51 protein-coding genes (1 of these 51 running past the window's edge) are annotated in these 57,671 nt (G+C 57.9%); 28 read left to right on the forward strand and 23 right to left on the reverse strand.

Features of this window, described 5'->3' with window-relative positions:
• The 10 genes from G5168_RS00005 to G5168_RS00050 form a co-directional block, all read left to right on the forward strand.
• The coding region (locus G5168_RS00005; RefSeq protein ID WP_421172929.1) for an integrase core domain-containing protein at window positions 1–140 on the forward strand (140 nt) is incomplete at its 5' end.
• A 376-nt stretch (window positions 141–516) separates the two neighbouring features.
• On the forward strand, window positions 517–1,500 hold the full coding sequence (pheS, locus tag G5168_RS00010) for a phenylalanine--tRNA ligase subunit alpha (RefSeq protein ID WP_005336686.1): 984 nt from the start codon (window positions 517–519) through the stop codon (window positions 1,498–1,500).
• Window positions 1,501–1,512: 12 nt separating this feature from the next.
• The gene (pheT, locus tag G5168_RS00015; RefSeq protein ID WP_421251650.1) at window positions 1,513–3,900 is read left to right on the forward strand and encodes a phenylalanine--tRNA ligase subunit beta; all 2,388 of its coding nucleotides are present in this window, start codon (window positions 1,513–1,515) and stop codon (window positions 3,898–3,900) included.
• Between the two features lie 3 nt (window positions 3,901–3,903).
• Window positions 3,904–4,200: an integration host factor subunit alpha gene (gene ihfA / locus G5168_RS00020; protein WP_005300715.1), complete on the forward strand. Its 297-nt coding sequence runs from the start codon at window positions 3,904–3,906 to the stop codon at window positions 4,198–4,200.
• 15 nt (window positions 4,201–4,215) lie between these two features.
• Window positions 4,216–8,205: an ATP-binding protein gene (locus tag G5168_RS00025; protein ID WP_421251651.1), complete on the forward strand. Its 3,990-nt coding sequence runs from the start codon at window positions 4,216–4,218 to the stop codon at window positions 8,203–8,205.
• A complete protein-coding gene (locus G5168_RS00030; RefSeq protein WP_216978764.1) occupies window positions 8,192–9,436 on the forward strand; it encodes a response regulator in 1,245 nt (414 codons plus the stop codon). The genes G5168_RS00025 and G5168_RS00030 overlap by 14 nt, the downstream gene beginning before the upstream one ends.
• Before the next feature lie 3 nt (window positions 9,437–9,439).
• Window positions 9,440–10,081: a GNAT family N-acetyltransferase gene (locus G5168_RS00035; protein WP_216978765.1), complete on the forward strand. Its 642-nt coding sequence runs from the start codon at window positions 9,440–9,442 to the stop codon at window positions 10,079–10,081.
• A 59-nt stretch (window positions 10,082–10,140) separates the two neighbouring features.
• On the forward strand, window positions 10,141–10,914 hold the full coding sequence (gene cobB, locus G5168_RS00040; RefSeq protein WP_005336680.1) for a Sir2 family NAD+-dependent deacetylase: 774 nt from the start codon (window positions 10,141–10,143) through the stop codon (window positions 10,912–10,914).
• Window positions 10,915–11,005: 91 nt separating this feature from the next.
• The gene (locus G5168_RS00045) at window positions 11,006–11,482 is read left to right on the forward strand and encodes a hypothetical protein (RefSeq protein ID WP_149152901.1); all 477 of its coding nucleotides are present in this window, start codon (window positions 11,006–11,008) and stop codon (window positions 11,480–11,482) included.
• The gene (locus G5168_RS00050) at window positions 11,482–13,131 is read left to right on the forward strand and encodes a diguanylate cyclase domain-containing protein (RefSeq protein ID WP_421230985.1); all 1,650 of its coding nucleotides are present in this window, start codon (window positions 11,482–11,484) and stop codon (window positions 13,129–13,131) included. Before G5168_RS00045 ends, G5168_RS00050 begins: the two co-directional genes overlap by 1 nt.
• A gap of 86 nt (window positions 13,132–13,217) precedes the next feature.
• Here the strand turns inward: G5168_RS00050 and G5168_RS00055 are convergent, their stop codons facing one another.
• The 7 genes from G5168_RS00055 to G5168_RS00085 all read right to left on the reverse strand — a co-directional run bounded on the left by G5168_RS00055 (window position 13,218) and on the right by G5168_RS00085 (window position 19,954).
• Window positions 13,218–14,222, reverse strand: coding sequence for a substrate-binding domain-containing protein (locus G5168_RS00055; RefSeq protein WP_421230986.1), 1,005 nt, complete (start codon window positions 14,220–14,222; stop codon window positions 13,218–13,220).
• Window positions 14,222–15,154: a ribokinase gene (rbsK, locus tag G5168_RS00060; protein ID WP_421230987.1), complete on the reverse strand. Its 933-nt coding sequence runs from the start codon at window positions 15,152–15,154 to the stop codon at window positions 14,222–14,224. Before rbsK ends, G5168_RS00055 begins: the two co-directional genes overlap by 1 nt.
• Before the next feature lie 107 nt (window positions 15,155–15,261).
• Complete coding sequence (gene rbsB / locus G5168_RS00065; RefSeq protein WP_201932251.1) at window positions 15,262–16,137, reverse strand: ribose ABC transporter substrate-binding protein RbsB; 876 nt, start codon at window positions 16,135–16,137, stop codon at window positions 15,262–15,264.
• A 30-nt stretch (window positions 16,138–16,167) separates the two neighbouring features.
• Window positions 16,168–17,136 carry a ribose ABC transporter permease gene (gene rbsC, locus G5168_RS00070; RefSeq protein ID WP_159158968.1) on the reverse strand — a complete coding sequence of 323 codons (969 nt, stop codon included), beginning with the start codon at window positions 17,134–17,136 and terminating at the stop codon, window positions 16,168–16,170.
• Window positions 17,133–18,665, reverse strand: a complete 1,533-nt coding sequence (gene rbsA, locus G5168_RS00075) for a ribose ABC transporter ATP-binding protein RbsA (protein ID WP_421230988.1) — start codon at window positions 18,663–18,665, stop codon at window positions 17,133–17,135. Before rbsA ends, rbsC begins: the two co-directional genes overlap by 4 nt.
• An 18-nt stretch (window positions 18,666–18,683) precedes the next feature.
• On the reverse strand, window positions 18,684–19,103 hold the full coding sequence (rbsD, locus tag G5168_RS00080; RefSeq protein WP_227342878.1) for a D-ribose pyranase: 420 nt from the start codon (window positions 19,101–19,103) through the stop codon (window positions 18,684–18,686).
• 233 nt (window positions 19,104–19,336) lie between these two features.
• The gene (locus tag G5168_RS00085) at window positions 19,337–19,954 is read right to left on the reverse strand and encodes a glutathione S-transferase family protein (RefSeq protein WP_201937827.1); all 618 of its coding nucleotides are present in this window, start codon (window positions 19,952–19,954) and stop codon (window positions 19,337–19,339) included.
• 654 nt (window positions 19,955–20,608) lie between these two features.
• Between G5168_RS00085 and G5168_RS00090 the strand changes: the two genes are divergently transcribed.
• Window positions 20,609–21,400 (forward strand): hypothetical protein, encoded by a 792-nt coding sequence (locus G5168_RS00090; protein ID WP_421251652.1) that lies wholly within the window; start codon window positions 20,609–20,611, stop codon window positions 21,398–21,400.
• 391 nt (window positions 21,401–21,791) lie between these two features.
• On the opposite strand, the gene G5168_RS00095 is transcribed toward G5168_RS00090, so the two are convergent.
• The 4 genes from G5168_RS00095 to potA form a co-directional block, all read right to left on the reverse strand.
• Window positions 21,792–22,859 (reverse strand): extracellular solute-binding protein, encoded by a 1,068-nt coding sequence (locus G5168_RS00095; protein WP_227342882.1) that lies wholly within the window; start codon window positions 22,857–22,859, stop codon window positions 21,792–21,794.
• Window positions 22,860–22,940: 81 nt separating this feature from the next.
• A complete protein-coding gene (gene potC / locus G5168_RS00100) occupies window positions 22,941–23,711 on the reverse strand; it encodes a spermidine/putrescine ABC transporter permease PotC (RefSeq protein WP_005336644.1) in 771 nt (256 codons plus the stop codon).
• On the reverse strand, window positions 23,708–24,595 hold the full coding sequence (gene potB, locus G5168_RS00105; RefSeq protein ID WP_042083135.1) for a spermidine/putrescine ABC transporter permease PotB: 888 nt from the start codon (window positions 24,593–24,595) through the stop codon (window positions 23,708–23,710). Before potB ends, potC begins: the two co-directional genes overlap by 4 nt.
• On the reverse strand, window positions 24,582–25,685 hold the full coding sequence (potA, locus tag G5168_RS00110; RefSeq protein WP_421251653.1) for a spermidine/putrescine ABC transporter ATP-binding protein PotA: 1,104 nt from the start codon (window positions 25,683–25,685) through the stop codon (window positions 24,582–24,584). Before potA ends, potB begins: the two co-directional genes overlap by 14 nt.
• Window positions 25,686–25,886: 201 nt before the next feature.
• On the opposite strand from potA, the gene G5168_RS00115 reads away from it, so the two are divergent.
• Together G5168_RS00115 and G5168_RS00120 are read left to right on the forward strand one after the other, a co-directional pair.
• Complete coding sequence (locus tag G5168_RS00115; protein ID WP_421251789.1) at window positions 25,887–26,624, forward strand: hypothetical protein; 738 nt, start codon at window positions 25,887–25,889, stop codon at window positions 26,622–26,624.
• A gap of 16 nt (window positions 26,625–26,640) precedes the next feature.
• Entirely contained in the window at window positions 26,641–27,327 is a 687-nt protein-coding gene (locus G5168_RS00120) for a DUF2987 domain-containing protein (protein ID WP_421251654.1), read from the forward strand.
• Between the two features lie 103 nt (window positions 27,328–27,430).
• Here G5168_RS00120 and ttcA read toward each other — a convergent pair whose 3' ends face one another.
• The 11 genes from ttcA to ccoN all read right to left on the reverse strand — a co-directional run bounded on the left by ttcA (window position 27,431) and on the right by ccoN (window position 37,674).
• Window positions 27,431–28,339: a tRNA 2-thiocytidine(32) synthetase TtcA gene (gene ttcA, locus G5168_RS00125; RefSeq protein WP_421172914.1), complete on the reverse strand. Its 909-nt coding sequence runs from the start codon at window positions 28,337–28,339 to the stop codon at window positions 27,431–27,433.
• A 74-nt stretch (window positions 28,340–28,413) separates the two neighbouring features.
• Entirely contained in the window at window positions 28,414–29,361 is a 948-nt protein-coding gene (gene uspE / locus G5168_RS00130) for a universal stress protein UspE (RefSeq protein ID WP_005345417.1), read from the reverse strand.
• A 151-nt stretch (window positions 29,362–29,512) separates the two neighbouring features.
• Window positions 29,513–30,268: an FNR family transcription factor gene (locus tag G5168_RS00135; RefSeq protein WP_005336632.1), complete on the reverse strand. Its 756-nt coding sequence runs from the start codon at window positions 30,266–30,268 to the stop codon at window positions 29,513–29,515.
• Between the two features lie 68 nt (window positions 30,269–30,336).
• On the reverse strand, window positions 30,337–31,023 hold the full coding sequence (locus tag G5168_RS00140; RefSeq protein ID WP_058057692.1) for a sulfite exporter TauE/SafE family protein: 687 nt from the start codon (window positions 31,021–31,023) through the stop codon (window positions 30,337–30,339).
• The gene (gene ccoS, locus G5168_RS00145; protein ID WP_151286011.1) at window positions 31,007–31,195 is read right to left on the reverse strand and encodes a cbb3-type cytochrome oxidase assembly protein CcoS; all 189 of its coding nucleotides are present in this window, start codon (window positions 31,193–31,195) and stop codon (window positions 31,007–31,009) included. Before ccoS ends, G5168_RS00140 begins: the two co-directional genes overlap by 17 nt.
• Window positions 31,196–31,333: 138 nt before the next feature.
• Window positions 31,334–33,718 carry a heavy metal translocating P-type ATPase gene (locus G5168_RS00150; protein ID WP_421251655.1) on the reverse strand — a complete coding sequence of 795 codons (2,385 nt, stop codon included), beginning with the start codon at window positions 33,716–33,718 and terminating at the stop codon, window positions 31,334–31,336.
• A gap of 86 nt (window positions 33,719–33,804) precedes the next feature.
• Window positions 33,805–34,305, reverse strand: coding sequence for a FixH family protein (locus G5168_RS00155; protein ID WP_421251656.1), 501 nt, complete (start codon window positions 34,303–34,305; stop codon window positions 33,805–33,807).
• Between the two features lie 140 nt (window positions 34,306–34,445).
• Window positions 34,446–35,429 carry a cytochrome-c oxidase, cbb3-type subunit III gene (ccoP, locus tag G5168_RS00160; protein WP_421221769.1) on the reverse strand — a complete coding sequence of 328 codons (984 nt, stop codon included), beginning with the start codon at window positions 35,427–35,429 and terminating at the stop codon, window positions 34,446–34,448.
• A complete protein-coding gene (locus tag G5168_RS00165) occupies window positions 35,429–35,608 on the reverse strand; it encodes a CcoQ/FixQ family Cbb3-type cytochrome c oxidase assembly chaperone (RefSeq protein ID WP_005336620.1) in 180 nt (59 codons plus the stop codon). The genes ccoP and G5168_RS00165 overlap by 1 nt, the downstream gene beginning before the upstream one ends.
• Window positions 35,609–35,618: 10 nt before the next feature.
• On the reverse strand, window positions 35,619–36,233 hold the full coding sequence (gene ccoO / locus G5168_RS00170; protein ID WP_021230095.1) for a cytochrome-c oxidase, cbb3-type subunit II: 615 nt from the start codon (window positions 36,231–36,233) through the stop codon (window positions 35,619–35,621).
• A 16-nt stretch (window positions 36,234–36,249) separates the two neighbouring features.
• Window positions 36,250–37,674, reverse strand: a complete 1,425-nt coding sequence (gene ccoN, locus G5168_RS00175; RefSeq protein WP_005336616.1) for a cytochrome-c oxidase, cbb3-type subunit I — start codon at window positions 37,672–37,674, stop codon at window positions 36,250–36,252.
• Between the two features lie 281 nt (window positions 37,675–37,955).
• Here ccoN and G5168_RS00180 point away from each other — a divergent pair, with 281 nt between their 5' ends.
• From G5168_RS00180 to rmf, 15 genes are all read left to right on the forward strand, one after another.
• The gene (locus G5168_RS00180) at window positions 37,956–38,417 is read left to right on the forward strand and encodes a hypothetical protein (protein ID WP_040065751.1); all 462 of its coding nucleotides are present in this window, start codon (window positions 37,956–37,958) and stop codon (window positions 38,415–38,417) included.
• Window positions 38,418–38,510: 93 nt separating this feature from the next.
• On the forward strand, window positions 38,511–38,969 hold the full coding sequence (locus G5168_RS00185; protein ID WP_216978778.1) for a GAF domain-containing protein: 459 nt from the start codon (window positions 38,511–38,513) through the stop codon (window positions 38,967–38,969).
• A 102-nt stretch (window positions 38,970–39,071) separates the two neighbouring features.
• Complete coding sequence (proQ, locus tag G5168_RS00190) at window positions 39,072–39,710, forward strand: RNA chaperone ProQ (protein WP_005351923.1); 639 nt, start codon at window positions 39,072–39,074, stop codon at window positions 39,708–39,710.
• Between the two features lie 8 nt (window positions 39,711–39,718).
• Window positions 39,719–41,734 carry a carboxy terminal-processing peptidase gene (gene prc / locus G5168_RS00195; RefSeq protein WP_005351922.1) on the forward strand — a complete coding sequence of 672 codons (2,016 nt, stop codon included), beginning with the start codon at window positions 39,719–39,721 and terminating at the stop codon, window positions 41,732–41,734.
• Between the two features lie 144 nt (window positions 41,735–41,878).
• Window positions 41,879–44,503, forward strand: a complete 2,625-nt coding sequence (gene pepN, locus G5168_RS00200) for an aminopeptidase N (RefSeq protein ID WP_421251657.1) — start codon at window positions 41,879–41,881, stop codon at window positions 44,501–44,503.
• Window positions 44,504–44,573: 70 nt separating this feature from the next.
• Window positions 44,574–44,795 (forward strand): DUF2835 domain-containing protein, encoded by a 222-nt coding sequence (locus G5168_RS00205; protein WP_033136823.1) that lies wholly within the window; start codon window positions 44,574–44,576, stop codon window positions 44,793–44,795.
• Window positions 44,796–45,073: 278 nt separating this feature from the next.
• On the forward strand, window positions 45,074–49,912 hold the full coding sequence (locus G5168_RS00210) for an NAD-glutamate dehydrogenase (protein ID WP_421251658.1): 4,839 nt from the start codon (window positions 45,074–45,076) through the stop codon (window positions 49,910–49,912).
• A gap of 77 nt (window positions 49,913–49,989) precedes the next feature.
• Window positions 49,990–51,000 (forward strand): quinone-dependent dihydroorotate dehydrogenase, encoded by a 1,011-nt coding sequence (gene pyrD, locus G5168_RS00215; protein ID WP_005336601.1) that lies wholly within the window; start codon window positions 49,990–49,992, stop codon window positions 50,998–51,000.
• Between the two features lie 90 nt (window positions 51,001–51,090).
• The gene (locus G5168_RS00220) at window positions 51,091–51,627 is read left to right on the forward strand and encodes a cell division protein ZapC (RefSeq protein ID WP_201937840.1); all 537 of its coding nucleotides are present in this window, start codon (window positions 51,091–51,093) and stop codon (window positions 51,625–51,627) included.
• Between the two features lie 366 nt (window positions 51,628–51,993).
• Window positions 51,994–52,257: a type B 50S ribosomal protein L31 gene (locus G5168_RS00225; RefSeq protein ID WP_005336598.1), complete on the forward strand. Its 264-nt coding sequence runs from the start codon at window positions 51,994–51,996 to the stop codon at window positions 52,255–52,257.
• Complete coding sequence (gene ykgO, locus G5168_RS00230) at window positions 52,258–52,383, forward strand: type B 50S ribosomal protein L36 (RefSeq protein WP_005336596.1); 126 nt, start codon at window positions 52,258–52,260, stop codon at window positions 52,381–52,383.
• A 139-nt stretch (window positions 52,384–52,522) separates the two neighbouring features.
• On the forward strand, window positions 52,523–54,718 hold the full coding sequence (gene rlmKL / locus G5168_RS00235; RefSeq protein ID WP_421230996.1) for a bifunctional 23S rRNA (guanine(2069)-N(7))-methyltransferase RlmK/23S rRNA (guanine(2445)-N(2))-methyltransferase RlmL: 2,196 nt from the start codon (window positions 52,523–52,525) through the stop codon (window positions 54,716–54,718).
• Window positions 54,718–54,948, forward strand: coding sequence for a glutaredoxin family protein (locus G5168_RS00240; RefSeq protein WP_421172906.1), 231 nt, complete (start codon window positions 54,718–54,720; stop codon window positions 54,946–54,948). The genes rlmKL and G5168_RS00240 overlap by 1 nt, the downstream gene beginning before the upstream one ends.
• Before the next feature lie 73 nt (window positions 54,949–55,021).
• Window positions 55,022–56,935, forward strand: a complete 1,914-nt coding sequence (locus G5168_RS00245) for an ABC transporter ATP-binding protein (protein WP_421172905.1) — start codon at window positions 55,022–55,024, stop codon at window positions 56,933–56,935.
• Between the two features lie 158 nt (window positions 56,936–57,093).
• Window positions 57,094–57,273 (forward strand): ribosome modulation factor, encoded by a 180-nt coding sequence (gene rmf / locus G5168_RS00250; protein WP_005315693.1) that lies wholly within the window; start codon window positions 57,094–57,096, stop codon window positions 57,271–57,273.
• A gap of 84 nt (window positions 57,274–57,357) precedes the next feature.
• Here rmf and fabA read toward each other — a convergent pair whose 3' ends face one another.
• A protein-coding gene (fabA, locus tag G5168_RS00255; RefSeq protein ID WP_196783564.1) for a 3-hydroxyacyl-[acyl-carrier-protein] dehydratase FabA crosses the window boundary here: on the reverse strand, window positions 57,358–57,671 show its 3' portion. The gene runs 226 nt beyond the window's last position; the window shows 314 of its 540 coding nt (coding positions 227–540); its start codon lies off the right edge, out of view — the gene reads right to left on this strand; it ends in the stop codon at window positions 57,358–57,360.

The raw sequence follows: 57,671 nt of genomic DNA on the forward strand, positions 1-57,671 counted from the left end.
GAGAGTTATTGTTGCAAAGCCCGCAGGATTTGACGCAAGCGCGGGAAATGGTGCGTGAAGCGGTGGATATTTACAACATGGAGCGGCCGCATCATGCGTTGAAATACAGAACCCCCGATGCGGTACATAGGGGGTTCTGAGTAGAAAAATGCTAGTTGAAAATGTGTAAACCTATTTCAGGACTAGACATGTCATTCACGGTTTTACATCACGTTTTTCTTTCTCCCGTCCACGTTTTGTCCACTGTTTTACACGCGCTACAGTTTTCTCCATACAAAGTGACATGTGGGAGATCACTAGTTCTATAAATGGATTGTATGCCAACAAACCATGTCTTTATTCTACTATTTAAAGAGTGACGGTAAATCGATGAGACTCGCTTGATATAACAAAATGATTTGTAGGGAGAAAAGCCCACCTTAACTATGGTCAGCGAAGGGGCTTTTTTTGTATTATTCCCCTCTTGACCTTATTTAGCCTAAAGGCTCCTGTATCGGGAGTGGTGACGAGGAAGACATGCAACAGCTTGAAGAAGTAGTCGGCCAAGCCAGAGCCGAAATTGAGGGCGTGAGCGATATCGCGACCCTCGACGAAATCCGGGTCAAATATCTGGGTAAAAAGGGCTTTTTTACCGAGCAGATGAAGGGCCTGGGTGCCTTGTCTGCCGAAGAGCGTCCCGCCGCGGGCGCCGTGATCAACCAGGCCAAACAGCAGGTTCAGGATGCGCTGAACGAGCGTCGTGAAGCGCTCGAAGTTGCTGTGCTGAACCAGAAGCTGGCTGCCGAGACCATCGATGTCAGCCTGCCGGGCCGTCGCATCGAGAATGGCGGTCTGCACCCGGTAACCCGCACCATCGAGCGCATCGAGCGCCTGTTTGGCGAGATGGGCTTCAAGGTTGCCCGTGGTCCCGAGATTGAAGATGGCTTTCACAACTTCGATGCGCTGAATATTCCGGCTCATCACCCGGCGCGTACCGATCACGATACCTTCTACTTCAATCCTGATCTGATGCTGCGTACCCACACCTCCGGTGTGCAGATCCGCACCATGGAGCATCAGCAGCCGCCGATCCGCATCATTGCACCGGGCCGCGTCTATCGTAACGACTACGACATGACCCACACCCCGATGTTCCATCAGGTTGAAGGCCTGCTGGTTGACGAGCATGCCAGCTTTACCGAGCTGAAGGGCATTCTGCACGACTTCCTGCGCAACTACTTCGAGGAAGACCTGACCATTCGCTTCCGTCCTTCCTATTTCCCGTTCACCGAGCCGAGCGCTGAAGTGGACGTAATGGGCAAGAACGGCAAGTGGCTGGAAGTGCTGGGCTGCGGCATGGTTCACCCGAACGTACTGCGTTCGGTCGGCATCGATCCGGAAAAATACTCGGGCTTTGCCTTCGGCATGGGCGTTGAGCGCCTGACCATGCTGCGTTACGGGGTCAACGACCTGCGTGCCTTCTTCGAAAACGACCTGCGCTTCCTCAAGCAGTTCAAGTAAGGGCGAGAGAACATGAAATTCAGTAAATCCTGGGTGATGGAGTGGGTCCGCACCGAGTTGAGTGACAACGCGCTGGCCGAGCAGATCACCATGGCCGGTCTGGAAGTGGACGCCGTGGAAGCGGTGGCTGGCCAGTTCAACAATGTGGTGGTGGGTGAAGTGGTCGAGTGCGCCCAACATCCTGACGCCGACAAGCTGCGGGTGACCAAGGTCAACGTGGGTGAGGCCGAGTTGCTGGACATCGTCTGCGGCGCGCCAAACTGCCGTCAGGGCTTGAAAGTGTGTGTGGCCAAAGTAGGGGCGACCCTGCCGGGTGATTTCACCATCAAGAAAGCCAAACTGCGTGGTCAGCCGTCCCACGGCATGCTCTGCTCTTTCAGTGAGCTGGGTATCGACGTTGAAGCCGATGGCATCATCGAGCTGCCGGCCGATGCCCCCATCGGTACCGATATTCGTGACTACCTCAATCTGAACGACGTCTCCATCGATGTTGATCTGACTCCGAACCGTGCCGATTGTCTCGGTATCGCCGGTCTGGCCCGTGAAATCGGCGTGCTCAACAGCGTCGACGTGGTCGAGCCGACCTGGGCACCAGCTGTTGCCACTATTGATGCAACTTTCCCGATCCGGGTTGAAGCACCAGCTGATTGCCCCCGTTATCTGGGCCGCGTCATCAAGGGGCTGAACTTGCAGGCCCAGAGCCCGCTCTGGATGCAAGAGAAGCTGCGCCGTGGCGGCATTCGCTCCATCGACGCCATCGTCGACATCACCAACTATCTGCTGCTGGAATACGGTCAGCCGATGCACGCCTTCGATCTGGCTACCCTGGAAGGGGAACTGGTGGTACGTCGCGCCCACGCTGACGAGCCGATGACCCTGCTCGACGGCAACGAAGTGAAGCTCAAAGATACCACCCTGGTGATTGCCGATGCCAAAGGTCCTGCCTGCATGGCCGGTATCTTCGGCGGCAACCGCACTGGTGTATCCGAGACCACTACCGACATCCTGCTGGAGTGCGCCTTCTTCGCGCCGCTCTCCATCACCGGCCGTGCCCGTGCCTACGGTCTGCACACCGACTCTTCCCACCGCTTCGAGCGCGGGGTGGATCCGGAGTTGCAAGCCAAGGTGATGGACAGAGCCACCCGTCTGCTGTTGGAGATCTGCGGCGGCGAAGCGGGTCCGGTCATCGAGGTCAAATCCGATGCCCATCTGCCGAAAGCGGCCCCCATCAAGCTGCGTCGCAGTAAGCTCGACAAGGTGATCGGTATCAGCGTGGCTGACGCTCAGGTGGTCGAGATCCTGACCCGCCTCGGCATGCAGGTCACTGTGGATGCTGACGGTTGGACTGCGCTGGCACCCTCCTGGCGTTTCGATATCGCCATAGAGGAAGACCTCATTGAGGAAGTGGCTCGCATCTACGGCTACAACAACATCCCGAACCTGAAACCCGCCGCTTCTCTGGCGATGGTGGAGCAGGCAGAAGGTCAGGTGACCTTGAAGCGCGTGCGCGACCTGCTGGTTGACCGCGGTTTCCAGGAAGCGATCACCTACAGCTTCGTCGATCCCAAGACCCAGCAAACCCTGTTCCCGCAGAGCGATGCCATCGTGCTGCCGAACCCGATCTCGGTCGAAATGTCCGCGATGCGTGTCTCTCTGTTCCCGGGTCTGGTGCAAGCCGTTGTTTACAACCAGAATCGTCAGCAGCCGCGTGTGCGTCTGTTCGAGCAGGGTCTGCGTTTCATCAAGGATGAAAGCGCCGAGAACGGTATCCGTCAGGAGCCGATGCTGGCCGGTATCATCACTGGCAACCAGAGCGACGAACACTGGGATATCAAAACCCGCGCAGCCGACTTCTTTGATCTGAAAGGAGATCTGGAAGCGGTGCTGGACTTGACCGCCGAAGGGGCCACCTTTACCTTCGAGCGCACCGAGCACAGCGCCCTGCACCCGGGCCAGAGCGCAGCCATCCTGCGCAATGGCGAGATCATCGGCCACATCGGCGTGATCCACCCGAGCCTCGAGAAGAAGCTGGGCCTCAAGAGCCGCGCGGTGATGTTTGAGCTGGAGCTGGATAAGCTGACCCCTGCCAAGGTGCCGGTTGCGGCCGAAGTTTCCAAGTTCCCGGCGAACCGTCGCGACATTGCCGTGGTAGTCGATCGTCAGGTTCTGGCAGGTGATGTGCTTGCGGTAATTAAAAAAGTTGGCGGAAATCAGGTAGTTGGAATAAACTTGTTTGACGTATACCAGGGTGCTGGTATGGCAGAGGACAAGAAGAGCCTGGCCATCAGTCTTGTATTGCAAGACACCCAGCGCACCCTGGAGGAGAAAGAGATTGCCGAGACCGTAGACAATGTCGTGCGGGCCCTTGGTGAAGAGTTGAATGCATCCTTGAGGGATTGATCTATGGCGCTTACCAAAGCCGACATTGCAGAGCACCTGTTCACCCAGCTCGGGATGAGCAAGCGTGAAGCCAAAGATATGGTGGAAGCCTTCTTTGAGGAAATCCGACAGGCGCTTGAGCGTGGTGAACAAGTCAAGATTTCAGGCTTCGGTAACTTTGACCTTCGTGAGAAGAATCAGCGTCCCGGACGCAACCCCAAGACGGGCGAGGATATTCCTATCAGCGCCCGCCGCGTGGTGACCTTCCGGCCTGGCCAGAAGCTCAAGGCCAGGGTAGAAAATGTTGAACCCAACGAGTGATAAAAAGCCAGGCAGATGCCTGGCTTTTGTTTTCAGATGACCAAATTCCCCGTTTTTCTTCTGGGTGCCGTACTGGCACTGCCATTGCACGCCAAGCCTTTGCAGACCACAGTGCTGCCGTTGGCGCCGGCGACCCAAGCTTATGTAAATTCACTGAGTCAGCTCTCGCTCTGCTATCCTGCGACGCTTCCTCCACCATACCTGATGGCCGAGGGGGGTCTGCTCAAGGATCGTCTCGCCCGGTTGCAGGAGCTGTTCCCGGTTCCCCTCGTGCTCAAAGAGTTGCCCGATTGGCAGATATTGCGCAACGGGCTCGCAGAGGGTGACTGCGACATCATTCCCTATGTCGGAACCCGCAAGAAGGCCGTGGAGGGCATGCGGTTAAGTCGTCCGATGATGGAGACCGATGCCGCCATCCTCTACAAGGGTGAAAATCTCAAACAGGCACGCTTTCTGGTCTACTCGCTGGCAGACTCTGCCCGCCTGCTGCACGAGCTCTATCCACAGGCACGCATTATTTCCCTAAAAAGCGGAGAGAAGGTCTACGACGCGCTGCAGAGTGGCAAGGGTGATGCCTATCTGGGGGACTATCTGCAACTGCGCTATCTGATGCGCGAGTTTCCTGCCGATGGTTTGCGCCTGCGCCGCCTGTTTGGTGAGGATCGGATCATCAGCTATCGCTTGATGATGCGTGATCAGCCTGAGTTGGCCAATCTGGTGGACACCCTGATCCGTCATATGCCCGCCGGTACTATCTATACCGATCTGGCCCGTTATCTCGATCAGGGGTCGCTCTACGTCAACCAACCCCACTTCAGCGATACCGAGCAGGCCTGGTTATCCGGCCGCGGGCGCACCATTCGTCTTGTGGTCAATCCCGAGTTGATGCCCTATAGCGGTGTCAATGATCTGGGGGAGCCGAAAGGGTGGAGCGCGGATGTGCTGCGCTGGGTCACCCAGGAGACCGGCCTGAAATACAAGCTGGTACCTGCAGCCAGCAAGGCGGAGGCCGTAGAAAAGCTGCGCCTTGGTGAGGCGGATATGATGGCCGGCTTGCCGGAATCCCCGGCATTGACGGATCAGTTCATTTTCAGTCGGACGATCTCCACCAATCGGTTTGCCTTGATCAGCAAGCGCAAGTTGGCTGCCGATCGCATCACCCAGCTCAAGCGGCAGCGTATTCTGGTACCTGAATCCCTCTACGATCCCTCCTTGCTCGCCCTGCTTGGTGATCAGGAGTGGCTTCGCACCGACGGCCTCGAGCAGGGGTTAGCAGCGATCAAGCAAGGCAAGGCTGACGCCATGCTGAGCGAGCTATATCAGCTGCAATATCCCCAGCGTACCAACTTGCTGGAAGGGCTCGATATTGAGGAGCTGGAAGATCGCTTCAGTCTTGGCTTTGCCATCAACAAGAGTCAGACCGAACTGGCCGGGGTGATGGATCGCAACCTGATGGCCCTTACCAGCACCCAGATTGACGAACTTAACCAGCGCTGGCGCCGCTTGCTCGTCGTGCAGCAACCCGGTGTGAGCTACGCCGCCTGGTTTGGCTCCATCGCCATGGCACTGCTGATCAGCGGTATTGTCATCGGCGGGATCTGGCGTTCCCGCCAGCAACTGGCAAGGGAAGTGGCCCAGCGTCACGCCGCCGAGAAGGCGCTGGCCATCGAGAGCGAGCTGCGGGAAACCATGTTTCAGGCGTTGCCGGTGCCCGTCTATCTGCGCAACAGCCAGGGCAAGGTGATCAAATCCAATAAACAGGGGCGACGTCTGGCCCTGCGCTACTCTCAGCAGTTGATGCTGCCGCCGGTTCAGCCGCAAAAGAGCGAAGGGGAGCTGGTGCTGGGGGAGCAGGTCTTCGCCTATGCCCAGCATCCGCTGCGGCTGGACAAGCAAGCACCTGCCACCGATCTCATCGCCCTGTCGGATATCAGTGTGCTGCGTGAGCAGGCCCGTTTTCTACGTCAGGCAGAGCGCCGCCTGCGTGCCGTGACCAATACAGTCCCCGGCGTGGTGCTGCAGTTTATGTTCGAGCGGGGACGGGTAGGGGCCATCGAGTTTATCAGCCGAGGCTGTTACGAGCTGCTGGGGCTGGCGAGCCAGCAGATCCGCCGTGAGCCCAAACGGGTGCTCATTATGCTTGAGCGCGAGGATCGCCGCCGGGTAAGCCGTGAGATGTTCGCCATGTTGCAGGCTGGCAAACCCTTCGCATTCACCCTGCGCTATCACCATCCGACCAAGGGTCTGCGCTGGTTGCAGCTCTATGGCCGTGGCCGCAGTCAACCGCATGGTTGGCGAATTTATGCGGTGATGCAGGATGCCACTGCCCGGGTCGAGCAGGATCAAGCATTGCAGCACTCCCATGAACAGGCGCAGCAGGCGGTGCAGGCCAAGGGCCGTTTCCTGGCGGCGATTAGCCACGAGATCCGTACACCGATGAACGCCATGCTCGGCTTGCTTGAGTGGCTGGCCAGCACCCCTTTGTCGAGAGAACAGGATTCGGCGCTGGCGCGGGTGCGTCAGGCGGGGGATGAGCTGCTCGGCCTGCTCAACGATGTACTCGACTTTAGTCGCAACGAAAACAGCAAACTCTCCCTCTCGCCCCAGCCCACCGATTTCGCCGAGCTGTGCGAGCACGTGGCGGCGGTGCACTGGAGTAAGGCCAGATCCAAACGGCTGCAATTACGATTGCGGCTTGACCCTGCCTTGCCAGCCTTGCTGACTCTCGATCCCCATCGGGTACGGCAAGTGCTCCACAATCTGCTCTCCAATGCCATCAAGTTCAGCCTGCGTGGGGAAGTGGTGCTGTGGGTCGAGGTAGTCGCATCGACCTTGCGCTTCGGGGTCGATGATGAAGGGCCGGGGATCACCGCCAAGATGCGTCCTACTCTCTTTATGCCATTCGAACAGTTTGCTGTTGAAGGGCAGTTGCGGGCGCCGGGCACCGGCCTTGGTCTGGCGATCTGCAAGCAGCTGCTCGAGCAGATGGGCGGGTTGATCGATGTCGAGGGACGCCCGGGCGGTGGTAGCCGCTTCTTCTGCGAGTTGCCGTTGCAACAGGTTCAGCAAGATATCGATTGGCAGCCAAGAGTACGCCAGTTATCCCTCTCACTGCCTCACGATGAGGTTTTGGGGGTCACGCCCTGGTTGTCCAGGCTCGGTATTCATGTTGCCAGTCGTGCGGTTGATCTGCTGCAGGCCGAGAGAGACGAGGATAGTCTGTATCACTGGTCATGGCAGGGGGAGTCCTGGGTGCCGGGCACCATGATCAGCCTGTTCCAGCCACGGATGACATCAGAGCAACCTGTGGGTGAGATGCAGCCTGGGCTTGGTATGCGGGTACTGCTTGTTGAGGATCACGATGTCAACCGGGAGCTGATCTGTATGCAACTGGGGCAACTGGGTGCAAGCGTAGTCAGTGCCGCCAATGGGCAGCTGGCGCTGGAGATGCTGGTGAAGCACCAGGTGGATCTTGTGTTGACAGACCTGCAGATGCCGGTGATGAACGGGGCCGAACTGTGCAGGCAATTGCGTAAATCCGCGCGTTGGGCCCGTCTTCCGGTCTATGTGATCACCGCAGATCTCAGTGAGCAAGCGGCAAGGGAGCTGCAATCCTGCGGTTGCGATGGTCATCTGGACAAGCCGGTCGCCCTCAAGGTGCTGGCGACCTTGCTGCGCCATATTGGCAAAGAGGGGAGCAATGCTGTCGCCCCGACGCCGGTTGCCTCGTTGCTGACCGATGAACTGGCTGCCCTTTATCTGAAGGCTACCCGTGATGATTTGGCCGAACTTGAACGCTGCTGCACAGAAGAAGATGAAGTTGGCGTGAATGCTGCTTTACACAAGCTGAAGGGGGCCGCCAGAATGGTAGGAGCCACGGCGCTGGTGACGGTGATTGACGAGTGGCAACAAGCCCCCCATCCAGCTCTCCAGAGCAGTTTGAACCGGGCGTTGGATGAGTTCAGCCAGCATTTCTCGAAAAGGACCCAAGATGATCATTACTGATGAAGAACTGCTGGCGTTGCTCGACTCGGAAGAGCACGAGGCGGCAGATTTTTGCCCTGTCTTGCTCTATGCGCTTGATCGGGCCTCCCATGAGCTGGCAAAGAGCACGACACTCCCCTCTTATGTCACTTTGCAGCGCACCCAACCGGACGCCTGCTGGCAGTGGGAAGGGTTGTTTGCGGCAGGAGCCATTGCCCTTTACGATCCTGCCGCTCACCAGCAGGCGGACTATTTCCCCGAGTTGCAGCATCATCAGGGAATTTATGCCATTGGTGAAGATTGGCTGGGAGGACTTGCCGCCAGTTACCGTGACTGGAACAACTGGCTGGCGGCCAAGCGGGTACTGCTGCTAGAAGATCACCCGTTTCAGGGGATGCAGTTACAGCAGGCTATCGCCGAACTGGGGCTCTCCTGCCAGTGGGTGCAGGATGAAACTGCCTGTCTTGCTGCGTTGGAGGCTGGCGACATCAGTCTGCTGGTGTGTGATCTCAGTCTGGTGGAGCAGGATGCCATCAGCCTGCTGATGAGCCAGCCGCAAATTCAGCGCAGCGGGTTGCCGATCATTCTCTTGTCGGCGCACGAGCAGACATTGATCGACGGTGCCCGCCGTCTGCTGCACGATGCCGGTTTCAATGTGCTGGCTGCACTGGCCAAGCCACTCGATGGCAACGAGTTGCTCAGGTTGCTGCGCGGACTCTATCTGGGGCCTCTGCGTCAGCGTCGGCTGAGTGGCCAACGTCGAACAATTCGTCGTTGGCAGGGGGAAGTGCAGGGTCAGCTTGGGCTGCTCTCCAGCCCCGCGACTCCTCATCCGGTCTGGCTGGCGGTAACGGGTTTACCCGGCCGCTGGGAGGCACTTAAAGAGTGGTTGACGGATCAGTCACGTAGCCCCACAGAGCTGACATTATTGATCCATCGTCGGGATCACCTGTTGAGCAATGGAGAGCGGTTTGCGCTGGTACTGCAAGCGAGTCTGGCGGGGAGCAAGCTGGCGTTGCTGCTCGATAACAGCCAGCATTTGCCATTCGATCTGCTGGAGCGTTTGCCGTTGAGCGCTTTGCTGCTGGGGCAGGCGCTTTTACCCGAAATAGAGTCATTGGCCATGGACTCCCTGCTGGGACGCTTTATGGCCCGAGTCAGAGAGCTGGGGATCGCCGTCTATCTCGATGATCCTTACAATCTGCTCGACGCCGAGGTGTGGCGGGAGCAGGGTATTGCGGGGCGCTGGTAACCCGTGCCCCGTTATCTCTGCTGGCCCATCCATCGGGAGCGTCTCTGCAAGGGGCTGGCAGGCTGGCCCCATCCGGCTTCGCGGTCGGTACTGCCACTGACGATGCAGGTCGCCGACCAACCTTGTCTGCTACGAGAGCTGCAGGGGGTGGATCCTGACCGTATGCTGGCCGCCTATGATGCGCTCAGTGAGGAGAGCATCTACTTGCGTTTTATGCGCCCCAAACGGAGGCCACCGCCGGAGCAGGTGGCCCAGTTTCTCAATTACCATCCCGAACACCAGATCTCGCTGTTGCTGACCGATCTTGCCGGTGAGCCGCTGGCTCAGGCTCAGTCCATCCGGCGTCGACTCCATCCGGAGCGTGCCGAATTTTCCTGCATCGTGGCAGATCATTTCCAGCACAAGGGAGCGGGACGGCGCATTCTGCTGGCGCTGGCACTGCTGGCCCGAGCTGAGGGGATCTGTGAGTGGACCGCGGAGGTGCTGGCCCAGAATCGTCCCATGCTCACTTTGCTCAAGCGCCTTGGTCTGCCGCTGACCCTGGTAACCGGGCGGGAGATGGTTTTTGTCAGGCTCGATCTGACCGTGCTGGATGAGTGGTTGCCCGCACAGCCACGCCAAGCTTTTAAGACCAAGGGCGAATAGTGGCGCTTTTTTCCCTGTGCTAAGGTCACACTATTATGCGGGGATAGACGGAGCAGCTTATGGCGCAGTCATACAAACATATCGTGATCCTAACCGGCGCGGGGATCTCTGCCGAATCCGGCATCAAGACTTTTCGTGCCTGCGACGGTTTGTGGGAAGAGCACAAGGTCGAGGATGTGGCGACCCCCGAGGGGTATGCCCGGGATCCCGAACTGGTGCTGCGCTTTTACAACTCCCGCCGCAAACAGCTGCAACAGCCCCAGGTTCACCCCAATCCGGCCCACTATGCGCTGGCCCGCCTCGAACGACTGCTGCCCGGTTCGGTGACTCTGGTCACCCAGAACATCGACAATCTGCACGAGAGCGCTGGCAGCAAGAACCTTATCCATATGCACGGCGAGCTGCTCAAGGCCCGCTGCCCCGAGTCCGGTCAGGTAATCGAGTGGCGTGGCGATCTCCATCAGGACGAGCTCTGCTCCTGCTGCCAGTTCCCCCAGCCGATGCGTCCCCATGTGGTCTGGTTTGGCGAAATGCCGCTCGGGCTGGATCGCATCTACAGCGCGCTTGCCCAGTGCGATCTCTTTATCTCCATCGGCACCTCTGGCGCTGTCTATCCTGCCGCCGGGTTTGTCCATGAAGCGGGATTGAACGGGGCGCACACCATCGAGCTCAATCTCGAGCCGAGCGAGGTGGGCAGCCAGTTTGACGAGAAACGTTATGGCCCAGCCTCCCTGCTGGTGCCCGCCTATGTCGATGAGTTGCTGGAGGCGTGCGGCATTCATCAACCGAGGCAAGTCGAGGGACACAACTGGATGGAGATGCGCGGTCCCTGAGCTAGTGTGCGACGGGACAGTTGCAATGGTTCGGTGAAATCGCCACACTGGCAACCATTTAAAAAATGGGACGCATTTGGCGCAAATTACCATGACCGCAGTAAAGCAATGGATCGCTTTTTTTCTCCTGATGCTGGCCAGTGCCAGTGCATCGGCCTCCATCCCCCTGATGACCCTGGTACTGCCAGATGGCCAGCAGGTGACTCTCGATGAGTCGGCCCTCTCCGCCTTGCCACAGACCGAATTCACCACCACTACCCCCTGGACTCAGGGTGCCCACCACTATCGCGGACCGACCCTGTCAGCCGTGCTGGCGGCGCAAGGGATCCCGGATGCCCGCAAGATCGCCGTCTCGGCCCTCAACGGCTATCAGCAGGTGGTGGATCTGGCACTGTTCGACGGCGTGCCGCTGACCCTGGTGCGCCAGGAGGACGGCAAACCGCTGACCCGGCGCAACAAGGGGCCGCTCTGGCTGCTCATCCCGTTCACCACCTATCCCAAGCTGGACGTGCCTGCCATTCACAACTGCATGGTGTGGCAGGTGACCCGCATCGAGATCGTCGATTGATGGGGCTATCCCGCCAAAATCTGCTGTTGGTTGCGGTGTCGCTGCTGTTTCTGCTCTCGTCGGGCAGCAGCCTCTATCTGCAGTATCGGCAAGAGCAGCTGGTCGATACCTTCTACCGCAATGTCCACTGGAACATCAGCCAGGTGATGCTCGAATCCCAGCGTTTCCTCTACGACCTGCAGCTCTATCGGGCTGGCAGACTGTCGATGGAGACCCTGAGCCTCGATTACGATCTGCTGTGGAACCGGCTCGACATCTTCCTCATCAGCAGCGAGACCGCCGAGATGCGCCAGCGGCACGGACTCGGCAAGGTGCTGGCCACCCTGTTCGAGCAGATCAAGCAGCTCGAACCCCAGATGGAGGCTGGTGCGCTGCGCGAGGGGGCTGAGCTTGCCCGCTTGCAGGAGGCGATCGCCAGCCAGACCCGTCTTATCGAACAGATAGGGGATCAGATCCTCTCCGGCCAGGAGCGGGAGCATTCGGTCAGCCAGATCCGCAACAGCCTGTTCTGGCTGCAGATCTGGCAACTGATCCTGCTGCTGACCGGTGGCGCTCTGGTCGCAGCCCTCATTCGCGCCAATCTGGCGAACCGCCGGCTTGCCCTGCTCGATCCCCTGACCCAGCTTGGCAACCGCCGTGCCCTGCAGGAACAGCTCTCTCGCGCTCTGCATGCTGGCGAGGTGAGCGCTTTGGTGGTGCTCGATCTCAAGCGCTTCAAGCAGGTCAATGATCTGCTGGGTTATCAGGTCGGTGATCGGCTGTTGCAGATGGTGGCCAACAAGCTGCTGCAGGCCCATGGCAGCCACGCTTACCGGCTCGGCGGAGATGAATTTGCCGTGGTGCTGACCAAGGCGAATGATGCGCTGGAAACCGCCATTCATGAGCTGGTGGATCTGCTCCATTTCGAGTTCGTGACCCGGGAGTGCAGCTTCGATCTTGCCTGTCGGCTCGGGGTAGCCAAGGCACAGCAACAGGATGCCGCCCGGTTGCTGGATCAGGCGATCCTGGCCCTTAATCAGGCCAAGCGTAGCCAGGAGGGGGCGATCAGCTGGTTTGAGCCTGCCATGCTGCAGCAGTTGCAGTTGAGTCAGCAGCAGCTTCATCAGCTGCGAGAGTGGCTAGCGGGGCGCGAGCCTGCACCGCTGCGAGTGGCATTGCAGGCGCTGACGGACGGGCAGGGCAACGACATGTGGCAATTGGCGCTTGAGTGGCGTGAGCAGGGAGTGCCCTGCCAGATGCGCTGGCTGCAGGAGTGCGGTGTGCTGGGGCCCGTGTTGGCCCGGGTGCTGCAAACGCACGAGGCGCAGTATGCCGATGGTCGGGCACTGCTGGTCCCGCTCGACAACCAGGCCCAGCTGACCCATCTACTGGCCTATCTGCCGGGGTCTTCCCGCACGCCGCTGGTGTTGCTGATACCAACGCTGCAGCCGGATGGTGTCTTGCTGGCGGGATTGCAGCAGCAGCGTTGCTCTCTGGCGCTCAGAGAGATTGGCAGCACCACCGCGGCGCAGTTGGCAGCCGGCTGGCCTGTCCGCTACTGGCTGCCGCAGGGTGATGAAGATGGCGAGTTGTTGCAACCGCTGGCCCGACGATTGGGGTTGGTGCCACTGCAAGTGCTGGCAACCAGGGAAACGAGGTCGCTGGCCTGAGGGCAAAAAGCGGTATTGCACCGGCAAGAGACAGAATGAAACAAGGCGACCTCGGGGTCGCCTTGTTCTTTTGTTGCCCCTGAAAATCAGGGGCGAGGGGCGCAGGATTGCCTGATCACCAGGTCAGGGTCGACGGTGATCAGGTGATTCTCCACCGCTTCGCCGTTGATCCGCGCCAGCAGGCGGGTGACGGCGAGGCGCCCCAGCTCCTCTTTGGGCTGGTTGACGGTGGTGAGCGGCGGCGACATAAATTCGGCCAGCGCCACATTGTCATAGCCAACGATGGAGATATCCCGCGGGATCACCAGCCCCGCCTGATGGGCGGCACTGATGGCCCCCATTGCCATCATGTCGTTGCAGACAAAGAGGGCGGTGGGACGCTCGGGCAATGCCAGCAGACGGGTCATCGCCTGATGGCCGCTGGCGCAGTCAAAATCACCCTCCTGGATCCAGGCTTGATTGATCGTGATACCCGCCTCCTGCAACGCCTGCTCAAAGCCAGCTTGGCGCTGGTTGGCGGGGGCGCGGCTGTGGGGGCCTGTGATACAACCGATGGCGGTATGGCCCAGCTCAATCAGATGGCAGGTTGCGAGATAACCGCCGTGGAAGGAGTTGTCGGCGATAAGATCCACATCTTCGCTGACCAGCCCCCAATCCATCACCACCACCGGCAGGCTCTTGAGCCAGTCGAGCTGATTGAACACCTCTTGTTGGCCTTCGCTGCACATGATCAGCAGGCCATCGACCCGCTTGCGCAGCATCATCTTGAGGTAGGAGAGGGCGGTTTCCGCCTGACCTTCGGTGTTGCCCAGCATCAGGTTGTAGCCCTGCTCGAAGCAGTAACGCTCCACCCCGCGCACCACCTCGGCAAAGAAGGGGTTGCTGGAGGTAGTGACCAGCATGCCGATACTGTTGGTCTCCTTCACCTTGAGGCTGCGGGCCACCAGACTCGGGGCATAGTTGAGCTCGCGCATGGCCGCGAAGACCCGCTCGCGGGTCTCCTCGGCCACGAAACGGGTCTCGTTGATAACATGGGATACGGTGGTGGTGGAGACCTGGGCCCTCGCCGCCACCTCCTTGATATTGGCCATCAGTGCCCCTGTGCAGTCTGCTCAAGCAGGAAGGCGTCGACCTCCTGCTTGCTCGGGATGGAGCTCTGGGCGCCGAAGCGGGTGACGGAGAGTGCCGCCGCCCCGTGGGCAAAGCGCACCGCGCTGTGGAAATCGGCACCGGCCAGTTCCGCCGCCAGTAGGGCGCCGTTGAAGGTATCGCCCGCGGCAGTGGTATCCACCGCCTTGACTCGAAAGCCCGGAATCAGCTGTTGCTGCTGTGCGTTGCTGCAATAGACCCCCTGCGACCCCAGGGTGATCATCACGTCCGCAATCCCCATCTGGTGGAAGCGGGCGGCCGCCTCGCGGGCGCTCGCTTCATCGGTGACTTTGACGCCGCTCAACAGCTCCGCTTCGGTCTGGTTGGGGGTGATAAGGTCGACCAGAGCCAACAGCTCAGCGGAGAGCGGGCGGGCGGGGGCGGGGTTGAGCACCACCCGGGTGCCGTGGGCGCGGGCCAGCCGTGCAGCTTCATGGACGCTCTCGAGTGGCACTTCCAGTTGCAACAGCAGGGTGTGGGCGTCGGCGATCATCGCTTCATGGCCTTTCACCACGGATGGGGTGAGGGCGCCGTTGGCTTCGGCTGAGATGCCGATGCTGTTCTCCCCCTCATCGCTCACATAGATGATGGCGATCCCGGTGGGGAGCTTGGGGTCGAGCTCGACGGCGCTCACGTCGATGCCGTCTTTAGCAAAGCCGGTCTTCATCTGGTGGCCGATGGCGTCATCGCCGATGCGGGCGATAAAGGAGACTTGTGCACCTAACCGGGCGGCGGCCACCGCCTGGTTGGCGCCCTTGCCACCGGGCACCACTTGATAGCTGTGGCCGGTCAGGGTTTCACCTGGGCGAGGAAAGTGGGGAACGCGCAGCACATGGTCTGCATTGACACTGCCCAGAACGACGAGACGATTCATGTTGAGTACTCCTGATGCATCTTGGCATGGACACGAAAGCCGGATCCAGGCCGGGAGGCACCGTAAACCTTGAGTGAAAAGGGGGAGGCGAACCTCCCCCCATCAACTTACTTGCTGACCACTTGCAGCGGAACCGGGATGGATTTTTCCACCGGCTGACCCTTGAGCACCTTGTCGGCGGTTTCCACGCCGATGGCGCCAATCAGGGCGGGCTGCTGGGCCACGGTGGCGGCCAGTTTACCCTTGGCCACGGCGGCCTTGCCATCGTCGGTGCCGTCGAAGCCGACGATCATCACCTCTTTGCCGGCGGCCTGCACGGCGCGGATGGCACCCAGCGCCATCTCGTCGTTCTGGGCAAAGACTGCTTGAACGGTCGGGTGGGCAGCCAGCAGGTTTTCCATGACGTTCAGACCCTTGGTGCGGTCAAAGTCGGCAGGCTGGGAAGCCAGCACCTGCAGCTTGTTGGCTGCCACGGCCAAGGCAAAGCCTTCACCACGGTCGCGGGCGGCGGAGGTACCGGCGATCCCTTCCAGCTGGATCACCTTGGCACCGGTACCCAGTTTCTCGGTGATAAAGTCACCGGCCAGCTTGCCGCCTGCCACGTTGTCGGAGGCAATGTGGGCCTTAACCTCACCCTGCGCAGCGCCGCGGTCCAGGGTCAGTACCGGAATTCTGGCGCGGTTGGCCAGACGAATGGCGTTGCCGACCGCTTCGGAGTCGGTGGGGTTGATCAGAATGGCGCCGACCTTGCGTACGGTGAGATCTTCCATGTTGGAGAGCTCTTTGGCCGGGTCATTCTGGGAGTCCAGCACCACCAGCTCGTAGCCAAGCTCTTTGGCTTTGGCTTCGGCCCCCTCTTTCATGGTGACGAAGAAGGGGTTATTAAGGGTGGAGACCACCATGGCCAGGGTTTGATCGGCGGCCTGGGCGGTGCCCAGCACGGACATGATGGCGGCAGCGAGCAGGGTATTGAGCTTTTTCATCATTTCATTCCTTGTGTGTGGCTTGTCTTATCAACGATTGCTTTTGTTATCGATCATCACGGCAAGCAAGATCACGCTGGCCTTGGCGATCATCTGGTAATAGGAGGATACGTCGAGCAGGTTGAGGGCGTTGTTCAGGAAGCCGATGATCAGCGCACCTATCAGGGTGCCCATGATGCGGCCCTTGCCGCCCATCAGGCTGGTACCACCCAGCACCACAGCGGCGATGGCATCCAGCTCGTAACCCATGCCCGCCGTCGGCTGGGCAGAGGAGAGGCGAGAGGTAACGATAAGCCCTGCCAGCGCCGAGAGCGCGCCGCACAGACCATACACCGCCAGCTTCACCCGATCCACATTGATACCGGAGAGGCGGGTAGCAGACTCGTTGCCGCCCAGCGCGTAGATGTATCGACCCAGACGAGTGTGGTTGAGCATGAACCAGGCGAGCAGGAAGACGATGGCCATCAGCCAGATGGGCACCGGCAGACCGAACAGGTAACCGGTACCGAGCCAGGCGAAGTGATCGGCGCCGTCACTGAAACCGGTGGAGATGGGGCGACCCTCGGTATAGACCATGGTGATGCCGCGCAGGGCGGTCATGGTGACCAGGGTGGCGATAAATGCCTGTACCTTGCCCTTGGCAATGATGAGGCCGCTGACGCCGCCCAGCAGGGCGCCGGCACCCAGAGTGAGGGGCACCACCAGCCAGATCGGCAGCTCCATCGCTACCATAGTCGCCGCCAGCGCACCGCACAGGGCCAGTACCGAGCCGACCGACAGATCAATACCGGCGGTGAGGATAACCAGCGTCATACCGACCGCCATGATGGCGTTGACCGAGGTCTGGCGCAGGATGTTGAGCAGGTTGTCGGCGGTGAAGAAGTTGGGGCTCAGGAAGGAGACCACACCAATCAGGACCAGCAGCGCGACCAGGGATTTGTTCTCGATCCACCAGGCCTTGTTCATGATGCCGCGGCGGGGAAGGGTTTGGGTTGTCATTGTGCTGCCTCTTGCTCTGCTTGCCACTGTTTACCGACTGCCGCCGCCATCAGCTTCTCCTGATTGGCATCGCGGGTGTTGAACTCTGCGCTGATGCGCCCTTCGTGCATCACCATGATGCGATCACTCATGCCGAGCACTTCCGGCATCTCGGAGGAGACCAGAATGATGCTCATCCCCTCCTTCTTGAACTGGTTGATCAGCTGATAAATTTCCTTTTTCGCCCCCACGTCGACGCCGCGGGTCGGCTCGTCGAGGATCAGCACCTTGGGCCGGGTCAACAGCCCCTTGGCGATGGCCACCTTCTGCTGGTTGCCGCCAGAGAGCAGCTTTATCAGCTGATCCTGACTCGGGGTCTTGATGTTGAACAGGCGCACATAGTCGCTCACCGCCTGCCGCTCGGCCTTGCCGTCAATCTTGCCGTTGCTGATGAACTCGTCGAGGGCGCACAGACTCATGTTCTCCCGCACCGAGAGCTCCAGCACCAGTCCATCACCTTTGCGATCTTCGGAGATATAGGCGATACCGGCGGCAAGACCATCGGCCGGACTGGTTGGCACCAGCGCGTGGCCATCGACCGTGATTTCACCGCTGCTGACGGGGCTGGCGCCATAGATAAGCTTCATCAGCTCGGTACGGCCGGAGCCCATCAGGCCGCTAAAGCCCAGAATTTCCCCCTGACGCAGGGAGAAGCTCACCCCGCGCACGCCGGGACCGGTCAGATCCTTCACCTGCAGACTGACAGGGCCAAGCTCGCGTTCAAGGCGCGGATACTGCTCTTCCAGACGGCGACCCACCATCATCTCTATGATCCTGTCTTCATCCAGATCGCTCACCGCCTTCTCGCCGATCCACTTGCCATCGCGCAGCACGGTGACCCGATCGCAGATCTCGAAGATCTCTTTGAGGCGGTGGGAGATATAGACGATGCCGCAACCCTGCTCACGCAACTCGCGGATAACCTTGAACAGTTGCTCGGTCTCGGTATCGGTCAACGCATCGGTGGGTTCGTCCATGATGATGACGCTGGCATCGAACGACAGCGCCTTGGCAATCTCCACCATCTGCTGTTCGCCGATGGAGAGATCCCCGAGCCGAGTATCCGGGCCATGCTTGACGCCAAGTCGCGCCAGCAGGCCGCTCGCCCGCTCGCGCAGCTGTTTGTGGTCGATGCTGCCAAAACGGGTGCGCGGTTCGCGCCCGAGGAAGATGTTGGCGGCAATCGACAACTCCGGCAGCAGGTTCAACTCCTGATGGATGATGCTGATCCCCTGATCCTGAGAGTCGCGCGGCCCCTTGAAGTGAACCGGTTGACCGCGATAGCTGACGCTGCCCGTATCGGCCTGATAGATGCCGGTCAGCACCTTCATCAGGGTGGATTTGCCGGCGCCATTTTCACCGAGCAGGGCCATCACCTGACCCGGATAGACTTTGAGGCCCGCCTCATCGAGGGCGCGCACCCCGGGGAAGGTCTTGACGATTCCGGAAAGAGCCAGAATGGGCGAGGGGAGCATATTGGCGTTGCTCATAGCTGCTTCCTTGGGAATTTAAAACGCCACGCCGGCGCAGAGAATGAGATTGGCGTAGGGGGTCACCTCGCCGCTGCGCACGATGGCCTTGCTCTGCTGGGAGCGAGCCTTGAATGCTTCGTGCAGGCAGTACTCGATGGTGATGGGCTTGCCCTGGGCGGCGGCGTGCGCCTCCAGCTGATCCACAAGCGCCTGATGGGCGGCGGGGCTGATCTGCTTGATCTCGCTTGCCATGATCACCTTCTCCACCACCAAGTCGGTGAGCAGGGCGGTCAGCACGGTTTCAAGGCTCGGCGTCCCCGCCATCAGCGCCAGATCGATCCGCTCCGGTCCCGTCGGAATGGGCAGGCCGGCATCGCAGACGGTGATCTCGTCGGTGTGACCCATCCGTGCCACCAGGGCACTCAGGGGAGCATTGAGCAGTACGCCTCGTTTCATACAGCACCTCATCAGGCCTTGGCCCGTCAATCTGTGAACCGTTAGGCAACCGGTTACGCAACCGGTTGCGTCATGGCGCAAAGATAGGCTTTTTACTAAGGAAGGGCCACGGCAAAACCACGGAAATGTGAAAACGATCTCAAAGGCGGGAGAAGAAGTGCAGGGGAGGCGGCAGGAAGGGTGTCAGCAGAGCCCTGACACCCTTGTTATTTATCGAGCTATTGATTTTATGGTTAGTTGGCCAGTGCCTTGGCGACCGCCGGACGGCTCAGCATGCGCTGATAATGATCGGCAACCTTGGGGAATTCACTGATCTCGACCTCATCGCTTTTCAGCCAGCCCGCGACCACGAACAGATAGATATCCGCCACGCTGAACTGCTCGCCCAGCACCCAGGGGCCTGCCAGATAGTGCTGCTCAATCTGGGCAAAGCCGTCACGCATATTGCTGGCGACTTTCTGCTGCATGGCGGCAATGGCCTGCTCGTCATCGGCCCAGCGGCTGCCACGGCGACCGTGGGCGTGGGAGACATGCACTGTGGAGGCGAGGAAGCTGTTGACCTCCTGCATGCGGGCCAGCAGGAACGGGTTGTCCAGCGGCGCCAGTTTGGCATCGGGGAAGCGCTGCGCCACATAGAGCAGCAGTGCCGGGGTCTCGGTCAGGGTGCCCTGCTCGGTGACAAGGGCAGGCACCCGCCCTTTGGGGTTGATGGCAAGATACGCAGGATCACGCTGCTCCCCTGCGGCGAGGTTGACGAGACGGGGTTGGAACGGGGCATTCGCTTCCAGCAGGGCAATCTGCACGGCCATGGCACAGGTGCCGGGAGCGAAATAGAGGGTCAGATCGGACATGAATACTCCTGATTGGCTCAGGCCACCCGCGATATCGGCGAAAAATGTGTTTTCGTGATACCTCGAGGGGTCATGAAAAAAGAGAGGGGGCAACGTTTGCCCCCTCAACCAATCTACACCCCTTAGAGGTGATGAAAAAGCGCAGAATTAATCGGTTTGTTTGACCATTTCATAAATTCCTCGGCTAAGGGTGCAAATCAGATGGTGTTGAACTTGATGGGATAGTTGATACCTGAGGATGGGCGGTTGGTACTGAAAGGACTGGGGCACAATAGCGTCCTTGGTTGTTCTCCCGCTCTTGCACGATATGATCGTCATCAGATATTCTAATTTTTGGGTCGTTACAATGAATCCTATCTAACAAGACTGATCTTCATTTAGATCATCAAACAGAAAACGGCCTTTTTAGATAACTTTTTGATGACTGCAATCGTTTGTGTTTGATACCATGTTCTTCTACAAACTTTCCACGGCTTTCATGGTGGCTATAATGTTTTATCATGCTTTAATCCGGTTATAAAACAACATGTAGGTAGTTGGAAATATATATGCAGTAGCCATGTTGTTTACTAAGAGAAGGGGAGTGAAACTCAGCGAAATTGAGAGTCTTAAGGAAAGGTAGGAAGTAGGTTAAGGAAAATAAAGAGGTGATCAATGGATGATGAAAAGGGAAACTCAAGCAATATCAAAAATAAAACCAAACTGATATCGGGTTTTGTAGCTTTGGCCGTGATAGGCGGAGGGTGGTACTGGTGGCTTAAAGAGCCCTATATTGAGCCAGAGATTAATCCCACCCCAACAGAATTGTTTACTATTCAGGGTGAGTTTCCTTTTGATAAGGGCTATCAATTAGCTGTTCATAGTACTTTCATTGCATCTAATAAAACTGACTCTACTTGCAGCAAAACTTTTTATGCGTTCGGTGTTATACCTGCAAATACTAGACTCAGGGGATGGCAAATAGATAACCCCATTAAGAAATATCAATCAAACAGATTCAGTGTAAAAGTGTCAAAAGACTATTTATTGCCTGACCGATGTAATTGGGTGTTAGATTCTGTTGGCTATTTTATAGTGAAGGCAGGTTCCGAGTTGGAGGCTAATTTGAAAGCTAACCCTTCAGATCAACATAATCGTCAAGGGTATTTTTTATCTTCAGCATACAGCAATTGGAGTGAGTTAAAACTGGGGAGTATAAATATTTCGTGCCGACCAGATGTTGGTCTTAAAAAATTAAAAGGTGGTGTTGTTTGTAAGCGACTGAATCAAAGAGAAGTAAATACATATAGACGTAACTATAAAGTTCATAATAAACCGCTACCATCGATAGTTAATTTTAAATTCGTTATGGAGGACAAAATGTCAAGCGCTAAACAAAATACTGTTTTAGAGAGTGCATATGGCGATCCACTAAATAATAATTTGTCCTATGAAAAGGGGGTATAAAGACTGTTAGTTAGATTAGCGAATCGTAATCGGACGTTAGCTGTTTCGATAAAATTGCACAGTTATTCCCCATAAACACATCCGTTTTGCCTATATCTCCACAGTGGGGTCGCTATGAGTTCCTCCCTTCTAAATGGAGAAATACATCGCCCCCCTCATATTTCCCTACAAATTTGCTCTGAAGCCGGCTGCAGTGGAGCACTTACAAAAATTGTGGTCTGTCTGGCTTAAAGATGACTATCTATATATTTTGCTGTTAATCGATGCGCGCCTGTGCCTCTCAGTGTCTATGACTGTTGTGCTTAAAAATTGCGCTGGTGGTTAAAAAGAGAAGGGGGCAAATATTGCCCCCTTAATCCATTAAGCCCATAAGGGCCGATTAACCGCCGACTTAACCGGCCTTGGCCACCATGGCTTTCAGCTGCAGGAAGTACTGCTCGTAGAGGCGGGAGGCATCACCCACATCGGACTGGAATTCGCCCTTGCGCTTGATCTCGTCGCTCGGGAAGACCATGGGGTTGTTGCGAAACGCCGGGGTGAGCAGGGGAATGGCATCCTTGACCGGGGTGGGGTAGCCAATCGCCTCGGCCACCTTGGCGGCCACATCGGGGCGCATCAGGAAGTTGATCAGGGCGTGGGCCTCTTTGACATGCTTGGCCTTGGCCGGGATGGCGAGGTTATCCATCCAGAGTACCGCACCCTCTTCGGGGTAGGTCATCTGGATGGAGGGGTATTCGCGCTGGGCGCCGTAGGCCGAGCCGTTCCACAGCATACCGATATTGACCTCACCGGCGATAAAGGGGTCGGCCGGGTTGTCGGAGTTGAACGCCTTGACGTTGGGCATCAGCTTTTTCAGGTATTCGAACGCTTCGGCAATTTGCGCCTTGTCTTGGGTGTTGGGGCTGTAGCCCAGCTGCACCAGCGCGATATGGAACACCTCGCGGGCATCGTCCATCAGCAGCAGGCTCTCTTTCCACTCCGGTGCCCAGAGTTGCTTCCAGCTGGTAACCGGCTGCTCGATGATGTCGGTGTTGGTGCCGATGCCGGTTGCGCCCCAGATATAGGGGATGGAGTAGCGGTTGTCCGGGTCGTACTCGTGGTTGAGCAGGGTCGGGTCAAGGTGCTTGAAGTTGGGCAGCTGGGCGCGCTCCAGCGGCTGCAACATCCCCTCTTTGGCCATTTTCGAGATGAAGTAGGTGCTGGGCACCACCACGTCATAGCCGTCACCATGGGTTTTCAGCTTGGCGTAGAGGGTCTCGTTGGATTCGTAGGTGGAGTAGATCACCTTGATACCGGTCTCTTGCTGGAACTGCTCCAGCAGGCCATCCGGCACATATTCCGACCAGTTGTAGAAGTAGACCACCTTGTCGTCGGTCGCGTGAGCGCTCTGGCTCAGCAGCGGGGTGGTGAGGGTGAGGGCGGCTGCCAGCATGGCGCCGGCCTTGTGTTGGATTGTCATCAACAACTCCTTGGGGTTATGGGGCCTTGCGGCCCACCGTGACAGAGTTCGCCAAAGGTGGCGGGGACGAAACGGGCAGGATCAACCCTGCCGTTTACGCAGTAACAGTTGCGCCAGCAGCACCATCCCGAGGGAGGCGACCAGCATCAGGGTGGCCAGGGCGTTGACCTCGGGGGAGACGCCCACCTTGACCATGGAGTAGATCTTGAGCGGCAGGATCTCGTAGGCAGGGCCGGTAACAAAGGAGCTCACCACCACGTCGTCCAGCGACAGGGTAAAGGAGAGCAGCCAGCCCGCCATCACCGCCGGCAGCGCCAGCGGCAGTATGATGCGGCGCAGGATGATCCACTCGCCAGCCCCCAGATCCCGCGCGGCTTCCAGCATCCGCACATCAAAACCGCACAGCCGCGAGTAGACGGTGATCACCACAAACGGCAGGCAGAAGGTAATGTGGGCGATCAGTAGCGACCAGAAGCCCAGCGCAATGCCGGTCACCACAAACAGGGTCAGGAGCGAAATGGCCATCACGATATCGGGGGACATCATCACCACGAACAGCATGCCGCTCACGTACTGCTTACCGCGAAAACGGTAGCGAAACAGCGCCACGGCGGTGAGGGTGCCGATCAGGGTGGCCGCGGTGGCGGTGAGGGCGGCGATGGTCAGGGAGTGCTGGGCCGCCTGCATCAGACTGGCGCTGGCAAACAGCTTTTCATACCAGCCCAGGGTAAAGCCGCGCCAGTCGATGCCATATTTCGACAGGTTGAAGGAGTTGGCGATCAGCACCCCGATGGGCACATAGAGATAGCCAAACACCAGCAGCAGGAACAGAGCTTTCAGTGCGCGCATCATGCCAGCTCCCCCTTCTTGCTCAATAGCTTGCCTGCCCGCCAGTAGCAGTAGACCAACAGCGCCATCAGCACCGTCAGCATCACGCTGATGGCCGCACCAAAGGGCCAGTCACGGCTGTTGAGGAACTGGGTCTTGATCAGGTTGCCGATCAGCAGGTGCTTGGCGCCCCCCAGCAAGTCGGAGACATAGAACATCCCCATGGCGGGCAGGAACACCAGTAGACAACCGGCGATGATGCCGGGCAGGGTGAGGGGCAGAATGATCCGCACCAGCCGCTGCCAGCCGTTGGCGCCAAGATCACGCGCCGCCTCCAGCAAACGGCCATCCAGCTTCTCGATGCTGGAGTAGAGCGGCAGCACCATAAAGGGGAGCAGCACATAGACCAGCCCGATGATGACGGCCACCTCGGTATACATCATCTGCAGAGGTCGCTCGATAAGCCCCAGATCCAGCAGCCAGCCATTGATCAGCCCCCGGGTGCCGAGCAGCACTTTCAGCGCATAGGTGCGGATCAGGGAGTTGGTCCAGAACGGCACCACCACCAGAAACAGCAGCAGCGGGCGGATACGCGCTGGCAGATGAGCCAGCAGCCAGGCAAAGGGGTAGCCCACCAGCAAGCAGATGGCGGTGGCGAGCAACGCCAGCCAGAGGGAGTGGAGCAGCACCTCGAAATAGAGGGGGTCCAGCAGGCGGCCATAGTTGCTCAGGGTAAAGAGCGGCGCGATAAGCTCGGACTCGTCACGGGTCAGGAAGCTGACGCCGATGATCATCAGGTTGGGCAGGAAGACAAACAGCGTCAGCCAGCCGAGGATCAGCGCGATGGCCCCGTTGCGAAAGCCATTGTGGGCAAAGCTGTGCGGTACCCGCAGATTAGTGAGGCTCATAGGGCAGCACCACCTCCCAGCTGTCGACCCAGTGGATCGCCACCTCCTGACCCAGACGGTAGTCAAAGTCGGGGTCATCCTCGTCGAAGAACTCGGAGATAAGCAGCTGTTTGCCGCTTTCGAGTTCGATCACCGAATCCAGCGTCGCCCCCTTGTAGTTGCGCTCGCGGATATTGCCCCGCAGCGCGCCGTTCTGATCGTCATCCTGATCGAGAATGCGCAGATCTTCCGGGCGCAGCAGCACCAGCACCTTGTCGTCTGGTTGGAACGGCAGTGTGGTATGAAGCAGGCATTCGCGCCCCTCCACCTCAGCCTGCCAGATACCGGGATCGCGCTGATTGATCAGCTTGCCATCCATCACATTGATCTCTCCGATAAAGCGGGCCACGAACAGGTTGGCTGGCGATTCGTAGATATCGCGCGGGGTGCCGCGCTGGATGATCTTGCCGCCCTCCATCACCAGGATGCGATCAGACATGGTGAGCGCCTCTTCCTGATCATGGGTAACGAAGACAAAGGTGATGCCAAGGCGACGCTGCAGCGCCTTGAGCTCGCTCTGCATCTGCTTGCGCAGCTTGTAGTCGAGCGCCGAGAGGGATTCATCGAGCAGCAGCAAGCGGGGCTTGTTGACCACGGCGCGGGCGATGGCGACCCGTTGCTGCTGGCCGCCGGAGAGCTGATCCGGGCGTCGGTTGGCCAGCTCGGTGAGCTGCACCATGGCGAGGGTCTCCTCGACCCGCTGGCGGATCTCGCTGGCCGGTACTTTCTGCATCTCGAGGCCAAAGGCGACGTTTTCAAACACCGTCATATGAGGGAAGAGCGCATAGCTCTGGAACACGGTGTTGATGTGCCTGTGTTCGGCGGGGATATGGGTGATCTCGTCACCGGCCAGATGGATGGTGCCGCCGTCGACCGATTCGAGCCCGGCCAGCAGGCGCAGCAGGGTGGTCTTGCCACAGCCGGAGGGGCCCAGCAGGGTAAGAAATTCACCGTCATAGATTTCAAGGTCAAGGTCACTCAGGATCACCTTGCCATCGTATTTTTTGCTGATCTTGTTCAGCGCGACAATTACCTGTGGATTGTTCATCATCCGCCAGTCTCACCCCAGCCAGTGGCCATCGTGTTGAAAGAGGGCCGCATTCTATGCAGCCGACACATGAAATTAAAGGCTTTTTGGCCCGAATTAGCCGCAAGTGTGCAGGAAAAACGGCTACGAATAGCAGACCAAATCGCTATAATGTGCCACCTGATTTGGTCGTTTTCGATATTGGATAGTCAATTGAGTAATAAAATGCGTATTGGCGGCTCCCTTGAGCAGTCTCTGAACCAGGGCTACCGCCTTGATCTGAAAGGGGTCATCCAGGAGGGATGGCAACAGACCCGCCGTACCGGATTTGGCCTGCTGCTGGCGATTGTCGGGGTGACGGCGATCTGGATCCTGCTCAGCAATGTGCTGCTGTTGCCCTATCTGGGGGATGACAGCCAGATGAATGTGGCCATGGTGCTGAGCCTGCTGATGACGGTGGTGATGGCCCCCATGACCAGCTCCCTCGATATGCTGGGGTTGCAGCAGTCGGTCGGGGTGCGCGCCCGTGCCAACCAGGTGTTCGACTTCTTCCGCCACTTTGTACGCCTCGGCATGTTGAGCCTGCTTGGCAGTCTGCTCACCAGCCTGTTTGGCCCGCTATTCGATCAGCTGGGATTGCCCGCCGTACTCTCATTCATTCCCTCGGCCCTGATCGGCATGGGGCTGCTCTTTACCGTACCTCTGGTGCTGGAGCGCGGCCTGACGCCGCCCCAGGCCATTCTGGTCTCTCTCAAGCTCTTTGCGCGCGGCTGGCCCAGCATTGTGTTGTTCCACGGCGTGATGACCGCGCTCTTCTTCCTGGCTCTGATCCCCATGGGGTTGGGGCTTATCTGGGTGGCACCGCTCTATTTCAACTGCAAGGGGATCCTCTATCGGGATCTCTGCGGGGTGGGGGTAGAGGTTAACGAGGTGACAGAAGGCCCCAACCATTTCAATGCATGATGCAAAAGGACGTTGAATGACCCGTCGATATGGAGTGACCAAGGTTTTGCGCCAGAGTCTGCTGGCCACGCTCTTGCTGCCAGGGCTGGCGCTGGCTGAGCCGGTGCTGGATCTGCAATACAGCACCTTCTACAGCCAGATGAAGACCTTTGCCAAAGGGGAGTTTGGTCACGCCAGACTGGGGTTTTATCTGACCGATCCGCAAAATGGTCAGCGCTGCGGCCTCACCTTTGCCCGGGTTGCAACCGACAGCAAGAAAGTGGCGGGCGAGGTAACGGTCGATAGCGAACTGCGCCTGCCTTTTGATGAGGATCTCAACCTCGACAAGGGGATCGTGACCGTCGGCTTGAAAGAAGAGCACGCCACTTGCGATATGACGGTACAGGTGATGGCCGACGCACCAAATGGCCCCGAACTGCCGCTGGCGGAGCTGGCGGCCCGTCAGCAGCAGATGCAGTCGCTGCTCGACAAGATGGCGGGCATGGTCGGCAAGCACTTCCTGCCGAAGATGGAAGGGGTACGCATTACCCTGGTGCAGCAGAGCGGCACTGCTTATCTGATTGATGGCGCCCGTCAGGAAGCGCTGCCCTGGCAGGAAGGCCACCTGCTGCTAAGCAATGAGCAACTGGCCGCGTTCGCTGCCGGGCAACTGCGCCTGCAGGGTGACGTGCTGCGACTGACCCCCTGGCTGCACAAGGACTGATGCCGATGGTGTTGTCACGTTGGTAACAGGCAGGTCAAGAAAGCAAAAAAGGAGCGATTATCGCTCCTTTTTTATTGTGTGGCGTTTGCCATGTGAGCGCGGCTTAGCGCACTTCAATCACATCCAGCATGTCCATCTCGTCGATATCCAGCAGCGGCGCCTTTGGCATATCGGGCGGATCAAAGGCCTTGTCGCCGCCATCGATGATGCCGGAGTCGCGGTTGATGCTCTTGAAGTCAAACAGCTTGTGGTCGAGCAGGTGGCTCGGGATCACGTCCTGAATGGCGGTGAACATGGTTTCGATACGACCGGGGAAGCGGCGATCCCAATCCTGCATCATCTGTTTGATGGCCTGACGCTGCAGGTTCTCCTGCGAGCCGCACAGGTTGCACGGAATGATGGGGAAGGCTTTGACGTCGGCGTAGCGGATCAGATCCTTCTCTTTGCAGTAGGCCAGCGGGCGGATCACCACGTTCTTGCCATCGTCGCTCACCAGCTTGGGCGGCATGGACTTGAGCTTGCCACCGTAGAACATGTTGAGGAACAGGGTCTCGAGGATGTCGTCGCGGTGGTGGCCAAGGGCAATCTTGGTGCAACCCAGCTCTTGGGCGGTGCGGTAGAGAATACCGCGGCGCAGCCGTGAGCAAAGAGAGCAGGTAGTTTTGCCTTCCGGTACCTTCTCCTTGACGATGGAGTAGGTATCCTCTTCAACAATCTTGTACTCGATGCCGAGGGAATCCAGATACTCGGGCAGCACATGCTCGGGGAAACCGGGCTGCTTCTGATCCAGGTTGACGGCAACCAGATCGAAATGGATGGGGGCGCTGGCTTTGAGGCTCATCAGTATGTCGAGCATACCGAAGCTGTCCTTGCCGCCTGAGAGGCAGACCATGACCTTGTCGCCCTCTTCAATCATGTTGAAGTCGGCAATGGCCTGACCCACGTTGCGCCGCAGGCGCTTCTGCAGTTTGTTAAAACTGTATTTTTCTTTGGCGTTCAGCTCTTCTAGCATGCTCGTAAAACCCGGGACACAAATAAGCGCGTTATTATAGCCATGTCCCGGGGGAGGGCAAGGTGCCAGGCACCTTATGATTGATTGCGACGACTGTCGACCGGGCAGCTGTAGTCCGCCGGTTTGAGGATCAGGATGTCGCAGGAGAGGCGGTCAATCACATGTTCGGCGGTATTGCCGAGCAAAGCTGCAGAAAGCCCGGTACGGCCGACGCAGCCCATGATCATCAGGGTCGCCTTGAGCTCTTCGGCCATATCCGGCAACACCTCTTCCGGTAGCCCCTCTGCAACCCGGGTCCAGAGATGACCGATACCGAACTTGTCGGCATGGCTTAGCAGCAGGCTTTCGTGGTGCTTGCGGATAGCTTCGTTGTAGGCGTTGGGATCAAACTCTGGCAGCTCGATGGCCACGTTGACCGGGGTGCCCGGGTAGGTGTTGACCAGATAGAGATTGGAGCCCAGCAGCTCGGCGATGTCGCTTCCCTCCTGGGTGATCCGTTCGTTGAGCAGTTTCTGATCCGGATCGTCACTTGAGCAGTTGATGGCGGCGATGATGTTGCCGCCCCGTTGCCAGTGACCCTCTTTGACCAGCAGCACCGGACAGGGGCATTTGCGCAGCAGGTGCCAGTCGGTGGGGGTAAAGATGAAGGTTTGCAGGAAGCTGTGATGGTGAGTGGCTTTGACCACCAGATCGTGGCGCTGCTCCAGCACCTCCTGAATGACACACTCGAAGGGACGATTGTGCCAGACCACTTTCACTTCGCACTCGATCCCCTGTGCCCGATAGGGGGTCAGGATCTCGTCCAGCCACTCACGTCGCTGTGAAATGACGCCGTCGCGCATCTCTTGCCGCTCGTCCACCGAGAGCATGGCGGTCATTTCATACGAGAAGTCATAGATGGTGAGCAGCAGGGTCAGATGGGCGTTTTCGTCCAGCTCGGCGACTTTGACTGCCCGTTCGAGGGCGATTTGGCGCTCCTCTTCTGGATTGATAACCACCAGAATATTCTGATATTTGACCATCTTCTCCTCCTTGGAAAAGTCCAATGACAGCAGAATCTTAGCCATTACAGCTTAGCGCAGGAGGAGGGTATGGGGAACGTACCGGATCACATTCCAGAGGAAAGGATCCGGCAGGGAAAGCAGGAAAAAAGTGAGAGGGTAAGCGGAAAAATCAGCCGCAGGGCGGGCGAGTTGCACCGGCCATCATGCCCAGCGCGACCTGATCCAGTACGGTAATGTATTTGCCTTTAACGCTGATGAGACCGGACTTCTGGAAACGGCCGAGCAGACGACTGATGGTCTCAACGGTCAGCCCCAGATAGTTGCCAATGTCACCACGGGTCATGGATAGACGGAACTCCTTGGCGGAGAAGCCGCGTTCGGAGAAGCGTACCGACAGATTGTGCAGGAAGGCGGCGAGGCGCTCTTCGGCATTCTTCTTGGAGAGCAACAGGATCATCTCCTGATCGCCCATGATTTCGTTGCTCATCAGACGCATGATCTGCTGGCGCAGCTTGGGCATCTTGCCGGAGAGATCATCCAGCACTTCAAAGGGGATCTCGCACACCATGGCGGTTTCCAGCGCCTGGGCGAAGGAGGGGTGTGCTTGTTTGTGGATGGCATCAAAACCGACCAGATCGCCAGCGAGGTGGAACGCGGTGATCTGCTCATCCCCTTGCTCGGTGATGGTATAAGACTTGATGGTCCCGGAACGGATGGCATAGAGTGATTTGAACTCATCGCCAGCCTTGAACAGCTCTTCACCCTTCTGGATCGGCTTCTTGCGCTCGATGATGCTGTCCAGCTGATCAAGCTCGTTGTCGTTCAGAGTGAAGGGAATACAGAGCTGACTGATGCTGCAATCCTGGCAATGAATTGCACAGCCACCGCTCTGGATACGTCTGCCAGGTTTCTTTTCCGGGATCATAGGCTCATACGAATAATTGATTTATATCAAACAAGTTTACCATCAACTCATCCGTTTTGGATAGGGTTTCAAAAGGAAGCAATGCCAATCCAGAAGGTATGCACCCCGAACAAAATGAGCAGCAGGGCACCGCCAAGGCGCAAACTGCGCAGGGTGAGCCAGTATCTCAGGCGATCGGCAAGCCCGCCCAACGCAAACAGGGTGGGCAGGGTGCCGAGACCAAAAAAGAGCATGATGAGCGCACCGCCACTGGCCGAACCGGCCGCCGCGCTCCAGGTCAGCATGGAGTAGACCAGCCCGCAAGGCAGCCAACCCCACACCATGCCAAAGGGCAGTGCCTGCAAAGGCGAGGTGAAGGGGAGAAATTTGCCCGCCAGCGGTTTGATACGGGGCCAAAGTCTTGCGCCGAGCCGCTCAAGTAGCAAGATCCCTTGCCACCAGCCCGCCAGATAAAGGCCAAGCGCAATCATCAATAACGCCGCTACCAGGCGCAAGCCGGCAATAGCGTGTTTGCCAGCGCCCAGCTCGCTGGTGGTGGCGAGCAGGCCACCCACCAGTGCACCTGCGATGACATAGCTCAGGATCCGACCGAGGTTGTAGTTGAGCAGATAGGCGAGTCGTCCCCAAAAATGCTGCTTGTTGGCGGGGATCGCCATGGAGAGCGCGGCGGAGACGCCACCGCACATGCCGATACAGTGTGCAGAGCCTGCCAGTCCGACCAGCAGGGCGCCGGCCAGATCAAGGTTGTGAGTCATGGTCAGCAGGCTTTGCGGGTTTGTGGGCAGGTTGCTCTTCGTCAAACAGGATGTTGGAACCCTGCCGGTCGAGATCTTCAAACTGCTCGGAGCGAATGGCCCAGAAGAAGACGACCCCGGCGATGATCACAAACAGTATGGCGATGGGGATCAGGACAAAAATTATATTCATGAGAGGTACCTTGGCGTTCATCCTTGGCAAGCGTCCCCTATGGTAACCCTGTTCGGGCAGGGGGCCAGCCGCTATCAGTGAGAAATGTGGCCTGCATCGGAGGCAGGCCACATTTTCAGCTATTTTCCGCCACCAGCCTCATCGGTTGAGGCGCATGGAGTTGGTTACCACGATGAGTGAACTGAGCGACATGCCCGCCGCCGCCAGATAGGGGGGCAGCCAGCCGCAGGCCGCCAGCGGCAACACCAGCAGGTTGTAACCGATGGACCAGGCGAAGTTCTCGATGATGATCTTGCGGGTACGCATTGCCAGCACTCTGGCCTCGAGCAGTCGGCTCAGGTCATCGGCCAGCAGGATGGCATCGGCGCTGTTTTTCGCCAGATCGGTGCCACCAGCCATGGCAAACGAGGCGTGAGCGCCAGCCAGTACCGGCGCGTCGTTGATGCCATCGCCCACCATGATGCTGATATCCCCTTGGGCTTCCCGGGCCTTGAGGTAGTCCAGCTTGCCATCGGGTGAGACCCCCTTGATCAGCTCATCCACGCCCAGCTCGCGGGCAATCTCGTCTGCCTGCAAAGAGCTGTCGCCAGTCAGCACGGTAGTTTGCAGACCTGCTGCCTTGAATGCCGCGATCAGCGCCCTGGCATCGGGGCGCAGGGTATCTTCCAGATTGAAGCGGGCCAAGACCTGCTGCTCGTCGGCCAGATAGATAGCCAGACCGCGGCCGCGTTCTTGCGCCGGATCCAGCCCAAGCCAGCGGGCACTGCCGATGCGGTAGCGTACGCCAGTCACCAGCGCTGTGATGCCGTGACCGATGACCGGGGTGATCTCGCGGGCGGATGGCAGCACACTGATACTGTCGGCGGGCAGCCGGAAGGCGCGGGCAATGGGGTGTTCGGATTGCGCCTCCATGGCCCGGGCGATGGCGAGGCATTGCGTCTCGTCCATCTCTGCCAAAGTGGTGGTACCGGTCAGGCTGATCTCACCTGTGGTCAGGGTACCGGTCTTGTCCATCACGATCCGGTTGGCCTTGGTCAGCACATCCAGTACATGACCGCGGCGTAGCAGAATGCCGTTGCGGGTCAGATTGGCGGTGGCCGAGGTCAGTGCCGTCGGAGTCGCCAGCGACAGGGCACAGGGGCAGGTGGCAACCAGCACGGCCAGCGCGATCCAGAATGCCTGATCCGGTTGATGGAAGTGCCAGAAGGTCCAGACGGCGGCGGCAATGATCAGCAGCACCAGAATAAAGTGGCGCGACAGCTGATCCGCCATCTGGGCGATGGCCGGTTTGTCGTCGAGGGCATGATCCTGCAGCCGCATGATCTGGGCGATCCGCGACTCTTCGATGCGGTGGCTGACCCGGATCTGCAGCGGGGCATCCGTGTTGATGGTGCCGGCATAGACCTGATCGCCTGGCTGTTTGAGCAGGGGCAGCTGTTCACCGGTCAGCATGGATTCGTTGAGGCTGGCTTGTCCTTCGACAATGATGCCGTCCGCCGGCAAGGTGGCGCCAGCCAGCACCCGTACCCGATCGCCGACCTGCAAGGTCTTGGCCGCTACCTCATGCTCCCCTTCATCATCGATGCGGGTCGCCATGATGGGCACCAGTCGCGCCAGGTTGGAGCTCGATTCCGACGCCTTGCGCCGGGCCCGCAACTCGAGAAAGCGCCCCAGCAGCAGAAAGAAGACGAACATGGTGATGGAGTCGTAATAGACCTCACCGGTATTGAACACAGTGGCCCACATGGAGGCGATAAAAGCCCCGATCAGCGCCAGCGACACCGACACATCCATCGACAGGTGACCCTGTTTCAGACTGCGCCAGGCACCCACATAAAAGGGCTGGGCCGAGTAGATCATGATGGGGGTGGAGAGCAGCAGGCTTATCCACTTGAAGTAGACCATGAACTCATCTTCAACACTGATGAAGAGGTCCATGTAGAGGGCCACGGCGCACATCATCACCTGCATTGAGCCAAGCCCTGCCAGTGCCAGCCGGAACATATAGCTGCGCACCTCTTTGGCGTAGAGCGCCTCCTGTTGATGGGTCTGGAACGGGTAGGCACGATAGCCGATTTGGGCGAACCCCTTGAGAATGTCACTCAGGGAGAGCTGGTCCGGATCCCACCTGATGCGGGCCCGGTGGGTGGTGGTGTTGACGTTGATGTAGCGCAGGCCGCCAAGGGTCATCAGGTGGCGTTCGATCAGCCAGGCACAGGCAGCGCAGGTGAGCCCTTCAACTGTCAGCTGGATTTCGCGAAGGGTACCGCTGTCGGTGACAAAATCCTGTTGTACTTCTGCCAGATCGTAGTGGGTGAGGGCGGCCAGCTCCTCGGGCACCAGATCGCCCTTGGTGCCGGGAGCGGTGCGGTGATCGTAGTAACTGGCGAGGCCGCACTCCATGATGGTTTCTGCCACCGCCTGACAACCGGGGCAGCACATGGGGCGAACAATCCCCTTTATCTCGAGGGAATAGCCACTATTGGCGGGTACCGGCTCGCCACAGTGAAAACAGGGGGTCATGCGTTATGCCTCCCTGAATGCAGAATGCAAGCAGCAGGAGCGCTGACGAGCACCGGCTCGCCACAGTGAGAACAGCCGGTCATGGCTTAGCGTCCTTTCGGGTCGAGTTCGACAGGGGCCAGGGTGGGCAGCTGGACGGTCTCTTGCAATCGCCACTCATGATCAAAGGCATCGACCCGAATGTGCCACTTGCCGACCAGCGGCTTGTCGAAATGGAGGCGATAGGTGCCGCTCGCATCGGCGGTGATCATGTGTTCGCTGTCCTGACCGGCCAAGGTCGGATGGAACAATGAGAGATAGAGAGCTTGCCCGGCAGGAATGTCACCGCTGATGGGTTTGAGGGTCAGCTCGTTGCCGTCAACCTCCAGCCCAAAGCGGATATTGAGTGCTTCGGAGCGGTCAAACTTGCTCAAGTCCTGATTGATCTCTTTCCCTTGTTTGTAATAGTCCTCGGCCACCAGATTGACCCCATCCTTGCTGGCGATGATGGCGGTGGCGATACTGCCGACCACGGCGGCAGTGGGGAGGGCGATGATAAACCAGGGCCAGAATTGGCGATACCACGGTTTGGATAGATGTTGGGTCATGATTGCTACTGCCATGAAACGAATGATTAACGTGGAAGATGGTTTTTACGCAACACAAGATAACAAAAAGCCTCGAGGAGTCGAGGCTTTTTGCTGTGTAATCACGTGTTTATCACATGTTACAACGTTACGGGCGAACCTTATTTGGCAGACTGTTGATGAGACAGGCTGTAAACGTAGGAGGCCAGCAGGTGAACCTTGTCCTCACCCAGAATATCTTTCCAGGCTGGCATCACGCCGTGACGACCGTGGGTGATGGTTTGCACCACCACTTCGCGGGAGCCACCGTAGAGCCAGGTGTTGTTGGTCAGATCTGGCGCACCGACGGCAACACCGCCCTTGGCATCGGCCCCGTGGCAGGCAGCGCAGATGGCAAAGCGTGCTTCACCTTTCTTCGCTTCCACCAGGTCGACCTTGCGACCGGAGAGGCTAAGCACATAGGAGGCCACTTCCTGAACGCCATCTTTGCCGAGGATTTCACCCCAGGCAGCCATGATCCCCTGGCGACCGCCCATGATGGTGGTCTTGATTTGATCAGGCTGGCCGCCCCATTGCCATTCGCTGTCGGTCAGGTTCGGGAAGCCGCGGCCACCACGGGCATCGGAGCCGTGGCACTGGGAGCAGTTCTGCAGGAACAGACGCTGCCCCACTTTGAGGGCTTCCGGATCCTTGGCGATCTCGGTAATGGCACGATAGGTTTTGCCATCCGCTTCGTAGGTGAGTTCACGGAACTTGGCGCCGTAGATCTCGTCAGCCTTGGCGACCTCGCGGTCATACTCCACCGCGCGACCTTCAGCCTTGGCCGATTCGGTTGCAGCCTTGGATTCGGCCAACGAGCGCACGTTCTGGTTGGAACTTTGCCAGCCCAACAGGCCTTTGAAGTTGCCAAGCCCCGGGAAGGCGACCAGATAGACCAGACCGGTGACGATGAAGAAGAGGAACATGTAAGTCCACCACTTCGGCAGCGGGTTGTTGATCTCCTCGATGCCATCGAAGGAGTGACCCATCGATTTGCCTTCTTCAACACCCATCTTGTCCTTGCGGCACCACATCAGCAGCAAGAAGCAGCCGAGGATGGTTCCCAGACTGATGACAGTCACAAAAATGCTAAACAGAGTGCTCATTATTGTTTCGCTCCTGCGTTCTTTTTATCAGCACCGGGTTGCTCATCATCGGCAAAAACCAGATTGGCAGCCTCGTCGAAAGAGGTCTTGCGGCGTTTGCTGTAGGCCCAGACGATGATGCCAATCATGATGGCCATCAACAGTAGGGTATACAGACCGCGAAATGTGCCGTAGTCCATTTTCGCCTCCTTATTTCAGGGCATGACCCAGTGATTGCAGATAGGCCACCAGCGCATCCAGCTCGGTTTTGCCCTTGACGGCTTCGCCAGCACCCTGAATATCGGCGTCGGTATAGGGCACACCGAAGTGATCGCGGAACAGCGCCAGTTTTTTGCCGGTCATCTCGCCAGTCAGCACATTGGTATCAAGCCAGGGGTAGGCGGGCATGTTGGATTCCGGTACCACATCGCGCGGGTTGATCAGGTGAACCTTGTGCCACTCGTCGGAGTAGCGGCCACCGACACGGGCCAAGTCCGGACCAGTACGCTTGGAGCCCCACAGGAAGGGGTGCTCCCAGACGCTCTCACCGGCGACCGAGTAGTGACCGTAACGCTCGGTTTCGGCACGGAACGGACGGATCATCTGGCTGTGGCAGTTGGTGCAGCCTTCGCGAATGAAGATGTCGCGTCCTTCCATCTGCAGAGCGGTGTAGGGCTTGAGGCCCTCCACCGGCTCGGTGGTTTGCTTTTGGAAGAACAGCGGAGTGATTTCAACCAGGCCCCCCAGACTGATGGCGAAGATGATGCCGACCACCAGCATGGGAACGCTTTTTTCAAATATTTCGTGACGGTTATTGTTGCTCATGGGTTGACCTCTTCAATCATGCTGGCTGGGCGACAGGTTCCAGAGAACCTTTGGGCGCAGTGATGGTGCGATAGGCGTTGTAAGCCATCAGCAACATGCCGGTGACGAAGAAGCAGCCACCCAGGAAGCGCACGAAATAGAAGGGATAGGATGCCTGCAACGCTTCAACGAAGCTGTAGGTCAGGGTGCCGTCTTCGTTGACTGCACGCCACATCAGGCCCTGCATCACGCCGGAAATCCACATGGCAACGATGTAGAGCACGGTGCCCACGGTCGCCAGCCAGAAGTGAACGTTGATCAGCTTGACGCTGTACATCCTGCCCTGGCCGAACAAGTTCGGGATCAGGTGATAGACAGCACCGATGGAGACCATGGCAACCCAGCCCAGCGCACCGGAGTGAACGTGACCAACGGTCCAGTCGGTGTAGTGGGAGAGGGCGTTGACGGTTTTGATCGCCATCATCGGGCCTTCGAAGGTCGACATGCCGTAGAAAGAGAGGGAGACGATCAGGAAGCGCAGGATGGGGTCATAACGCAGTTTGTGCCAGGCACCGGAGAGGGTCATGATGCCGTTGATCATGCCGCCCCAGGAGGGTACGAACAGGATCAGGGACATCACCATGCCCAGCGACTGAGCCCAGTCAGGCAGTGCGGTGTAGTGCAGGTGGTGCGGACCGGCCCAGATATAGAGGGAGATCAGCGCCCAGAAGTGGACGATGGAGAGGCGATAGGAGTAAACCGGACGACCCGCCTGCTTGGGCACGAAGTAGTACATCATCCCCAGGAAGCCGGCGGTCAGCAGGAAGCCTACCGCGTTGTGGCCATACCACCACTGCACCATGGCGTCCATGGCGCCGGAGTACATGGAGTAGGACTTCATGCCGGAGAGGGGCACTTCCATGTTGTTGACAATGTGCAGCACCGCAACGGTGATAATGAAGGCGCCGAAGAACCAGTTCGCCACATAGATGTGGGAGGTGGTGCGTTTCATCAGGGTGCCGAAGAAGACGATGGCATAGGCGACCCATACCACAGTGATGGCGATATCAATCGGCCACTCCAGCTCGGCATACTCTTTGGCGGAGGTGTAACCCAGCGGCAGAGAGATGGCGGCAGAGAGGATGATCGCTTGCCAGCCCCAGAAGACGAAGGTTGCCAGCGGGCCACCAAACAGTCTGGTTTGACAGGTGCGCTGCACCACGTAGAAGGAGGTGGCCATCAGTGCACTGACGCCGAAGGCGAAGATCACTGCGTTGGTATGGAGGGGCCGCAGACGACTGTAAGTCAGCCACGGGGTCTCGAAGTTGAGGGCAGGCCAGATCAACTGGGCTGCGATCAGTACGCCAACCGACATGCCGACAATTCCCCAGACAATCGTCATGACGGTAAACTGGCGAACAACGGTGTAGTTGTACTCAGGATGGTTAGTTGTATGGCTCATCGTTATATTCCGCTTCCGATGCTGCTGTTGTTTGGTTTTGTATCCGGAGAACCGGACTGGCTTCATCAGCCACCGCCGACCAGTTGTTAACATCTGTTAACGAAAGGAAAAGCAAAAGATGGCTAAATGAAAACTGCATGGGAATGATACTGAAGTGACAGGTAAAATAACAGTATAAACAGTGATATATTTGGCTCCGTCCGGTCTCGATATGGCAGTTTTTTACCTTGTTCGAGATCACAAAAAACTATTTTAATTGCATCTTAATCGGGCTGTTTTTGATGAAAGAGAGACTTACCGCACGTAAAGTTTTGCACCTCGTACTGGTATTGGCGCTGTTATTGGCGCTGATGGCCTATCGCACCTGGTTTTCGGTCGATAACAGCGTCTCTGCTGACCAGACAAAAGATCAGATTTGTGATCTTTCCCACACCCCTTGCAGCGCGCTGATTGGTGACAAGTCGCTGACGGTCGCCATCAAGGAATTACCGCTGCGCGCTGAACATGACTTTGTCATCGCTATTAGCGGCGGCGATCCGGCCATCAAACCGGTGAAAGCGACACTCGAAGGCAAAGATATGTTTATGGGCACCATTCCGGTGAACTTTGAACAAATAGACGGACAGTGGCAGGGGGTAACCCAGGTGGGGAGTTGTACATCACCCGTCATGATCTGGTTGTTAAATATCGAGTGGAGTAATGGTCAACGCCAGCAATTGGCGCTTTCCGTTGCCCGGGAATAACGGCGCAAGGAGCGGGGAGTGGAAAAAATATTTGAAATTTCCCGGCCAGGCGTTACCTTCCCCAAACCATCAGGGAGTGAAGTTCATTTAATCATGATTGAAAAACAACCATTTTATCGCACCCTCAACCAGCAGGCCAAGGCGCTGCTGGAGGGGGAAACCGATCTGATTGCCAATCTGGCCAACCTCTCCGCACTGCTGAATCAGGAGCTGGCGGAGATCAACTGGGTCGGTTTTTATCTGTTGCAGGGCGAGACCCTGGTATTGGGGCCATTTCAGGGCAAACCGGCCTGCGTGCGGATCCCGGTCGGCCGCGGGGTGTGTGGTACGGCAGTGGCAGAGGGGAGAACCCAGCTCATTGACGATGTCCACCAGTTCGATGGTCACATCGCTTGCGATGGCGCGAGCAACTCGGAAATCGTGATCCCGGTGCGCCGTGGTGGCGAGATCATCGGGGTACTCGATATCGATAGTCCGATTTTTAACCGTTTCAACCAGGAAGACCGGATTGGCCTCGAAGAAACGGTGCAAATTTTGGAAAGCATGCTCTAAGTCATTGCTAGATGGTTCGCAAAAGGCCCCAAGCTCTCTATAATGGGGCCTTTGTTGTGCTCGGGACGTGCCCGTGCGTTTATATGAAAGCCAAGGTTATACATGGAAAACACTGAGAAGCTGAAGAACAGTAAAGAGATCGTTGCCTACCTGGTCGAGAAATTCCCGGCCTGCTTCGTTGCTGAAGGAGAGGCCAAGCCGCTCAAGATTGGCATCTTCCAGGATTTGGCCGAGCGTCTTGCTGACGATGCCAGAGTCTCCAAGACCATGCTGCGTTCCGCACTGCGTCAATACACCTCCAGCTGGCGCTACCTGCACGGTCTCAAAGCTGGCCAGGCTCGCGTTGATCTGGATGGCAACCCGGGCGAGCTGCTGACCGAAGAGCACATCGAACACGCCAAGCAAGCTCTGAAAGAGAGCAAAGAGCGCGTATTCGCCAGCCGTCGTACCAATACCAAAGAGAAGGATGAGAAGGCCAAGAAGCCCCGTCGTCCTGCTGTGCGCAAAACCGAGAAAGCTGATGTAGCTGCCAAGCCGAAAGCTGCCGCCAAGGCACCGGTCGCTGACGCTCCGCTGGTTAAAGTGGATGCCGCTACGCTGAAAGTGGGCCAGGATGTGCGCGTCGTTATGGGTAAATTCCCGGTTCCGGCAACCATCAAGGAAGTAACCAAGGACGATGTACAGGTCCAACTGCAGACCGGCATGATGGTGCGGGTCAAATCAGAGCACTTGGTTCTCTAAGGAGACAAATGTTGAAGCATGGCGTAATTCGTTTTTCCCTCGTTGCCTGTAGCCTGGCGCTTGCCGGGCTTGCACAGGCCATCGAGCCGGTGCTCAAGGAGAGTGATTTGCCTGTGTTGGCTCAAGAGAGCCAACATGCTACGGCCAGCAAGCGAATTACCAATCTGTTTACCCGCTCGCACTACAAACAGTTCAAGCTGGACGATGCCTTTTCCTCCGTGATTTTCGATAAATATCTGGAGAATCTGGACTACAGCCGCAACCTGTTTTTGGCCTCTGATATCAGCCGTTTTGAAAAGTACCGTAACGGTTTTGACACCGACCTCGAAAGAGGCCGTCTGGCTCCCGCCTACGAGATGTTCAACCTGAGTCAGCAGCGGCGTTATGAGCGGTTCGAATACGCCCTCAAACTGCTTGATACTCCTTTCGATTTTACCCAGACCGACAACTATGTGTTTGATCGGGAAGGGGCGGCTTGGCCCAAAGATGAAGCAGAGCTCAACGAGCTGTGGCGTCAGCGGGTCAAGTTCGATGCCCTGAGTCTCAAGCTCAGCGGCAAGGAGTGGCCCGAGATCAAGGAGCTGCTTGGCAAGCGTTACAACAACGCCATCAAGCGGATGTCCCAGACCGAGAGCGAAGATGTCTTCCAGCTCTTCATGAACTCCTTCGCTCGCGCCATCGAACCGCACACCAGTTACCTCTCACCGCGCAGTGCCGATCGTTTCAACACCGAGATGAACCTCTCGCTCGAGGGGATTGGTGCAGTGTTGCAGGCGGAAGATGACTTTACCGTCATCCGTTCTCTGGTGCCCGGTGGCCCGGCAGCCAAATCCAACCACCTCAAACCCGATGACAAGATCACCGGGGTAGGGCAGGAAGATGGCAAGATTGTCGATGTGATCGGCTGGCGTCTTGATGACGTGGTCGAGCTCATCAAGGGGCCCAAGGGGAGCAAGGTCAAGCTGGAGATCCAGCGCGGCAAGGGTGCAACCGCCAAGACCGAGCAGATCGAGCTGACTCGCGACAAGGTGCGCCTTGAAGACCGGGCTGCCAAGTCCAAGGTGATTAACGCCGAAGGCAAGAAAATTGGCGTCATCGAGATCCCGAGTTTCTACGTCAATCTGCACGACGACGTGATCAAGGAGCTCTCCAGCCTGAACAAGAAGAAGATCGATGGTCTGATCATCGATCTGCGCGGTAATGGCGGTGGCGCCCTGACCGAAGCCTCCGCCCTGAGCGGTCTCTTCTTTGCCAGCGGTCCCGTGGTGCAAATTCGTGATCATATGGGCCGTATCACGGTCAATGGCGATGACGATGGCAACGTCTACTACGGCGGCCCCATGTCGGTGATGATCGACCGTTACAGTGCCTCGGCCTCCGAGATCTTCGCTGCAGCCATGCAGGATTATGGCCGCGCGTTGATTCTGGGTGAAAACTCGTTCGGCAAGGGGACGGTGCAGCAGCACCGCAGTCTCGCCAAGGTCTATGACTTCTACGAGCAGCCGCTGGGTCACGTGCAGTACACCATCGCCAAGTTCTACCGGATCGACGGTGGCAGCACCCAGAACAAGGGCGTTGCGCCGGATATCAGCTTCCCGACACCGGTTGCTCCGGAAGAGACGGGCGAAAGCCGTGAGTTCAATGCGTTGCCGTGGGACAAGATTGCCTCCGCCAACTACGAGAAACTCGGCAACTTCGCCAGCGTACTGCCCAAGTTGCAGGCGGCGCACGATGCCCGGATCGCCAAGGATCCCGAGTTTGCCTATGTGATGCAAGACATCGCCGACTACAAGGAGGAGAAAGACAAGAAGTCGGTCTCCCTCAACGAGGCGGAGCGTGTTGCAGAGCAGGCGAAACAGGATGAGAAAGCGCTCAAACGTACCAACGAGCGTCTGGCACGTCTTGGCAAGCCGGCGGTGAAGAGTCTGGATGAGCTGCCCGCTGATTTTGAAGCGCCGGATGAGTATCTCATCGAAGCGGCCAATATCACGGCAGATCTGGCCAAGGTCAGCAAACGCAGCTGACAAAGCGACCTCCAATGCACAAGGGCGACTGCGGTCGCCCTTTCTTTTTGTCTGGCTTATCTGGCGTAATGCAAATTGTTTGACCCCGCCAGTTGGTTGTGACAGCCTCTTTCTCGCCTTTAACAAGCGTGGAAGCAGACAATAATGACCGATCACTCCCAGGCCATGACGGCCAAATATCGCCAGGATTATCAGGCGCCGCTCTACTGGATCGACACCATCGACCTCGATTTCCAACTGCAGGAGCCACTGACCCAGGTCACCGCCATCACCCGCATTCGTCGCAACGGCGAGCACAATGCGCCGCTCGTCCTCGATGGTGAGCAGCTGACTCTCAAGAGCGTTGCCATTGATGGCATTCCCTGTGACCACTACGAGCAAGGCGAGAGCAGTCTGACCCTGTTCAACCTGCCGGCCGAATGTGTGCTGACCATTGTCACCCAGCTGGATCCGGCCGCCAACACCGCGCTGGAAGGGCTTTACAAGTCTGGCGATGCCTACTGTACCCAGTGTGAAGCGGAGGGCTTTCGCCGCATCACCTATTATCTGGACCGCCCCGACATTCTGGCGCGCTACAGCACCCGCATTACCGCCGACAAGTCCCAGTTCCCCTTCCTGCTCTCCAATGGCAACAAGGTCGACAGTGGTGATCTGGATGGCGGCCGTCACTTCGTGCAGTGGCAGGATCCTTTCCCCAAACCGAGCTACCTGTTTGCGCTGGTGGCCGGTGATTTCGATGTGGAACGCAGCCACTACACCACCAAGAGCGGCCGCAAGGTGGCCCTCGAGATCTTCGTCGACAAGGGCAACCTGGATCGCGCCGGTTTTGCCATGGAGAGCCTCATCAACTCCATGCGCTGGGACGAGCAGCGTTTCGGCCTCGAGTATGATCTCGACATCTACATGATCGTTGCGGTGGACTTCTTCAATATGGGCGCCATGGAGAACAAGGGGCTCAACATCTTCAACTCCAAGTTCGTGCTGGCCAATCCGGCCACCGCCACCGACAGCGACTACCACGGTATCGAGAGGGTGATCGGTCACGAATATTTCCACAACTGGACCGGCAACCGCGTCACCTGTCGTGACTGGTTCCAGCTCAGCCTGAAAGAGGGGCTGACGGTATTCCGGGATCAAGAGTTCTCCTCCGATCTGGGCTCCCGTGGCGTCAACCGCATCAACAACGTGCGTACCGTCCGCGGCCCGCAGTTTGCGGAAGATGCCGGCCCCATGGCACACCCGATCCGCCCGGATGTGGTGATCGAGATGAACAACTTCTACACCCTGACCGTCTATGATAAGGGCTCGGAAGTGATCCGCATGATGCACACCCTGCTGGGGGAAGATGCCTTCCAGGCCGGTATGCACCTCTACTTCGAGCGTCACGATGGCTCGGCCGCCACCTGCGATGATTTCGTGCAGGCGATGGAGGATGCTTCCGGTGTGGATCTCGGTCGTTTCCGTCGCTGGTACAGCCAGTCCGGCACCCCCGAGCTGACCGTGACCGACGAGTACGATGCCGCCAGCGGTATCTATCGCCTCCATGTCAGCCAGCACACCCCGCCGACTCAGGATCAACCGCAAAAGCTGCTGCTGCATATCCCTCTCGACATCGAGCTTTATGACGAGCAGGGTGCCGTCATTGCGCTGCAGTATCAGGGCAAGGCCATCGGCAACGTGCTCGATGTGCTGGAAGCGGAGCAGACCTTCGTATTCGATCGGGTGCCGGTCAAGCCGGTTCCCTCCCTGCTGCGGGACTTTTCCGCGCCGGTCAAGCTGCACTATGACTACAGCGACGAAGCGCTCGCCTTTCTGATGCGCTTTGCCCGCAACGAGTTTGCCCGCTGGGATGCGGCCCAGATGCTGATCAACAAGGCGGTCATCGATGGGGTGGTACGGGTCCAGCATGGGCAGGGGGTTGAGCTCTCCCAAACCCTGCTGGCCGCCTTCGTCGCCATTCTGGACGACAGTGAACTGGATTTGGCCCTCAAGGCGGAGATCCTGGCGCTGCCCGGTGAGGCGACCCTGGCCGAGCTGTTCGAGGTGGCCGATATCGATGCCATCCATCAGGTGCGCGACGCGATCCATACCCGTCTTGCCGAGGCCTTTGGCGCGCGCTTGGCGGCAACCTATCAGAGTCTGCGTCTGAATGGTTATCAGGTGGTGCATGCCGACATGGCCAAACGGGCCCTCAAAGGGGTAGTGCTCGGCTATCTGGCGGCACTGGATGCGGAGCATGCCGATGCGCTGGTGCGCGAGCAGTATGCAACTGCCGACAACATGACCGACACCCTGGCGGCGTTGCAGGTGGCCAACGGCTATCTGTTGCCATGTCGCGCTGCGCTTTTGGCCGATTTTGAAGGCAAGTGGGCCAAGGATGGACTGGTGCTGGACAACTGGCTGCGGCTGATTGGCAGCAAACCGGCTGCCGATGTACTCAGCGAAGTGAAACAGGCGATGAATCACCCCACTTTCAGTATTCGCAACCCGAACCGGCTGCGGGCGCTGATCGGCAGCTTCGCCATGAGCAATCAGGTGCAGTTCCATGCGGTGGATGGCAGCGGTTACCGTTTCCTGACCGATCTGCTGATCGAGCTCAACGAGGTCAATCCGCAGGTGGCCTCCCGCCTCATCACGCCGCTTATCCAGTTCAAGCGACTGGATGAGGCGCGCAAGGCCCTGATCCGCGCCGAGCTGACCCGTCTTGCCAACCTTGAGGGGCTGGCACGGGATCTGTTCGAGAAGGTCAGCAAGGCGCTGCAGCAGTAAGCGTCGACGGGGCAGGGGCGTGAATGCGCCTGCCCCCATTGTGTGATTTGTCGTGTGATCAGGAGCAAGCGTGAAGCAGTTTACTTTTCGGCTCTCATTGAGCAGTGACGAGGTGATGCTGATGTATCAGGGCCATGCCAGACGGCTGGTGGTGCGCAGCGAACAGGGATTGACCCTGGAGCTTGGCATAGAAAAAATACGGCCCTTTGTCGCCATTAATGGTGTGCATGGCTATTTTCGGCTGAAAACCCAGGACGATTACCGCTTTATCAGTCTCGAACGCATAAATTAACAAAAATAGAACAGATTACCGACTGTTTATCTGCTTTATGTCACTATCTATCCGGTAAACTGGCACAAAGGTAGTGGGAATTTCTGTATTTTTGGTTATTTGCAAAATTTCTCACAGTTTAAGCCGTGATCTGCACCTTGTTTTTAACATCTCGTTAGCACCTTTCCTCGCCTTCCCTTAGCCAAGCCATTACACTTCGCAACAACTCTGCACCAGCGGGTAACCAGGGTGGTTGCCTCTGCGTCGGTGGTTAATGTCGTCCGATAAGGAATATAAAAATGGCATTGAAAGACGCCCCTACCTCAGTTCTGCTCGAAAACGTTCTCAGCCTGATCCATCAGAAGTTGCCAAAAAACAGTGCCTCTCTGGTCGAGCGCTTCGTTGCCAAGTTCTACGGCAACATGGCGAGCTCCGATCTGCACGATCGCAATGACAGCGATCTCTACGGCGCGGCCCTGAGCCTGTGGAATGCCCTCAATCATCGCAGCGGTACCGATCCCTACATCCGGGTCTACAATCCCGAGCTGACCCGTCACGGCTGGCAATCGCCCCATACCATCGTCGAGGTGATCCTGCAGGACTCGCCCTTCCTGGTGGACTCCATCCGGATGGCGCTCAAGCGGCTCAATATCACCGCCCACATGATGCTGCACCAACCGCTGCACCTCATTCGTGGAGCGGATGGCAAGATTGACGCCATTCTGGCGCTCGACAACACCGATGGGCAGACCTCGGTTGAAACGGCCTTCCTTATCGAGATCGATCACCTCACCAGCGAGGAGCAGATGGCCGCGCTGGCTGCCGAGCTCAACTCGGTGGCTGGTGAAGTGGCGCTGGCAGTGGGCGACTGGCAGCCCATGCTGGCCAAGCTCAATGAGATCATTGACGAACTGCCCAAGCGCAAACACCCGGTCAGCAAGGAGGAGGTGGCCTCCTGCGTTGCCTTCCTCAAATGGGTGGCTGCCCACAACTTCACCCTGATGGGGTATCGCCGTTACGACGTCAAGGCAGTGGAGGGGGATCACGAGATCCTGCCGCAGGCGAGCTCCAGCCTTGGGCTGATGAAAAACTCCATCAAGGAGGTGGGTCAGCGCCTTGGCAATATGCCGGCCAGCGCCCGTCACGCCGCTCTGAGTTCTGACCTGCTGATCCTCACCAAATCCAACAGCAAGTCCCGGGTGCACCGTCCGGCTTATGTGGATTACATCGGCATCAAGCGCTTTGACGAGCATGGCAAGGTGATCGGGGAAGATCGCTTCATCGGCCTCTACGCCTCTTCCATCTACAACACCAGCGCGACCCAGATCCCGCTCATCAGCCATCGTCTCGAGCGCATCATGGCCGCCTCCGGTCACGAGAAGGGCTCCCACGCCTACAAGGCGCTGCTGAACGTATTGGAAACCTATCCCCGCGATGAGTTGATCCAGGCTCGTGAAGAGGAGCTGCTGGCCACCGGTCTTGGGGTGCTGGAGATGCAGGAGCGGGACATGCTGCGACTGTTCGTGCGCCGCGATGTCTATGGTCGCTTCTTCTCCTGCATGGTCTATGTCACCAAGGAGCGCTACAACACGGCGCTGCGGATCAAAACCCAGCAAATTTTGCAGAAATATTTTGGCAGCAATGAAGAGGTGGAGTTCAACGTCTACTTCACCGAAGGCGTGCTGGCGCGGACCCACTACATAGTGCGGGTCAACAACAACAACGTGGATGTGGATGTGAACGAAGTACAGAACAACCTGATTGAAGCGGCCCGCAGCTGGGACGACAGACTCGACTCCGTGCTGCTTTCCCACTATGGCGAGGCCCGTGGCAACGAGCTGCGTCGCCGTTTCAGTACCGCCTTCCCCCGTGCTTACAAGGAAGATGTGCTGCCTGGCTCTGCCGTGGCCGACATCATGGCGCTCGATAACCTGAGCGAAGCCGAGCCGCTGGGCATGCTGTTCTACCGCGCGCAGGAGGAGGAGAACGATCGTCGGGTACGGCTCAAGCTGTTCCACCGCACCGAGCCCATTCACCTCTCCGACGTGCTGCCGATGCTGGAGAACATGGGACTGCGGGTGATCGGCGAGACTCCGTATCAGGTTCGCACTCCGGGCGGCGATCTGTTCTGGATCCTCGACTTCTCCATGCTGCTGCATGGCGAGCAGCCCTTTGATCTGGCCCAGAGCCAGCAGCGCTTCCAGCAGGCGTTTGCCGCCATCTGGAACAAGCAGCTGGAAGATGATGGCTTCAACCGGCTGGTATTGGGGGCGGGTCTCACCGGCCGTCAGGTCTCTGTGCTGCGAGCCTATGCCAAATACATGCGCCAGACCGGCGTCTCCTTCAGCCAGTCCTATATCGAAGAGACCCTGACCCGCTACCCCGATATCGCCCAACTGCTGTTTACCCTGTTCGAACAGCGCCTGGATCCTGCCGGCAAGCAGGACGCAAAGGTACAGGCCAAGCTGCACGAGGAGCTTGCCGCCAAGCTGGATCAGGTTGCTAACCTCGATGACGATCGCATCATTCGCCGCTATGTGGAGATGATTGACGCTACCCTGCGCACCAACTACTACCAGCTGGACAAGGCGGGCAACATCAAGCCCTACATCTCCTTCAAGTTGGCGCCGTCCAGCATCACCGACATGCCGCTGCCGCTACCCAAGTTCGAGATCTTTGTCTACTCGCCGAGGGTGGAAGGGGTGCATCTGCGCTGGGGTAAAGTGGCTCGTGGCGGTCTGCGTTGGTCAGATCGCAAAGAGGACTTCCGCACCGAAGTGCTGGGTCTGGTGAAAGCCCAGCAGGTGAAGAACACCGTCATTGTGCCGGTGGGGGCAAAAGGCGGCTTCTACTGCAAACAGATGCCGGTGGGGGCGCCCCGTGCTGTCATCCAGGAGGAGGGTAAGGCCTGTTATCGCCTGTTTATTCGTGGCCTGCTCGATGTGACCGACAACATCATCGGCGGCGAGGTGATCCCGCCCAAATCCGTGGTGCGTCACGATGAGGATGACTACTACCTGGTAGTCGCCGCAGACAAGGGCACAGCCACCTTCTCGGATATTGCCAACGAGATCAGCCTCGAATACGGTCACTGGCTCGGCGATGCATTCGCCTCCGGCGGCTCGGTCGGTTACGACCACAAGAAGATGGGCATCACCGCCCGTGGTGCCTGGGAGTCGGTCAAGCGGCATTTTCGTGAAATTGGCGTCAACTGCCAGACCACCGACTTCACTTGCGTGGGGATTGGGGACATGGCCGGCGACGTGTTCGGCAACGGCATGTTGCTCTCCGAGCACACCCGGCTGGTGGGCGCGTTCAACCACATGCACATCTTCGTCGACCCCACTCCGGATGCGGCCAAGAGTTTTGTCGAGCGCCAGCGCCTGTTCGATCTGCCGGGCTCCAGCTGGGATGACTACAACCGCGAGCTGATATCACAAGGGGGCGGCATCTTCCTGCGCTCGGCCAAATCCATCAAGCTCAGCCCCGAGATGCAGACACTACTCGGCACCGACAAGGCCAGCATGGCGCCGAACGAGCTCATCAAGGCACTGCTTTGCCTCAATGTCGACCTGCTGTGGAACGGCGGCATCGGCACCTATGTGAAGAGCGCTCGCGAGAGCGATGCCGAGGTGGGCGATCGCAGTAACGATGCTCTGCGGGTCAACGGTCGCGATCTGCGGGCCCGCATTGTGGGTGAGGGGGGCAACCTCGGCTTTACCCAGCTCGGCCGGGTGGAGTACGCCAGTCAGGGCGGTCGCATCAATACCGATTTTACCGACAACGTGGGCGGGGTGGATTGCTCCGACAACGAGGTGAACATCAAGATCCTGCTGAACCAGTTGGTGGCGGCAGGGGATCTGACCCTCAAGCAGCGTAACCAGATGCTGTATGAGATGACCGACGACGTGGCGCAGATCGTGATCACCAACGCCTATCGCCAGTCCCAGTCTATCTCGGTCACCAGCTTCCGCGGCTCTGAACAACTGAAAGAGCAGCAGCGCTTTATTCAGGGACTGGAGCGGGAAGGCAAGCTCGACCGTGCGTTGGAGTTCCTGCCATCCGATGAGGAGCTTTCCGAACGGATGGCGGCAGGGCAGGGACTGACCCGCCCCGAACTGGCTGTGTTGGTGGCCTACGGCAAGATGGTGCTGAAAGAGCAGCTCAACTGCCCGGAAGTGACCGACGAGCCCTTCCTCGCCAACATGCTGGTCACCAGCTTCCCGGCCAAGGTGCAGCAGCAGTTTGGTGCCCAGCTGGCCGATCACCCGCTACGCGGCGAGATAATCGCTACCCGGGTGGCCAACATGCTGGTTAACGACATGGGGCTCAACTTCGCCAGCCGGATGAAGGACGAGACCGGAGCCTCGGTCGCCGAAGTGGCCTGCTGCTTTGCCATGGCCCGCGAAGTGTTTGGCATGAACCAGCTTTGGCGCGATATCGAAGGGTGCGACAATCTGGTGGATGCCCAGACTCAGCTCGAGCTGATGTTCTACAGCCGCCGGATTGTGCGCCGTGCCACCCGCTGGTTCCTGCGTGCCCGCAATCGCAGCTGGAGCATTAGCGAGAACATCGCCTTCTTCCGTCCGGCGTTCGAGACCTTAGGGAAGCACCTCTACGAGGTGATGGATGAGAGCGAAGTGGCCGAGCATCGTCAGGCTGTTGCCAAGTGGATGGAGAAACAGGTGCCTGAGGCCATTGCCCGTCAGGTCGCCCATATGAGCAGCCTCTTCTCAAGCCTGGATCTGGCGCAAATTGCCGCGGAGCACAAGACCGATATCCTGCGTGCCGCCAACGTTTACTATCGCCTCGGAGCCAAACTGGATCTGCACTGGTTCCTCGACCAGATCAACCATCAGCCGGTCGGCAACCACTGGCAGGCGATGGCGCGAGCCTCCTTCCGCGAAGATCTTGACTGGCAGCAACGCAGTCTCACTTCTGTGGTACTGGAAGGGTGCAAAGATCAGGGAGAATGCGCTACCATACTGGCCGACTGGATTTCGGAGCATGAGCAACTCTTGTCCCGTTGGACCCACATGTTGGCCGACTTCAAGACCACCAGTACCCACGAGTTCGCCAAGTTCTCGGTGGCCTTGCGAGAGTTGAACCTGCTCCAGTTGAATTGTCGGGCACTTTAATTGCCAGATTAAGGCATGACACCGACATTACACCCAAAGCCCCGGCCAGTTGCCGGGGCTTTCTTTAAGGAGCAAAGATGTTGTACCCCATCGCCAGGCATTTCCTGTTCAAACTCAATCCGGAACAGGCTCACGATCTCTCCATGAAGTATTTGCCCCGCCTTCTCGGTACGCCACTCGATTGTTTCTTCCGCCAGAATTTGCCGAAACGCCCCGTCACTGTCATGGGGCTTTCTTTTGCCAATCCGGTGGGATTGGCAGCCGGTCTGGATAAAGATGGTGAGTGCATTGACGCGCTGGGCGCCATGGGATTTGGTTTTATCGAAGTCGGTACCGTCACCCCCAGACCCCAAAGCGGCAATGACAAGCCGCGCCTGTTCCGGGTTATTCCGGCAGAGGGGATCATCAACCGGATGGGATTCAACAACAAGGGTGTGGATCATCTGGTGGCCAAGGTGAAAGAGGCCAAATATCAGGGAGTCATCGGCATTAATATCGGCAAGAACAAAGATACTCCCATCGAACAGGGCAAGGATGATTACCTGATCTGCATGGACAAGGTTTATGATCATGCCGGTTATATTGCCGTCAATATCTCTTCCCCCAACACCCCGGGTTTGCGTTCGCTGCAATATGGCGAGGCGCTGGATGAATTGCTGGCCGCCCTCAAGGTGCGTCAGCAAGAGCTGGCCGCCCAATATAAAAAGTATGTGCCGCTGGCGGTTAAAATTGCCCCGGATTTAAGCCTTGAAGAAATAGATCAGGTGGCCGCTTCGCTGGTACGAAATGGTATTGATGGGGTTATCGCCACCAATACCACCCTCGAGCGCGAGATGATTTATGACATGCCCCACGCCGGTGAAGCGGGTGGCCTGAGTGGTCGTCCGCTGCAGCACAAGAGTACCGAGGTGATCCGTCATCTGGCCAAGGCGCTCAATGGTGCTCTGCCAATTATTGGGGTGGGTGGTATTGATAGTGCTATGGCCGCCCGTGAAAAATTGGCCGCCGGTGCCAGTCTGGTGCAAATTTATAGCGGCTTTATTTATAAAGGGCCGGGGCTGGTCAAAGAGATTGTGACCAATATTTAAGAAATTGATGGAGGAGCCCTTTATTTGACGTTGCTGATTTCCTGCATATGGAATAAAGTCAACTGGTAATTATCAAGTAAGGGCTCCAACATGTTTATCCAACCGACCGATAGCTGGCAATGGCACTACGATGCCCAGAGTGACCGTCTGATGTTGGACCTGTCTGATAACATGTTATTTGCGACCGAGTATAAAGGGCGACAATTGGTGCCCAGCTCGTTTGCGACCCAGCCTTTTTGTGTCGATGATGCCGCCCTCTATTATCAGTTGATGGATAAAGCAGCCGAACTTGAGTGGAGTATTCCGCATCAGGTTCAGTTGGTGCTTAATGCCATCGCGGTCAGTCGTTTTTATAAACCCCTGATGCCGCAAAGCTGGTTTTTTAGTGAACAACATCCGCAAGTGAGCCCGCAAAACGGTGATCTGGTCCTGATGAATACACCCCATGGTAACGGCGAATTTATGGTCATTGAGGCAGGGGAGCAGGCCAGCGTCTGTTTGAACCTCACTGCCGATCTGGTATTGACCACCAGTAAAGCTTTGCCGCGTTTCGGGGTGATCAAGGTGATGAATAACCGGATGAAACCGCGTATTACCGTGACCGAGCAATATCGTCAGGTTAGTTGATATATTTTCATCAATCGTTTTATCTCTGTGATTACACCGCTGCCTGTTTTTACTGTTGTCACCTCAATCGTGCCTCGTTTCTGATACTTCATTGATCCGCGAACATCTTGCCCATTCTGATTGATCTTCATAGTTGTGATCCAGCCTCTCTTGAGGCTTGTTACATCCACTTGCACCACGCAGTATCTTGGTATTCCGTGCTGTAAGCATGGTGCCTCCCTCTAGTTTCGTTCTGCTTGCGTAGTGCCTTCACCTAGCTATCAACACATCACTCACTGCTGCGATTTTCTACATACGACATTTTATGCTTGAAACGAGAGCTATTCTCACTTACATTTTGTTATAACATAACAAAATGGAGTTGCTATGAAGCCTCATATTCATCCTGATTATCGTTTGGTGCTGTTCCATGACACGGCGGCAGATGCCTTTTTCCTGGTAGGTTCAACCATCAAGAGCGATCGCCGCTATACGTGGCAAGATGGGAAGGAGTATCCCTACGTATCGCTCGATGTTTCCAGCCAGTCGCACTCGTTCTATACCGGCAAGCAGAAGCAGGTATCGAGCGAGGGGAGTGTGGCCCGTTTCAACAAGCGCTTTGGCGCATTTTCAAGCAAGAAGGAGTCCTGAATGCAGGTCGTCTGTTCACTCAAATCCGCACGGGCGCGTCATCCCGATTGTCAGTTGGTGCGCCGTCGGGGCAAATTGTTCGTGATTTGCAAAAGCAATCCCCGTTTCAAGGCTCGTATGAAGTGATCCGCTAAATGATGTCTGGCCCCATGATCTCGCCATCGGGTAGTCATGGGGCCTTTTACCTTTTCGCCACCTATCAATCTGTTTCCATCCTGCTGTTTGCGCCGACTTTTGCATGCTCCAGCCCGCCTGATGAGGTATAATGCGGCACTATTTTTATGGGTTCCCCGTGAGCGTGATGAAAGAATTTTTTGCAACCTGCCCCAAGGGGCTGGAAAACCTGTTGGCCGACGAGCTGACCAATCTTGGCGCAGAGCAGGTCCGTGAGACCGTGGCTGGCGTCCATTTCAAAGGCGAACTGGCGATTGGCTACAAGGCCTGCCTGTGGAGCCGTTTTGCCTCCCGTATCGTGCTGGTGCTCTCCGAATTCCAGATGAACGATGATCTGGATCTCTATCTGGGCGCCCACACAATCCCCTGGGAAGAGCACTTCTCCGGTACCTCTACCATCGCGGTGGACTTTACCGGTACCAACCCTGCCATTCGCAATACCCAATATGGCGCGCTGAAGATCAAGGATGCCATCGTCGACCGCTTCACCAAGCGCGGTCACGTGCGTCCGGACGTGGACAAGAAGTCGCCGGATATTCGCATCATGGCGCACCTGGGCAAAGGCAAGGCCAATATCACGCTGGACTTGTCAGGCCCGGCGTTGCATCAGCGTTTCTATCGTCAGGGCACCGGTGAAGCTCCGCTCAAAGAAAACCTAGCCTGCGCCATGATTGCCCGTAGTGGCTGGGCCGGTGAGCCCATGATGGACCCGATGTGCGGTTCCGGTACGCTGCTGATCGAAGCGGCCTTTATCGCCGCCGACATGGCGCCGGCGCTGCGTCGCGAGCGCTTCGGTTTCGATCGCTGGCTGCAGCATGATAGCGAGCTGTGGCAGAGCCTGATGATGGAAGCACAAGTGCGTGCCAAACGCGGCATGCAGCGTTGCGAAGTAAAACTGTTTGGCTGTGATGCCGACCAGCGTGTGCTGCTCAAAGCCCGTGATAACGCCAAAGCGGCCGGTGTGGCGCACCTCATCACCTTCAAGCAAGCCGATGTCACCAAGCTGGAAAACCCGCTGCCGATGCCTGCCCCTGTTGAAGGGGAAGAAGGTCAAGGGGAGGCCCGCCAGGTCGGTATGCTGATCTCCAACCCACCTTATGGCGAGCGTCTTGGCGAATTTCCGGCGCTGCTGGAAGTGCACCAGGCGCTGGGCGATGCTCTGCGTCGTAGCTTCCAGGGTTGGAAAGTCTCCATTCTGTCCGCATCGCCCGAGCTGCTGAGCTGTCTGCGCCTGCGCGCCGACAAGCAATACCGCCTGTTCAACGGCGCCCTCGAGTGTCAGCTGCGCAATTATCAAATCGCACTGGACTCCGTGGCTTCCCAAAAAGAGGTCGCGCAGGACTTTGCCAACCGTCTGCGTAAGAATCTGAAAACCCTAGAGAAATGGGCCAACAAAGAGGGCATCGATTGCTATCGCATCTACGATGCCGACTTGCCGGAATACAACGCTGCCATCGACCGCTATCAGGACTATCTGGTGGTGCAGGAATATGCCGCGCCCAAGGACATCCCCGCCCAGAAGACCCGTCAGCGTCTGCTCGACATGGTGCAGGCCGCCATCAAGGTGACCGGCATGGACGGCGAGAAGGTGATCCTGAAGGTGCGTGAGCGTCAGGAAGGCAAACAGCAGTATCAGAAGCTCTCCGAAGAGCAGCACCGGATGGAAGTGCAGGAGTACGGTGCCCGTCTGTGGGTCAACCTCTACGACTATCTCGATACCGGCCTGTTCCTCGACCATCGTCAGACTCGCCGCATGCTGGGTCAGATGGCCAAGGGCAAGCGCTTCCTGAACCTGTTTGCCTATACCGGCAGTGCCACCGTGCACGCAGGTCTTGGCGGTGCCAGCGATACCACCACAGTCGACATGTCTCACACCTACCTGAACTGGGCGCAGGACAACATGCGTCTCAACTCGCTGGTGGGCCGTCAGCACAAGTTTGTCCAGGCAGATTGCCTGAAGTGGTTGTCTGAAGCCGATGAGCAGTACGACCTCATCTTCATCGATCCGCCCACCTTCTCCAACTCCAAGCGGATGGACGAGAGCTTCGACGTACAGCGCGATCACCTGTTGCTGATGCAGCACCTGAAGCGCCTGCTGGCGGCGGACGGCACTCTGGTCTTCTCCAACAACAAGCGTCACTTCAAGATGGATCTGGCCGGTCTAGAGGCCACTGGTCTCAAGGCCCAGAACATCACCCAGAAGACGCGACCGAAGGATTTCGAACGTAACCAGCACATCCACAACTGCTGGATCATCACTCATGCGCCGGAGCAAGGCGAGGCGTGATGCTGACCCTGTTTCATACCGACGGTTGCCACCTGTGTGAGCAGGCCTGGGCGCTGGTGGAGGAGGCAGGCCTTGCCGCTACCACCTGCCAGTGCGACATCATGGATGATGAGCAGTGGCTTGCCGCCTATCGGGTGCGCATTCCGGTGCTGCGTGACGAGGCAGGCCGCGAGCTTGGCTGGCCCTTCACGCTGGTCGAGCTCAAAAGCTGGGCCGCCCGTCAGGGGTGAGAGTGATTTGACGATAAAACGGGGGCAGACCCAGTCTGCTGCCCGTTTTTTTCATATGAAATAAGGAACACACATGGCTCTTTTAACATTGCACGGCGCATGTCTGTCGTTCAGTGATTTCCCGCTGCTCGACAATGCCGAATTGACCATCGAGCGGGGCGAGCGCCTCTGTCTGGTTGGTCGCAACGGAGCGGGCAAGTCCACTCTGATGAAGGTCATTGCCAGCGAATTGCCGCTGGACGACGGACGTCTGGTGCTGCAGCAAGATTTGAAAGTGACCCGCCTTGAGCAGGATCCGCCAGCTTCCAGCGAGCTGACGGTATTTGACTATGCCGCCGAAGGGCTGGCCGGGGTAGGGGAGCTGCTCAAGCAATACCATCACATCTCCATGGAGCTGGCGAGCGATCCGTCAGACGCCAACATTCGCAAGATGAGCGAGTTGCAAGAGCAGCTCGATTATCAGAACGGCTGGCAGTTCGAGACCCGCATCAGTCAAGTGTTGACCCTGCTGGGGCTGGATCCCGATGTGACCCTCGATAGTCTCTCTGGCGGTTGGCTGCGCAAGGTGGCGCTGGCCCGTGCGCTGGCCTGTGATCCCGACTTGTTGCTGCTCGATGAGCCGACCAACCACCTGGATATCGAAGCCATCAACTGGCTGGAAGATTTCCTCAAGGATTTTCGCGGCGCTATCGTGTTTATCTCCCACGACCGTGAGTTCATCCACAAGCTGGCGACCCGAATCATCGATCTTGATCGCGGCGTCATCACCTCCTGGCCTGGCAACTACGACGAGTACCTGCAGGGAAAAGAGGAGTGGCTGCGGGTTGAAGAGCTGAAGAATGCCGAGTTCGACCGCAAACTGGCCCAGGAAGAGGTATGGGTTCGTCAGGGTATCAAGGCTCGCCGTACCCGTAACGAAGGCCGGGTGCGCGCACTTGAGGCGATGCGGATGGAGCGCTCCCAGCGTCGCGAGTTGCAGGGCAAGGCCAAGCTGCAACTGGACGAGGTCAATCGCTCCGGCAAGCTGGTGTTCGAGACCGAAGGGCTGGGGCTGGATTTTGGCGATCGCACCTTGTTCAAGGGGCTCGATCTGCAAGTGCTGCGTGGCGACAAGATTGCGCTGGTCGGCCCCAATGGCTGCGGCAAATCGACCCTGATCAAGCTGTTGCTGGGTCAGCTTGAGCCAACCCGTGGCACCGTCAAGGGGGGCACCAATCTGGAGGTGGCCTACTTCGATCAGTACCGCGAGCAGCTCGATCCCGAGCAGACGGTGGTGGACAACGTCGGGGAGGGCAAGCAGGAGGTGATGGTGCGTGGTCGCTCCCGTCATATCCTCGGTTACCTGCAGGACTTCCTGTTCGAGCCCAAGCGGGCCCGTACGCCGGTCAAGGCGCTCTCCGGTGGCGAGAAGAACCGGCTGCTGCTGGCCAAGCTGTTCCTCAAGCCGAGCAACCTGCTGATCCTCGATGAACCGACCAACGACCTCGACGTCGAGACTCTGGAGCTGCTGGAAGAGCTGCTTTCCGACTACCCCGGCACCCTGCTGCTGGTCAGTCACGATCGTCGCTTCATCGACAACACAGTGACCGGCTGCTGGCTGTTTGAAGGGGATGGCCGCATCAGCGATTACGTGGGTGGTTACGCCGACATGATGGCGACCCGCGAACAGCAGAACGCTCAACAACAGGCTAAGAGTGCACCGGTCAAGGCGCCCGAGCCGGTCGTAGCCACCGCGCCAGAAGCGCCGAAGAAAAGCAAGAAGCTCTCCTACAAGCTGCAGCTTGAACTGGAAGGGTTGCCTGCTCGTCTTGAGCAGCTGGAAGCCGAGCTGGATGCGCTGCAAAGCGAGATCAACCAGCCTGGGTTCTTCTCGCTGCCGGCAGATAAAACCCAGCCGAAACTCGATGCGCTCAATGCCGCTGAAGCCGCGCTGGAGCAGGCATTTGCTCGCTGGGAAGAGCTGGAAGGACTCAAAAATAAGGAGTAAGTTCCCTGTAATTAAAACTTAATCCAGTTCAGTGCCTTGTGTCACATAGCCCGGTTAGGGTGGAAGTTTTTGTTTGACCGAGTGCGCTCGCAGGAGTAAAGATGAAAGCGACCGATGCAGAATTGGTCGCTTTTTTTGTTCCACGAAGAGGGTCGTAGATGATGAAGAGACAGAAGCGGGACCGTCTGGAAAGAGCTCGTGCTCGTGGTTATCAGGCTGGCGTGGTCGGCAAACAGAAAGAAGCGTGTCCGTATCAATGCCTGGATGCCCGAGGGCATTGGCTTGGTGGTTGGCGTGACGCCATGGAAGGGCGGGGCTCAGGCCTCTTCATGAAGTAGCAGGTACTTCATCACTCATTACAAAAGGAAAGGGGCCGTTGTGGCCCCTTTGCGTTAATGTTGTTTTACCACCAATCAGAGAGATCAGAATGCGGTGGTATCTTTGAACAGGCCCACTTTCAGGTCGGTGGCGCTGTAGATCGGACGACCGTCGACTTCGACCACACCATCAGCAATCCCCATCACCAGCTTGCGGTTGATGACGCGCTTGAAGGTGATCTTGTAGGTCACTTTCTTGGCAGTCGGCAGGATCTGGCCGGTGAATTTCACTTCACCTACGCCCAGAGCACGACCCTTGCCGGGGCCACCTTTCCAGCCAAGGAAGAAGCCAACCAGCTGCCACATGGCGTCCAGACCGAGACAGCCAGGCATCACAGGATCACCCGGGAAGTGGCAAT

It is taken from the genome of Aeromonas sp. 600724 (assembly GCF_049175135.1).
In the GTDB taxonomy this organism is placed as follows: Bacteria; Pseudomonadota; Gammaproteobacteria; order Enterobacterales; family Aeromonadaceae; genus Aeromonas; species Aeromonas veronii_A.

Coding starts and splice junctions, on each gene's coding strand:
- G5168_RS00085 (WP_201937827.1), bottom strand. CDS start 19,954: ATGTCCGATCTGACCCTCTATTTCGCTCCCGGCACCTGTGCCATGGCC.
- rbsC (WP_159158968.1), bottom strand. CDS start 17,136: ATGACAACCCAAACCCTTCCCCGCCGCGGCATCATGAACAAGGCCTGG.
- G5168_RS00050 (WP_421230985.1), top strand. CDS start 11,482: ATGGGGCTATCCCGCCAAAATCTGCTGTTGGTTGCGGTGTCGCTGCTG.
- G5168_RS00135 (WP_005336632.1), bottom strand. CDS start 30,268: ATGATCCCGGAAAAGAAACCTGGCAGACGTATCCAGAGCGGTGGCTGT.
- prc (WP_005351922.1), top strand. CDS start 39,719: ATGTTGAAGCATGGCGTAATTCGTTTTTCCCTCGTTGCCTGTAGCCTG.
- G5168_RS00245 (WP_421172905.1), top strand. CDS start 55,022: ATGGCTCTTTTAACATTGCACGGCGCATGTCTGTCGTTCAGTGATTTC.
- rmf (WP_005315693.1), top strand. CDS start 57,094: ATGATGAAGAGACAGAAGCGGGACCGTCTGGAAAGAGCTCGTGCTCGT.
- G5168_RS00240 (WP_421172906.1), top strand. CDS start 54,718: ATGCTGACCCTGTTTCATACCGACGGTTGCCACCTGTGTGAGCAGGCC.
- rbsA (WP_421230988.1), bottom strand. CDS start 18,665: ATGAGCAACGCCAATATGCTCCCCTCGCCCATTCTGGCTCTTTCCGGA.
- G5168_RS00090 (WP_421251652.1), top strand. CDS start 20,609: ATGGATGATGAAAAGGGAAACTCAAGCAATATCAAAAATAAAACCAAA.
- potC (WP_005336644.1), bottom strand. CDS start 23,711: ATGATGCGCGCACTGAAAGCTCTGTTCCTGCTGCTGGTGTTTGGCTAT.
- pyrD (WP_005336601.1), top strand. CDS start 49,990: ATGTTGTACCCCATCGCCAGGCATTTCCTGTTCAAACTCAATCCGGAA.
- G5168_RS00095 (WP_227342882.1), bottom strand. CDS start 22,859: ATGACAATCCAACACAAGGCCGGCGCCATGCTGGCAGCCGCCCTCACC.
- ihfA (WP_005300715.1), top strand. CDS start 3,904: ATGGCGCTTACCAAAGCCGACATTGCAGAGCACCTGTTCACCCAGCTC.
- ccoN (WP_005336616.1), bottom strand. CDS start 37,674: ATGAGCCATACAACTAACCATCCTGAGTACAACTACACCGTTGTTCGC.
- G5168_RS00150 (WP_421251655.1), bottom strand. CDS start 33,718: ATGACCCCCTGTTTTCACTGTGGCGAGCCGGTACCCGCCAATAGTGGC.
- uspE (WP_005345417.1), bottom strand. CDS start 29,361: ATGGTCAAATATCAGAATATTCTGGTGGTTATCAATCCAGAAGAGGAG.
- rlmKL (WP_421230996.1), top strand. CDS start 52,523: ATGCGGCACTATTTTTATGGGTTCCCCGTGAGCGTGATGAAAGAATTT.
- ykgO (WP_005336596.1), top strand. CDS start 52,258: ATGCAGGTCGTCTGTTCACTCAAATCCGCACGGGCGCGTCATCCCGAT.
- rbsB (WP_201932251.1), bottom strand. CDS start 16,137: ATGAAAAAGCTCAATACCCTGCTCGCTGCCGCCATCATGTCCGTGCTG.
- pepN (WP_421251657.1), top strand. CDS start 41,879: ATGACCGATCACTCCCAGGCCATGACGGCCAAATATCGCCAGGATTAT.
- G5168_RS00115 (WP_421251789.1), top strand. CDS start 25,887: ATGCGTATTGGCGGCTCCCTTGAGCAGTCTCTGAACCAGGGCTACCGC.
- G5168_RS00225 (WP_005336598.1), top strand. CDS start 51,994: ATGAAGCCTCATATTCATCCTGATTATCGTTTGGTGCTGTTCCATGAC.
- G5168_RS00120 (WP_421251654.1), top strand. CDS start 26,641: ATGACCCGTCGATATGGAGTGACCAAGGTTTTGCGCCAGAGTCTGCTG.
- G5168_RS00155 (WP_421251656.1), bottom strand. CDS start 34,305: ATGACCCAACATCTATCCAAACCGTGGTATCGCCAATTCTGGCCCTGG.
- pheT (WP_421251650.1), top strand. CDS start 1,513: ATGAAATTCAGTAAATCCTGGGTGATGGAGTGGGTCCGCACCGAGTTG.
- G5168_RS00140 (WP_058057692.1), bottom strand. CDS start 31,023: ATGACTCACAACCTTGATCTGGCCGGCGCCCTGCTGGTCGGACTGGCA.
- G5168_RS00220 (WP_201937840.1), top strand. CDS start 51,091: ATGTTTATCCAACCGACCGATAGCTGGCAATGGCACTACGATGCCCAG.
- G5168_RS00165 (WP_005336620.1), bottom strand. CDS start 35,608: ATGGACTACGGCACATTTCGCGGTCTGTATACCCTACTGTTGATGGCC.
- cobB (WP_005336680.1), top strand. CDS start 10,141: ATGGCGCAGTCATACAAACATATCGTGATCCTAACCGGCGCGGGGATC.
- rbsK (WP_421230987.1), bottom strand. CDS start 15,154: ATGAATCGTCTCGTCGTTCTGGGCAGTGTCAATGCAGACCATGTGCTG.
- G5168_RS00185 (WP_216978778.1), top strand. CDS start 38,511: ATGATTGAAAAACAACCATTTTATCGCACCCTCAACCAGCAGGCCAAG.
- ccoO (WP_021230095.1), bottom strand. CDS start 36,233: ATGAGCAACAATAACCGTCACGAAATATTTGAAAAAAGCGTTCCCATG.
- potB (WP_042083135.1), bottom strand. CDS start 24,595: ATGAGCCTCACTAATCTGCGGGTACCGCACAGCTTTGCCCACAATGGC.
- proQ (WP_005351923.1), top strand. CDS start 39,072: ATGGAAAACACTGAGAAGCTGAAGAACAGTAAAGAGATCGTTGCCTAC.
- pheS (WP_005336686.1), top strand. CDS start 517: ATGCAACAGCTTGAAGAAGTAGTCGGCCAAGCCAGAGCCGAAATTGAG.
- G5168_RS00045 (WP_149152901.1), top strand. CDS start 11,006: ATGACCGCAGTAAAGCAATGGATCGCTTTTTTTCTCCTGATGCTGGCC.
- G5168_RS00025 (WP_421251651.1), top strand. CDS start 4,216: ATGCCTGGCTTTTGTTTTCAGATGACCAAATTCCCCGTTTTTCTTCTG.
- ttcA (WP_421172914.1), bottom strand. CDS start 28,339: ATGCTAGAAGAGCTGAACGCCAAAGAAAAATACAGTTTTAACAAACTG.
- ccoP (WP_421221769.1), bottom strand. CDS start 35,429: ATGAGCACTCTGTTTAGCATTTTTGTGACTGTCATCAGTCTGGGAACC.
- G5168_RS00210 (WP_421251658.1), top strand. CDS start 45,074: ATGGCATTGAAAGACGCCCCTACCTCAGTTCTGCTCGAAAACGTTCTC.
- G5168_RS00180 (WP_040065751.1), top strand. CDS start 37,956: ATGAAAGAGAGACTTACCGCACGTAAAGTTTTGCACCTCGTACTGGTA.
- ccoS (WP_151286011.1), bottom strand. CDS start 31,195: ATGAATATAATTTTTGTCCTGATCCCCATCGCCATACTGTTTGTGATC.
- potA (WP_421251653.1), bottom strand. CDS start 25,685: ATGATGAACAATCCACAGGTAATTGTCGCGCTGAACAAGATCAGCAAA.
- G5168_RS00030 (WP_216978764.1), top strand. CDS start 8,192: ATGATCATTACTGATGAAGAACTGCTGGCGTTGCTCGACTCGGAAGAG.
- rbsD (WP_227342878.1), bottom strand. CDS start 19,103: ATGAAACGAGGCGTACTGCTCAATGCTCCCCTGAGTGCCCTGGTGGCA.
- G5168_RS00055 (WP_421230986.1), bottom strand. CDS start 14,222: ATGGCCAATATCAAGGAGGTGGCGGCGAGGGCCCAGGTCTCCACCACC.